The following is a 56638-nucleotide window of genomic DNA, read 5'->3' on the forward strand; positions in this document are numbered from 1 at the left end:
TCGACGGCGATCCGTTCCACCCAGAGTGGAACTACACGATCACACCGCGAACCATCGACGACGAATTACACTGATGTAATTCCCTTCCAAGCTCTATGCCTTGATCGCGTGGCTGTTGCGCCTGGTCGCCGGCGGCGCCACGTGACCCCACTCCGCAGCGGCTGCCCCGCTCCCCCGCCGTCCCGACCCGACCGAGGTGCACCGTGCCGATCCACCGCCTCATCGACGACGTCCTGTACGAGGCCAGCGGTCGGGCCCACCGCACGAACGCCGTGGCCGCCCCCTCCGGTGGACCGGCCGGCAGTGCCCTGCTCATCGCCTGGACCGGCCTCCTCCTGCTGGTCCTCATCGCCGGGGAACTGATCACCCTGCTCGACGTCCGCGGACTGATCGACTGGCACGTCGCCATCGGAGTGCTGCTGGTCCCCGTGGCCCTGCTCGAGACCGCCACTACCGGCTGGCGCATCCTCCGCTACTACACCGGCAGACCAGCCGTACCGCACCGCGGGCCCGCCGCCCACCTCGCTGCGCGTCCTGGGTCCGCTCGTGGTCGCGAGCACGCTGGGACGGCTCGCCTCCGGCCTCGTGCCGATCGTCGTCGGTGAGCAGCGCAGCCGCCAGACGCTGGTCAACGCCCTCGGTCAGCACGTCGATCTCATCACCGTCCACCAGGCCCTGTTCGTGGCCTTTGCCGTGCTCACCGGGCTGCGCCTCCTCGCCCGCATCGCCCCGGCCGTCACCCTCGTCAGCGGCCGGGCCGGGCGCAGCCTCGGGAACACCACCGTCGTTCCCGGCTCCGGCCGCCGCACCGTCGCACTGGTGGCCACCATGGTGGCGGCCGTCGTGGCGGTCGTGCTCCTGCTCCCGCTGGCCGACGACTGGCAGGACGCCGGCGGCCGACCTGGCGCGCCACCTCCCGGTCCGTCGTCAGGGCCGTGATCCGAGCGGGGGCACACGAGGCACCGGAGTCGGTCGGGCGGAACTGCGGAGCCGCCCCGCCCGGTCACGGAGTCGACGCGGACACCCGACGGGGCGGCCGCGGGCGACCGGCGATCGCGAGCAGGCCGGCAGCGGTACCGGTCGGGGGACGGTCGAGATGCCAGATGGCGTGGAACGGTCGGCGCAGGTCGGCGCCGGCGATCGGGACCATGCTCAGTCGGTCGTCGGCGAGCTCGCCGACGACCGACAGCTCGCTGAGCACAGCGGGTCCCTCACCGCTGATGGCCGCGCTCTTCAGGGCTGCGGTGGACCCGAGCTCGAGAGCGGGTAGCAACCGCAGTCCCGCCGCGGTCAGTGCCTCTTCGAGTGCCGCACGGGTGCCGGAGCCCGGTTCGCGGACCAGGAGTGCTTCCGCGGCCAGGGTGGTCACCGGAAGGGGACGACGCCGGCCGGCCCACGGATGGTCGGGATGGACCACGACGACGAGCCGATCGCCGCCGATGGCACGCGAACGCAGACCCGGAGGAAGCTGCGGCGCCTCGGTGAACCCGAGGACCACCTGGCCGTCGCGGACGAGGTCGGCCACCGCGGCGCTGTTGCCCACCCGGAGGGACACCCGCTCCCCGGGCCTGACCTGATGCAGCGCGCCGAGCCAGCGCGGGAACAGGAAATCGGCGATCGTGAGAGAGGCGGCGACCTCCAGCACGTCCGCCGCACGGCTCTTCAGCGCCTCGACCGCGATGACCAGCTGCTCCGCCTGATCGACGACGCGACGGGCCCAGCCCAGGAAGACCTCGCCGTCGGGCGTGAGCCGGGAGCCGGTCGGCGTCCTGGTGAGCAGTTGCAGATCCAGCTGCCGTTCCAGCCGGGCCAACCGCTGGCTGGCCGCCGGCTGACTGATGCGATGCAGTGCCGCGGCACGCCCCAGGCTGCCCGCCTCGGCGACCGACACCAGGAGGTCCAGCACGCTCAGGTCGGGTACTCCAGCAGGCAATGCCATAAGGGCAGCTTATGAGCACCTGTCGCAGTGGTGTCTACCGGCCCGGCGTACGCCCCGGCAGGCTCGGAGTCGACAACCGCCGGACGGAGGGACCGCCGTGCCATCGACCTCGAGACCCCGACAGCGTCCGGCCGGAGCCGGGCCCGCGGACCGCGACGTCGGCCCCCGGCTCCGGGCCGCGATCGACGGGGCCGCCCCCGGGTTGCTCGTGGCCGTCGTCGTCGCGGTGGCGGCCACCGGGCTGGGTCGAGTGCTGCCGATCGTCGGTGGCCCGGTGTTCGCGATCGTGCTCGGGGTGCTGATCAGCGTTGCGCTGGGCGCACGCGGCGGTACCCGGGCCCGGCGGCTGGACCGCGGCGCCGCGCTGGCCGGCGGTCCGGTGCTGCAGGCCTCGGTGGTCGTGCTGGGCTTCGGACTGTCCCTGACCCAGGTCGTCCAGACCGGCACGTACTCGCTGCCGGTCATGCTCGGGACCCTGGCCGTTGCCCTGGTCGGCGCCGCCGTGATCGGTCGCTTGCTCGGCCTCGGTGCCGACACCAGAACGCTGATCGGGACGGGCACGGGCATCTGCGGCGCTTCCGCCATCGCCGCCGTCACAGCCGTCATAGGAGCGGCCGAGGCCGACGTCGCCTACGCGATCGCCACCATCTTCACGTTCAACATCACCGCCGTGCTGCTCTACCCAGCCCTCGGTCACCTGCTCGGGTTGTCCCAGCATGCGTTCGGGCTGTGGGCAGGGACCGCGATCAACGACACGTCCTCCGTCGTCGCCGCCACCACGACGTACGGGGCCGCCGCGACCTCCTACGGCGTGGTGGTCAAGCTGACCCGTAGCCTCATGATCATCCCGATCTGCGTGACGCTCGGCGCGCTGGCCGGCCGGCGCACGGCGGCTGCTGCGGCCGCCCCGCACCCGCAGCCGGGCGGCGCACGAGGGCTGCCATGGCGACGGATGTTCCCGCTGTTCCTGATCGGCTTCCTCGCCGCAAGCGCCCTGGACACCGTGGGCGCAGTCCCCACCGGCTGGCACGGCGGCCTGAACGCCACCAGTGGCTTCCTCATCACGGTCGCGCTCGCCGGGATCGGACTCATCACCCGTCCTGCGGCGCTGCGCGCCGCCGGACCTCGCCCGCTCATCCTGGGTGCCGTGCTCTGGATCGCGGTCGGAGCCTCGAGTCTGCTGCTGCAACTCGCTACCGGCACCCTGTGAACCTCGCCGAGGTCGGGGCCGGAGGTGCACGCGCCCGATCGGCTCCTCCCGTCGGTAGCGTCTCGCCGTGACCGCGGGGAGGAACTGGGCCGGCAACCACACCTATCGAGCGCAGCGGCTGCACCGGCCGACGAGCCTCGAGCACCTGCAGGAGATCGTCGCCACCGCGCCGCGCATCCGCGTCCTGGGTTCGCGCCACTCCTTCACCGGCATCGCCGACTCCGCGGAGATGGTCTCGCTCGAGGCCGTGCAGACGCCAGCGACCCCACTCGCCGGGATGGACGTCGACCTCGCGGCCCGCACCGTCTCCGTGGGCGGAGGGGTCACGTACGGCGAGCTGGCCGAGGTCCTGCGCGCCGCCGGTGCCGCTCTGCACAACCTGGCCTCGCTGCCCCACATCTCTGTCGCGGGCGCCGTGGCGACGGCCACCCACGGCTCCGGCGTGACCAACGGCAACCTGGCGACGGCCGTCGCGGCGATGGAGATGGTGACCTCCAGCGGCGACATCGTCCGGGCGTCGAGAGGCGATGCCGACTTCGACGGGATGGTCGTCGGCCTGGGCGCCCTGGGGGCGGTCACCCGGCTCACGCTCGACATCGAGCCCGCGTTCGGCGTCGAGCAGCGCGTGTTCGAGGGCCTGGCCTGGAAGTCCCTGTACGAGCACTTCGACGAGATCACCGCGTGCGGCTACAGCGTCAGCCTCTTCACCACCTGGGGCGAGGACGTGGGGTCGGTCTGGGTGAAGACCCGCACCGACCAGGGTGGCGTCGCCGACGGCGACCTCTTCGACGCCGTCCCTGCCGTCGTCGACCGGCACCCGGTCGTCGGCCTGGACCCAACCTCGTGCACCCCACAGCTGGGCAGGCCCGGGCTGTGGTCGGACCGCCTGCCGCACTTCCGGATGGGCTTCACCCCGAGCGCCGGCGACGAGCTGCAGTCGGAGTACCTGCTCCCGCATACCTCCGCCGTCGCCGCCCTGCAGGCCGTGCGCTCCCTCTCACCCCGCATCCGGCCGCTCCTCCTGACGTGCGAGATCCGCACGGTCGCCGCGGACCGGCTGTGGATGAGCACCGCCTATGAGCAGGCCAGCGTTGCCCTGCACTTCACCTGGAAGCCCACTCCGACCGCAGTGGCCGACGTGCTCGTCGAGCTCGAGCGGGCCCTTTCGCCCTTCGGGGCGCGCCCGCACTGGGGCAAGATGTTCCTGGCTGACGCCGCCGCGATCGCCCCGCTCTACGCGCGACACGCCGACTTCCTCCGCCTGACCGAGCGGCTCGATGAACGCGGCGCGTTCCGCAACGCCTGGCTGGAAGACCATCTCCTGACCAGCTGACGGGGGAGGTGGCCACGGGTCGACCGACCTGGGACGTCACCCGCGTGACGCCCGGCCCCGACCTTGGTGCGCTGCAGACCGGCGCCGCGGACGTCCCGCCCGGCGGCTTCGACCCAGCCGGAATGCTGGACCAGTTCCAGGCCGAGCACGGGACCCTCATGCTGAGCGTGCCCACCATGCTGATCCGGGTGCTGGACGGGCAGTCGGTCCGCCCGCGGGACGTGTCGAGCTCGCGGCTGACCATGCTGGGCGGCGCTCCGGTAGCGCCCGAACTCGGGCGCCGCGCGCAGGAGCAGCTCGGCGTGGACGTCAGCATCGGCTTCGGTCAGACGGAAGTCTGCACGCCTCGGCCCCCACCCGGGTAGCGGCGTGGTGGACGCGACAGCTGCAGCAGGCGGACGAGCGGTCGCCGCCGAGGCGATCATCGGCTCCGCCGATCGCGCGACCGGCGCCCTGCCCGTCCCGGACCGGCGTCCTGTGCAGCAGCGCACAACCGTTGCGCGGAGATGGGCGTGGACCACGTCGCCGCGGCAGACGACCATCCAAGGTCAGAACCCCAACGGAGAGGGACTTCCATGTCGGTCGACGCACCCACCAGCCCGGACGAGGTTCTCGAGGAAAGAGCCACCCGCGAGTGGCGCATGCACATCGGCGGCGAGCAGGTCGAGGCAATCGACGGCCGGTGGACCGACGTGCTGGCGCCCGCGCGCAAGGACACGGTGATCGGACGGGTGCCGCGGGCCGACGCCGCCGACGTCGATCGCGCCGTCCGGGCCGCTCGGGCGGCTCTTCCGGAATGGCGCGCACTGCCGGCCACCGCCCGGCAGAAGGCGTTGCTGGCCATCGCCGAGGACCTGTACGCGCACGCCGAGGAGCTGGCTCTGCTCACGGCCAACGACACCGGCAACGCGCTGCGCACCCAGGCCCGGCCGGAGAGCCAGACGCTCGCCAACCTGTTCCGCTACTTCGCCGGGGTGGCCACGGAGCTCAAGGGCGTGGTCCTGCCGGCCGGCGAGGACCAGCTGCAGTACAGCATCCGTGAGCCGGTCGGCGTGGTGGGCGCGATCCTGCCGTGGAACTCGCCGCTCATGATCGCCGGCATGAAGATCCCGGCGGCGCTGGCGGCGGGCAACACCATCGTGGTCAAGGCCGCTGAGGACGCCCCGCTGACCATCCTGCGGCTCGCCGAGCTATGCGCCCCCCATCTGCCCCCGGGGGTGCTCAACGTGCTCACCGGCTTCGGCGAGGACTGTGGCGCGGCCCTGGTTGCCCATCCGCAGGTGGACAAGGTCTCCTTCACCGGTTCGACCGAGGTCGGCCGGATCGTCGGTGCGGTCGCCGGGGAGCGGCTGGTTCCCCTCTCGTTGGAGCTCGGCGGCAAGAGCCCCAGCATCGTGTGGCCGGACTCCTGCGACGACGCGACGGTCGAGGGCGTGCTCACCGCTATGCGCTTCACCCGCCAGGGCCAGAGCTGTACCGCCGGTTCGCGGTTGTTCCTGCACGAGGACATCTACGACGACTTCCTGGACCGGGTGGTCACCCGGCTCAAGCAGCTGGTGGTCGGCGACCCGCTGGACGAGGCGACCGACATGGGCGCGCTGATCAGCCAGGAGCAGTTCGACCGGGTCACCTCCTACGTCGCCGAGGGCAAGGAGCGCGACGGCGTCACCGTGGCCCTCGACGGCGCGGGTCAGGTGCCCGCCGAGCTGGAGGGCCTCTACCTGGGGCCGACGGTGTTCTCCCGGGCCGACAACGGCTGGCGGCTGGCCCAGGAGGAGATCTTCGGCCCGGTGCTGGTCGTCATCCCCTGGCGGGACGAGGAGGAGGTGCTGGCGATGGCCAACGACAGCTCCTACGGTCTCGCCGCCTTCGTGTGGTGCCACGACCTGGACCGGGCGCTCACCGCCGCCCACCGGATCGAGTCCGGCTGGGTGCAGGTCAACCAGGGCGGCGGGCAGGTGGTCGGCCAGTCCTACGGCGGGGTCAAGGGGTCGGGCATCGGTCGGGAGTTCTCCCTCGAGGGGATGCTCGAGTCCTTCACCCACATCAAGCAGATCAACGTCAAGCTCAGCCCCCGCCCGGCCGAGCCGCGGGAGGCCACCAGCGGCAAGACCGGGGTCGCCGCCCCCTGACGGGACCCGACCGTGGTCACCCTGGGTCGTGCCCGCCGGCGGGTGGTCAGCTCGCGGCACGACCCCGCAGTTCCGACCGTCGCCGGGCCACCTCCCGGCCCAGCTCCGCCATGACGAGCTGGGCCGCGGGGCGGCGCATCACTCGCGCGGCCATCGAGGCGACGTAGTCCAGTGAGATGGACACCTCGTCGGCGAACAGGCGGTTCAGACCCGGCTCGCGGTCGCCGAGGAAGGCCGGGAGCAATCCGATCCCGCTTCCTGCCTTCGTCGCCTCCACGTGCGCGAACACGTTGGTCGAGGCGAAGCCGATGGTGCAGCCGGAGAAGTGCCGCTCGATGATGTGCAGATCGGTGATCCGCATCAGCGGCTCGATGTAGAAGACCAGGGTGTGATCGCGCAGTTCCCCCGGCGAGTGGGGGGTGCCCCGGCGCTGCAGGTACTCCGGCGAGGCGTACATCCCCATCGTGTACTCGGCCAGCGGGACCGCGTTGTTCTGACCGGCTCCGGGCTGGCCGACGACGATCTCGATGTCGGCCCCGACGGTCTGCAGCAGCGGCCGGGTCGCGATCACCAGCTCGACGCGCAGCCCCGGATGCTGGTGCTGCAGCCGGGCGAGCACCGGGGCGACAAAATGCACGCCGAAGGCCTCCGACGAGCTCACCTGCAGCAACCCGGTCAGCCGCGAGGACCCCGTCGGGTTCTGCGCGTGGCCGCGCACGTCGGCAAGAGCCTCCTCGATGCGTTCGGCTGCCTCCGCGACCTCTCGGCCGAGGTCGGTCAACCGGCAGCCCTGGGCGGAGCGGATGACCACCGTCGCGCCCAGGTCCTTCTCCAGTGCGGTCAGCCGCCGGGAGACCGTGGAGTGGTCCACACCGAGAGCGGCCGCGGCCCCCAGCAGGGTGCCGCACCGGGCGACCTCGAGCAGGATCACCGTGTCGTCCGCGCGCACCATCTCGTGCCTCTCTGAGCTGCGTCCGTTCGACCCCCGCACGGGGCCCGCGCCCGGGCAATGCCAGACCGGGCTGTGCAATTCTGCAGCATCCCCGTGCCCAAGTGAGCCTGGTCACGGGACGGTCCGCACCTCACCATGGCTCTCGCCCCTCGGACGGCCGCCCCTCTTCGGGGGTGCCCGTGGGGGCGAGTCGCCAGCGAGGCGAGTCCCCGACGAAGCGGAGGAGTCCAGATGAGCGTGGCGTGGATCGGACTGGGCAACATGGGCGGCCCGATGGCAGCCAACCTGGTGGACGCCGGGACGACGGTGCGCGGCTTCGACGTCAGCGAGGCAGCCGCCGCATCGGCAGCCGAGCGGGGGGTCGAGGTCGTCGGCGGCGTGGCCGATGCGGTCAGGGACGCCGACGTCGTCTTCACGATGCTGCCGAAGGGCGAGCACGTCCGGGAGGTCCTCACCGGGCCAGACGGCGTGCTGGCGAACATCAAGCCGGGTGCCCTGATCGTCGACGAGTCGACGATCGACATCGAGGTGGCCCGCGAGCTTCACGAGACGGTCCGCGAGGCCGGCGCCCGCTTTCTCGACGCGCCCGTGTCCGGCGGGGTGTCCGGCGCGGCCGCCGGCACGCTGACGATCATGGTCGGCGGCGCGGCCGAGGACCTCGACGAGGCGCGGCCGCTGCTGGAGGTACTGGGCGGCAAGGTGGTGCACGCAGGCGACGCCGGCAACGGCCAGGCCGCGAAGATCGTCAACAACATGATGTGCGGCGTCATCCTGGGCGTGACCTGCGAGGGCGCCGTCCTGTCCGAGCGACTCGGCCTGGACCCCACGGTCTTCCACTCGATCGCGGCCACGTCCTCCGGGGACTCCTGGGTGCTGCGGACCTGGTACCCGTCGCCGGGCGTCGTCGAGAGTGCTGCGGTCAACCGCGACTTCGAGGGCGGGTTCTCCGTGGCGCTGCTGCACAAGGACCTCGGGCTTGCCGTCAACGCCGGGGAGTCGACCGGCACGCCCCTGCCGTTCGCCACCCAGGCGCGCGACGCCATGGCGTCGCTGCTGGACGCCGGACTGGCCAACAAGGACTGCACCGTCCTGGTGAAGCAGGTCGGCGGCACGCTGGAGACGCCGTCGAGCCACTGACGTCCGGCACGGACGCCGGGCCTGGCCCGGTGTCCAGCCTCTCCGTCCCCCATCACCCAGGCCGACGAGGCCAGCAACAACACACTGCTCCGCAAGGTCGTCATCGCTTCGATGGCCGGCACCGTGGTCGAGTAGTACGACTTCTTCCCCCACGGCACCGCTGCATCTCGATCATGAGGCTGGTGAGCGTGGTCGGGGCGTTGATCTACCGGGAGACCAAGGGCAAGGCGCTGACCGACCTGGACACCGTGGAGCGCGAGCGGGTGCTCGCCGAGCGGGTCTGAGCGCCTCCCTCCTCCGCTCTCCCCCGGGGCGCCGGCAGCCGGCTCGTCCGGCTGCCGGTGCTCCGGCTCATTCGGCCACCACGCACAGGAGCACGACGCACCGGAGCACGACGATGCGCGCAATGCGCGTGTCCGACACCGACACCGCCACCGTGCTGCGGGTACCAGGTGGCCGAGGACGCCGGTTCGACCGCGGCGCGAGGCCGCGACCCGAGGTGAGGACAAGACCCGACGTGACGATGATTCACCCCCACATCGACGAGGACCTGACGGACGGCGTGGCCGTCCTCCAGCTGGACCGGCCTCGCCGGCGGAACGCGCTGACGCACTCGATGTGGCTGGCCCTGGGGCAGCGGATCGGCGAACTGGGGCAGCGGAGCGACGTGACCGCGGTGGTCCTCCGCGGGCGGGGCGTCAACTTCTCCGCCGGGGCCGACCTCGACGAGGTGCACGAGGCGACCCGGTCCGAGGGTGCCGCCGCGCGGTACTGCCGAACCATCGTCGACACGCTCCAGGCCCTCGTGCGGTGCCCGGTCCCCACCATCGCCGTCGTGCACGGGCAGGTCTCCGGCGGAGGGGTGGAGCTCGCCCTGGCGACGGACATCCGCCTCGGGGCCGCTGACACGAGCATGCAGCTCCCGATGGCCCGACTGGGCGTCATCCCGGACGCCGTCACGATCGCCCTCTTGAACCGGTCCGTCGGGCCGGGCCTGTCCCGTTGGCTGCTGCTCACCGGGCGCACGATCGACGCCGGACGCTGCCTCGACGTCGGGCTGCTGCACGAACTGGCCACGGACGGTTCGGTGGACGACCTGCTCGCCACCGTCCTAGCGGAGCTGTCCCGGGCCTCCCGGACGGCGATGGCCGGCATCAAGCTCCACCTCGACCGGGAGGTGCCAGCGGACTCCTCCTCCGCGGCAGCGGAAATGGCCTGGTCCTTCGCATACGGGGACGTCGCTGCCACGGTGGGACGCCTCCGGGCTCGACCAGCCCGCGGCGGCCGCCTGTGAGCGGGCCCGCCGGCCAGATCGGTTGGTAGACCGACCGATCTGGTCGGTGGACCACTACCGTCGGCGACGTGACCCGTCCCTTCCGGCCACCAGATCGACGAGCAGATCCTCGACCAGGCGGCTGCGCTGTTCGCCCGGCGCGGGTTCGCCAAGACCTCGGTGCAGGACGTCGCGGACGCCGTGGGCCTGTCCAGGGCCGGGCTGCTGCACCACTTCCCGAGCAAGGAGGCGCTGCACCAGGCAGTACTCGCGCAGGCTCGTAGCCTGGGGCAGAAGCCGCTCGAACGGGTCGGTCAGATGCCGCTCGGCGCTGCACGCGACCGACGAGCGGTGGAGGCCCTCGTCGACGTCGCCCTGGCCCATCCGGGGATGGTCTCCTTCCTCCTCGCACCGGCCACGCAACTGGCAGCCGAGAACAGCGGCCGCGGCGTCGACGCCGGTGGCCCGCGCGGCGATGCAGGCGTTCGGCGTCGATCCCGACACCAGCGACCCCGAACGCGTCATCCGGGTCGTCGGCGCCCTGGCTGCGCTCGCCGTCCTGACCCTCGCCGCCCATGCCGAGGACCAGACCACCGCGTGGGGACCCCTGATCGTCGCCACCTGCTCCGACGCGCTCGGCCACCGCCGTCCCGGCGCCTCCCCGTCCCACTCCGACCAGGTGGAGGCCTGATCCCCATGGCTCGTCTGTTGTCCCGGCTGGGCTCGGCCGCCCACCAGCACCGGCCGGCCGTCGTCCTCGTCTGGCTCGTGGTGCTCGTCGGGAGCGGCGTCGGTGCCGCCACCCTGGCCGGGAGACCGCCAGCACCTTCGCCATCCCGGGCCAGGAGTCCACGACCGCACTGGCGCTGATCGGAGAGGAGTTCGGCGCCGGGACCGGTGCCACTGCGCGGGTCGCCGTCCAGGCGCCGGACGGCGAGACGCTCACCTCTCCGTCGAACGCCACCGCCGTCGAGGACCTGGTCGGCGAGCTGGCCGCCCTGCCCGGCGTGGTCTCGGCCAGCGATCCGCTGGACGAGAGCGCACACCGTCTCGGCGGACCGGTCCACCGGCTACAGCACCGTCACCTACCGGGCGGCGGCCGGTGAGGTGACTTCCGAGCAGCGGGACGCCCTGCTCACCGCCGTCGACGACGCGCGGAACGCCGGGCTCACGGTCGAGGTCGGCGGGGACGCGTCACCGAGGCGGTCTCCGTCGGTGGTCCCGCCGAGGCGCTCGGTGTCGTCCTCGCGCTGGTCATCCTGGCCGTCACCTAGCCAGGCCACCGAGCAGCTGGGTCCCGACCTGCGTGCGCTGTTGGCCGACGGCGACGGGCCGCTGGCCTACGTCACCGGGCAGACGGCCGTCAGCGTGGACGTCGCGACCACGCTGGACGACGCGCTGCCGGTCTACCTGGTCCTGGTCGTGGGCCTGGCGCTGGTGTAGCTGGTGCTGGTCTTCCGGTCGCTGCTGGTCCCGCTCGTCGGCGTGCTGGGCTTCTTGCTCACCGTCGGCGCCTCGCTCGGTGCCGCGGTGGCGGTGTTCCAGTGGGGCTGGCTGGCCGATGTGGTCAACCTGGACAGCACCGGGCCGCTGCTCGGCCTGACCCGATCCTGGTGATGCTGCTGGTAGCGCTCAACCTGGCCGACACCGCGGCCGTCGTCCCGGCGAGCGGCGAGGTGCTCGCCGGACAGGCCACGCGGCGCGGGAGGGACATCGAGCTCTCCGCGCACGGATGGGCGGTCGTGGCGCCCTGACGTGCGCCCGCAACCCTGAGCATGGGCGCCGTGCGCGACCCGGCGCCACGCCGCAGAGCGTCCTCCCACCCCTGGACCTGCGGGCAGACACGTTCGCTGGGTAGTTTGCCCCGCAAGGGACCGCATCGCGCTCGAGACGGGTGGCACGGTCCGGGAGTGCTCAGTGAGAGGAAGTGGGTCGTGGCCGCCTTGGACGCCGTGCTCGACGAAGCAGGACTGAAGAACACCCACGTCCGCGACTACGTCCACCATTGGGCCGAACTGACCGGCGCCGACCGGCTCGAGGTGATCAACGCCTCCGACGACGCCCGGCTGCTGCGGGAGGCGGTGGACGCCGGTGAGCTGCTCCCCGCCGGCGAGGGCCGCTACTACTCGCGCAGCCACCCCAAGGACACCGCCCGCTCCGAGGAGCGCACCGTCGTCGCCACCAACAACCCCGCCGACAAGGGCGTCTACAACAACTGGCGCCCGGCTTCGGAGATGCGGCCCCTGCTCGAGGAGCGGATGCGCGGGGCGTCGGCGGGCAAGACGATGTACGTCGTTCCGTACCTGATGGCGCCGCCCGGCTCGCCGCTGGAGGCATACGCGGCCGGCGTCGAGCTGACCGACAGCCGCACGGTCGTCCTGCACATGATCCGCATGGCCCGGGTCGGGGTGGGGCACATCAACGACCTCGCCGACCCGGACAGCTTCGTCCGCGCGGTGCACGTCACCGGCGACCTGGACACCCTCGGCCACGGCACCGCGGACGACCAGCGCTACTTCGTCACCGTCGCCGACGAGCGGACCATCCTGCACTACGGGTCCTCCTACGGCGGCAACGCGCTGCTGGGCAAGATCGCCCACGGTCTGCGTCAGGCGACCTACGACGGATGGGCATCAGGAGAGTTCCTGTCCGAGCAGTTCATGCTGCTCGGGATCACCGACAAGGAGACCGGCCGCAAGTACCACATCTGCGGCGGCTTCCCAAGCGCGTCGGGCAAGACGAACCTCGCCATGATGCTGGCCCCCGATGCCCTGGGCGACCGCTACCGGGTCGACTTCTACGGCGACGACATCGCCTGGCTGCGCGTCGACCCCGACGACGGCCGGGTCTACGCGATCAACCCCGAGTTCGGTGCGTTCGGCGTAGCCAAGGACACCAACGAGGTCACCAACCCGACCGCGGTCGACGCCATCGCCGAAGGCACCGGCACGATTTTCACCAACGTCGCCTACAACGCGGACGCCGAGGACGTCTGGTGGGAGGGCAAGACGCCCGAGCCGCCGGCCGACCTCACGGGCTGGCGCGACTGGACCGGTGAACTGATCTCCGAGCGACCGGAGGGCAGCAAGGACGCCCCCTGGGCGCACCCGAACAGCCGGTTCACCACCACGCTGGCCAACGTCCCCAACATTGCGCCCGACTACGAGAACCCCAAGGGCGTCCCGATCGACGCCATCATCTTCGGTGGCCGGACCCGCGACCGGGAGCCGCTCGTCCGGGCCATTCCCGACCTGGCCGAAGGCGTGTACGACGGACTCACCCTGGGCGCCGAGGCCACGTTCGCCGCGGAGGGCACCGAAGGCGTCTTGCGGTACGACCCCATGTCGATGCGCCCGTTCATGGCCTATCCGGAAGGCGCCTACGCCGCCCACTGGCTGAAGATCATCGGCGCCGCGACCGATCAGCCGATCTTTGCCCACGTCAACTGGTTCCAGCGGGACCCGGACGACGGGCACTTCCTGTGGCCGGGGTACCGGGACAACCTACGTCCCCTCCTGTGGCTCATCCAGCTCCGGAACGGCGAGGTGACCGGCAGGCAGACGCCCGTCGGGATCATCCCGACCGAGGAGGAGCTCGACCTCACCGGCGTGGACATGCGCCCCGGCGACCTCGACAAGCTGCTCACCATCGACACGGCGCGCTGGCAGCAGGAGATCACGCACCGGGAGGAGCACCTGTCCCACTTCGAGGGGCTGCCGGAGGAGATCTGGGCAGCGCACCGCCGCGTGGCCGCCGCTCTCGACGCCCAGGACCAGTGACCGCCCGGCAACCGCAGCCGTTCGGGTAGGTACTCGCAGGACCAGGTCCCCTGTCCCCGGCGCCTCTCACAGGTGTCCCGGGACAGGGGACCGCGCGTGTCCGGGCGGAGTTCTGCCGTGACATCAGCGGCAGCGGCGGGTCCCGTCGCGAGCAGCCCGACGATCGCGACCGGGCCGCTGGCCTATCCGGGGCGGTGGCCGTGGCCGTCGTCGACTTCCGGTACGGACCGGATGGCGACGCGGCGGACGTCGGGCGCGCTGAGCCGCCTTGGGCAGCCGGGAGAAGGTCCGGCAATCCCACGCCCGATGACCGCGCGGCGTCGCCTGCCTTGAACTACCGTTGGCTTAGTGCAACAGTCAGGGCGCGTCGTCCCCCGACCGGCGCCCCGGACCGCAGCCCCCCGGAGGACCAGATGACCTCGATCCACACCCGGCGACCATCGACGGAGTCGGCGTTGACCGAAGTGGTCAACGGGGTCACCGGCACGGTGACCGCCAGCGGGCAGCTGACGCCCCAGGGCGCGGACCTGCTGCGCGGCACCGTGGAGGGGCTGTGCCGAATGGGTCACTCGACCGTCCTCCTCGACCTGGAGCACGTGCAGGTCGCCGACGCCGATGGCCTGCGCGTCCTGCGCGAGCTGTGCGCCACCATGGCCGACCACGGCAACCGACTTCTGTTGCAGCACGTGCCGCGCGACATGGGCGCCGGACTCTGAACCGGCTCGGCCGCGCGCGACCCCAGGATGCCCGGGGTCGGAGCTCAGCGAACACATAGACTGCTGCACCTGTTGCCCTGAGCGCACCGCCGAAGGGACTGCTGGATGACCGAGGCCGGACCGAGCGTAGCGGCGTCCGAGTACGACGTCCTCGTGAGAGCAGCGCGCGCGATCGTCGGGATGTCCGTCCGGGCAGCCGACCAGCTGGGTCCGGTGTCATTGGTGCAGTTGCGGGCACTGACCGTGATCGACGATGTCGGCGGTGCGAACCTGCTGCGACTCAGCGAGGGCATGGGCGTCACCGTGTCTACGGCGAGCCGTCTGGTCGATCGGCTCGTCGGCGCGGGGCTCGTCGACCGCCGTCCCTCGGAGGTGACCCGTCGGGAGATCAGCCTCAGCCTCACCCCGCAGGGGCGCGACCTCTTGTCTCGCTACGACGACCTCCGCCTGCAGGCACTGCGCCAGCGCCTGGATCAGTTGCCCGGCCGCCGGCGCGCCGCGGTGATCGATGCGCTGGGCGACCTGGTTGCCACGGGAACCCCACTGCAGGACGTCTGATCCGCGCGTCCTGGCCCCGCTCGGGTGCAGGGCGCCGGGTTTCACCGCCCCGGAGAATTGGTATCCGGCGAGCGTCCGGCACCGGCACTGGCCCTGCCGGCGGCCCAGCGCCCCCCTCGATCTACGGAGGCTCCCATCCGCGCGCTCACTGTGCTCCCCGGAACAGCTGGGTCACTTGCCGTCGAAGAGGTCGACGACCCGCAACCGGGCCCCGGCGAGCTGCTGGTCGACGGCCTTGCGGTCGGCGTCTGCGGCACCGACAAGGAGATCGCCGGGGGCGAGTACGGCTGGGCCCCTCCCGGCAGGCGGCGACTGGTCCTCGGACACGAGTCCCTGGGCCGGGTGCGGCAGGCTCCCGACGGCTCGGGTTTCGAGACCGGCGACCTCGTCGTCGGTGTGGTGCGGCGCCCGGATCCCGTGCCCTGCGGGGCGTGCGCCCACGGAGCGTTCGACATGTGCCGCAACGGCCGGTACACCGAGCGCGGCATCAAGCAGCTCGACGGCTACGCAAGCGGCTCCTGGTGCCTGGCGCCGGACTTCGCCGTCCGGCTCTCCCCTGACCTCGGGAACGCCGGCGTGCTGGTCGAGCCGACGAGCGTCGTCGCCAAGGCCTGGGACGAGATCGAGCGCATCGGCAGCCGGTCGTGGTTCGAGCCCGAGCGCGTCCTCGTGACCGGCGCCGGCCCGATCGGCCTGCTCGCCGCGATGCTGGGCCGGCAGCGCGGGCTGGAGGTGCACGTGCTGGACCAGGTCCGGAACGGGCCCAAGCCCGGACTGGTCGCCGACCTCGGCGCCACCTACCACTGCGACGGCTTCGACGCGGCGGTGGCCGGTGGCCGGCCCGACGTCGTGATCGAGGCGACCGGCGTTGCCCCGCTGGTCGTCGCCGCGATGGCGAACACCGCGTCCTACGGCATCGTCTGCCTGACCGGCGTCTCCACCCCGGGCCGCTCGGTGTCCGTGGACGCCGGTGGCCTGAACCGCTCGATCGTGCTGGAGAACGACGTGGTGTTCGGGTCCGTCAACGCCAACCTCCGCCACTACGGGCTGGCCGCCGACGCCCTCGCCGCGGCCGACCCCGCCTGGTTGGCCCGGCTGGTGTCCCGCCGGGTCCCGCTGGAGTCCTTCGCCGAGGCCTTCGAGTCCCGCGACGGCGACGTGAAGGTCGTGCTCGACCTGCAATGAGGCAGCCGCCTCCACCGACGACCACAGAGAGGACACATTGATGGCCGGAGCGATCGAGGACTACGGACTGATCGGTGACCTGCAGACCGCGGCCCTCGTGGGCCGTGATGGCTCCATCGACTGGCTGAGCCTGCCCCGGTTCGACTCGGGGGCCTGTTTCGCGGCACTGCTGGGCGACGAGTCGAACGGGCGGTGGCTGCTCGCGCCGTCCGCCGGCGGCAACTGCACCCGCCGCCGGTACCGCGGCGAGACGCTCATCCTGGAGACCACCTGGGAGACCGCCGAGGGCACCGTGCGGGTGCTGGACCTGATGCCCCCTCGGGGCGAGGCGGCCGACGTCGTCCGGATCGTGGAGGGGGTCTCGGGTCGGGTGCCCATGCGGATGGACCTCACCCTCCGCTTCGACTACGGCCACATCGTGCCGTGGGTCCGCCACCTGGACGGCGACCTCGCCGCCGTGGCCGGACCGGACGCCGTCTGGCTGCGCACCCCGGTGCAGCTGGAGGGCCGGGACAGGACCACACATGCCGAGTTCGAGGTGGCCGCCGGGGACCGGGTGCCCTTCGTGCTCACCTACACGGCCTCGCACCTGCCGCGACCCGATCCGGTCGACGCCGAGGACGCGCTGTCCACGACCGAGAGCTTCTGGACCGACTGGATGGCCCGGTCGAACTACCACGGCCAGTGGGCCGAGGGCGTCCACCGCTCGCTGCTCACCCTCAAAGCCCTGACCTACACGCCCACCGGTGGCATCGTGGCCGCCGCAACCACGTCGCTCCCCGAGGACCTCGGTGGGTCGCGCAACTGGGATTACCGCTACTGCTGGCTGCGCGATGCGACCTTCACCCTGCAGGCACTGCTGGGCACCGGGTACGAGAAGGAGGCGCGCGCGTGGCGGGAATGGCTCTTGCGTGCCGTCGCCGGCGACCCCGCCGACCTGCGGATCATGTACGCCCTCGACGGTTCCCGCCGCATACCGGAGTACGAACTCCCCTGGCTCTCCGGCTACGCCGACTCCTCACCCGTCCGGGTCGGAAACGCCGCGGCCTCGCAGTTCCAGCTGGACGTGTGGGGCGAGGTCCTCGATGGCCTGCACTACTCGCGGACGTCGGGCCTGGCCCCCAACGAGGACGCCTGGTCACTGCAGAAGGCGCTGCTGGACTTCCTCGAGGGTGCCTGGGACGAACCGGACAACAGCCTCTGGGAGGTCCGCGGCCCGCGGCGGCCGTTCGTGCACTCCAAGGTGATGGCCTGGGCGGGGGTCGACCGCGGGGTCCAGGCGGTCGAGCGGTTCGGTCTCGAGGGCCCGGTCGACCGTTGGCGGCAGTTGCGCCAGGAGATACACGACGACGTGTGCGCGAAGGGCTACGACGCCGACCGCGGCACCTTCACCCAGTTCTACGGCTCCACCGGCCTGGACGCCGCCCTGCTGCTGCTCCCGCGGGTTGGGTTCCTGGAGCCGACCGATCCGCGGATCGTCGGGACCGTCGAGGCCGTGCAGAGGGAGCTGAGCGAGGACGGCCTCCTGTTGCGGTACCGCCCGGATACCGACGGCGGCGTCGACGGGCTCCCCGGACACGAGGGCGCGTTCCTGGCCTGCAGCTTCTGGCTCGCCGACGCGCTGAGCATGATCGGCCGCGAGGACCAGGCCCGCGCACTGTTCGAGCGACTGCTGAGCCTGCGCAACGACCTTGGTCTGCTGAGCGAGGAGTACGACACCCAGGCCGGCCGGCAGGTCGGCAACACCCCGCAGGCGTTCAGCCACGTCGGGCTGGTCAACAGCGCCTGCCAGCTGAGCGGTTCCAGCCGCCGGACCGACGACGGATAGCCGCCGACCTGCGAACGGGCCGACGGGCGCGCACACTTGTCATGTGCCAAGCATCTGCATCCGAAAGGCGAACACATGAGCCCACAGGTCGTCGTGGTGACCGGCGCCAGCGGCGGGATCGGGCGGGCGACCGCCGTCGCGTTCGCCAGGCGGGGTGACAAGGTCGCCCTCCTCGCCCGCGGCGAGGTGGGGCTGTCCGCTGCGGCGGACGACGTCCGCGCGGCGGGGGGCACACCGCTCGTCGTGCCGGTCGACGTGGCCGACGCCGACGCCGTGGAGGCCGCCGCCGACCGGGTCGAGGTCGAACTCGGCCCGATCGACGTGTGGTGCAACGTGGCGTTCACCTCGGTTTTCGCGCGGTTCTCCGACATCAGTGCCGCCGAGTACGCCCGGGTCACGCAGGTTACCTATCTCGGCTTCGTGCACGGCACGATGGCCGCGCTGCGCCGGATGAAGCCGCGCGACCGCGGCGTGATCGTGCAGACCGGGTCGGCGCTGGCATACCGGGGCATCCCGCTGCAGAGCGTCTACTGCGGCGCCAAGCACGCCATCCTGGGCTTCACCGAGTCGCTGCTCACCGAGTTGAAGCACGACGGCAGCAACGTGCACGTGACGATGGTCAACATGCCCGGGGTCAACACCCCCCAGTTCGACTGGGTGCTCAACAAGCTCCCCAAGCGCCCGCAACCGGTGGCGCCCATCTACTCCCCCGAGTTCGTGGCCACCTCGATGGTGTGGGCCGCGGAGCACCCGGGGCGCCGCGCCTGGTGGGTCGGCATCCCCACCGTCTACACGATCCTGGGCAACAAGGTCGCCCCCGCCTTCCTCGACTGGTACCTGGCCCGGACCGGCATCTCCGGCCAGCAGACCAGCACCGACGCCGGTCCGGACGACCCGCAGAACCTGTGGGACCCGGCTGACGGCAAGGACGGGCACGACTTCGGCGCGGACGGACGCTTCAGCCAGGGGGCCTGGACCCGCGACCCGCAGGTCTGGGCCAGCCGGCACCACGGCACGCTGGCCGCCGTGGGAACCGCGGCGGTCGCCGGGGCGGCCACGCTCCTGCGGCGGCGGCGATGAGCGGGTCGGGCAGGCGGACGGCGACCCGGACCCTCGCCGTCGTGCTGGGCGCGGCGAACCTGGCCCTGGTGGTCGCGCCGGGCGAGGTCGTGACCGCGGTGGCGTCCGGTCCGGTGCGACCACCCAGCTGGGTGGTACGACTGCTGGGCGCCCGCGTGGTCCTCCAGCAGCTGGTCGTCTTCACCGCACCGACCCGCCGACTGGTCCTGCTGGGGGTCGTCGTGGACGGCCTGCACGCCGCCAGCATGGTCGCTGCCGCCCTCCACTGGCCGCGGCAGCGCCGGGTGGCCACGGTCAGCGCCGTGTCCGCCACCGCGTCGGCCGTCCTGGGGCTGGCGACCGCTCCGGCTGCTTCGCGGACCTGAGGAGGAGAGCACCGTGCAGGCACCACCGTCGGGCAAGCAGTTCACCCTGGAGGTCGGGGACCAGAAGGTCATCGTCACCGAGGTCGGGGGCGGCCTGCGCAGCTATCGCGTCGGTGGCACGGAGGTGCTCGACGGGTTCGCTGCCGACGAGATGTGCACCGGTGCGCGGGGGCAGACCTTCGTGCCGTGGCCCAACCGGATCGAGGACGGCCGGTACGAGTTCGACGGCAACGAGCAGCAGTTGCCGCTCACCGAACCGGGGTCCTCCAACGCGATCCACGGGCTGACCCGCTGGGCCGACTGGCACCTGGTGCACGCGACCGGTATGAGCCTGCGGCTCGGTCACCACCTGGCGCCCCGGCCGGGCTATCCCTATGCACTGCGCTCGGACATCACCTACCGGCTGGGTGCGCACGGCCTCAGCGTGGAGACCCGCAGCACCAACGTCGGGGACACCGACTGCCCGTACGCGACGGGCGCGCATCCCTACCTCAGCCCGGGCACCGGCACCATCGACGGCCTGGAGGTCCAGTTGCCGGCCGACAGTTGGTATCCGACCGACGACCGCGGGATACCCATCGGGCGGGCGTCCGTCGAGGGCACCGACCACGACCTGCGCACGCCGCGCCGGCTGGGCGACCTGAAGCTGGACACGGCGTTCACCGACCTGACCCGGGGCTCGGACGGTGGCGCCCGGCTGACCACCCGGCGCCCCGACGGGTGGACCACCACGCTGTGGGTGGACGGCGCCTACCCCTACCTCGAGCTCTTCACCGGCGACTCTCTTCCGCAGACCGACCAGCGCCGCCGCGGCCTGGGCGCCGAACCCATGACCGCCGCTCCCAACGCCTTCCGCACCGGCGACGGACTCGTCCGACTGGCGCCCGGGGAGACGCACACGGCCACCTGGGGGCTGCGACTGGAGCCGACGTGCACCTGACACGAGCGGCCATCCGTGCAACAGTTGGTCTACGACAACTAAGGGGAGGTCCTCATGGCCCAGACCGTCGCTGACGTGATCCTCGAGCGGCTCCGCGCGTGGGACGTACCGCAGGTGTTCGGCTTTCCCGGCGATGGCATCAACGGCCTGCTCGCCGCGTGGGGACGGGCAGAGGACAAGCCGCAGTTCGTCCAGGCCCGGCACGAGGAGATGGCCGCCTTCGAGGCCGTCGGGTACGCCAAGTACAGCGGGAAGGTCGGCTTCTGTGCGGCGACCAGCGGCCCGGGCGCGGTGCACCTGCTGAACGGTCTCTACGACGCCAAGCTGGACCACGTCCCCGTCGTAGCGATCGTGGGTCAGACGGCGCGCTCGGCCATGGGTGGCTCCTATCAGCAGGAGATCGACCTGATAAGCCTGTTCAAGGACGTCTGCAGCGACTACGTGCAGATGTGCACGGTGCCCGACCAGCTGCCGAACCTGATCGACCGGGCCATCCGGATCGCGATCAGCGCCTCGGCCCCGACCTGCCTGATCTTCCCCTCCGACGTGCTCGAGTTGGAGTACACGCCGCCGGGTCACGCGTTCAAGCAGGTGCCCTCCAGCCTGGGGCTCGCCCGCCCGGTCGTGCAGCCCGACGACCAGGCGATCCGGGGCGCGGCCGAGATTCTCAACGCCGGCGGCAAGGTGGCGATGCTCGTGGGCCAGGGCGCCCGGGGCTGCGCCGCGGAGCTGACCCAGGTCGCCGACCTGCTGGGCGCGGGCGCTGCCAAGGCCCTGCTCGGCAAGGACGTGCTCCCCGACACCCTGCCCTGGGTGACCGGGTCGATCGGGCTGCTCGGCACCACGGCCAGCTACAAGCTGATGATGGACTGCGACACCCTGCTGACGGTCGGCTCAAACTTTCCCTACACCCAGTTCTATCCGCCGCTGGACCAGGCGCGGGCCGTGCAGATCGACCACTCCGGTGCGTGGATCGGCATGCGCTACCCCTACGAGCTCAACCTGGTCGGCGACGCCAAGGCCACGTTGCAGGCGCTGATCCCGCTGCTGCAGCGGAAGTCCGACCGCAGCTGGCGCGAGCAGGTCGAGTCGAACGTCACCGACTGGTGGCAGACCGCCCAACGGCGGGCGATGACCGACGCCGACCCGATCAACCCGATGCGGGTGGTGCACGAGCTCTCCGAGCGGCTGCCCAGCAACGCCATCGTCTCCAGTGACTCCGGCAGCGCCGCCAACTGGTACGCCCGGCACCTCAAGATGCGCGAAGGGGTGCTCGGTTCGTTGTCCGGGAACCTGGCCACGATGGGCCCCGGCGTGCCGTACGCGATCGGGGCCAAGTGGGCGCATCCGGACCGGCCCGCGATCGCCCTGGTCGGTGACGGGGCCATGCAGATGAACGGCCTGGCCGAGCACATCACCATCGCGAAGTACTACCGGCAGTGGGCCGATCCCCGGCTGATCGTCGCCGTTCTGCACAACGACGACCTCAACCAGGTGACCTGGGAGATGCGGGCGATGGCCGGCTCCCCCAAGTTCACGGAGTCCCAGAGCCTGCCCGACGTGGACTACGCCGCGTTCGCCCGGTCGCTGGGTCTGCAGGGCATCAACGTCGACACCGCCGACGGGGTCGGGCCGGCCTGGGAAGCCGCACTGGCCGCCGACCGCCCGACGCTGCTGGACATCCGCACCGACCCGGACGTCCCGCCGATTCCCCCGCACGCGACGTTCGCCGAGGTGAAGTCGGTGGCCTCGGCAGTCCTGCACGGCGACGAGGACTCGGCCGGGTTCATCAAGCAGGGCATCAAGCAGAAGGTGCAGCAGTACCTGCCCGGCACTAAGGACGGCGACTGACGTGCGACCCCCGATGTTTCTCACCCGGACACCGCCGGCACAGTCGGACCACCTGCTGGACCGCATACTCCGCGACGTCCGCACCGGGCGGTTCGAGCAGAGCCTGGCCGCGCTCACCGCGGTCGGCGCAGCGATCACCGCCGCGGAGATCTACACCGAGCACGACTCCGCCAGCTTCGGCAACAAGATGATGTGGTGGCCGATCGCCATCCTGCCGACCGCGATCCCGGCCGGCATCGCCGCGGTGTTCTCCAAGCGGGCCGCCAAGACGGTGCTGCCGCTCAGCTCGGCGGCGATCGTGGCGAACGGTCTGCAGGGCACCTACCTACACGCGCGCGGAATCGCCCAGAAGCCCGGGGGGTGGTCCATGGCCGCCTACAACATGGAGATGGGGCCGCCGCTGTTCGCGCCGCTGCTCGCCAGCCTCGTCGGCGGCATGGGGCTGCTGGCTGCGGTGCTCCGCCGGGAGGACAAGGCATGATCCGCCGGGAGGGACAAGGCATGAGGGGACAGGCCTGATGCCCTACCGCGCACCCAATCAACGGGCCGTCACACCGCAGGGGCGCGGCCGGTTCCCCGGCTTCGACGTCCTGGAAGAGGTGCACCGCTGGGACGACGTCACCGCCGGCGTCGTGCTGGCCCGACTGGCCCCCACCACCGACCTGTCGTTCTTCAGCCTGGCGGAGGACGGCGCCGCCACCGCGCTGACGGACCTGCTGTTCGCCCAGGACGACGAACCACGGGTGCCCGTGGTGGCCATGATCGACGCGCGCCTGGCCGCCGGAGAGACCGACGGCTGGCACTACGACGACATGCCCCAGGACGCCGAGGCGTGGCGACAGACCCTCGCCGCCCTGGACGCCGACGCCCAGGACGTCGCCGGAACGGCGTTCGCCCGACTGGAGCACGGGAACCGCGCGGCGATCGTCCAGCGGGTCCAGGACCTGGGCGCCGACGCGCAGCAGTGGCGGGGCCTGCCGGCGCACCGCGTCTGGAGCCTGTGGACCCGCTACGGGTGTGCCGCCTTCTACTCCCATCCCTGGGCGTGGAACGAGATGGGGTTCCCGGGCCCGGCCTATCCGCGCGGCTATAAGAACCTCGGGATCGACTCCCGGGAGCCCTTCGAGGTGGCCGACGCGGACGGCACCGACCCGGTTACCTCCACCCGCACGGTCGAGCAGTTCCGGACGGCGCGCAGTCGCCTCCTGGATTCCCGGCTGGAGGGCGGGTCGTGAGGGGCACGGACGACTCGGCCATCCGCAGTCGCAACGAGTCGGCGTGGCTGCTGCCCAACGACGGCTCCCGCACCGACCACCGGCTGCGCGCGGACATGCGCCGCTACGACCTCGACGAGGAGGTCGACCTGGTGGTCGTCGGGGCCGGTGCCGGTGGCAGCGTGCTCACCCAGCGGCTGGCCCGAGCGGGCTGGAAGGTCGTGTGCCTGGACGCCGGCCCCTTCTGGGACCCCGACGCCGACTGGGTCAGCGACGAGCGCGGCTCGCACACCCTGTACTGGACCGAACCCCGCCAGATCGGTGGTGCCGATCCGGTGCCCCTGGGCTCCAACAACTCCGGTCGCGGCGTCGGCGGGTCGATGGTGCACTTCGCCGGCTACGTCCCGCGGTTCCACCCCTCGGACTTCCGCACCCGGACGACGGATGGGGTGGGGGCCGACTGGCCGATCGACTATGCCGACCTGCGGCCCTACTACGAGCAGATCGAGCAGGAGCTGCCGGTCGCCGGTCAGCACTGGCCGTGGGGCGACCCGCACGACTACCCGCATCACGCCCACCCGGTGAGCGGCAACGGCGACATTTTCCTGCGCGGGGCTGCCGCGGCCGGGATCGAGGCCCGGGTCGGCCCCGTCGCCATTCCGAACGGACGCTTCGGTAACCGGCCGCACTGCATCTACCGCGGCTTCTGCCTGCAGGGCTGCAAGGTCAACGCCAAGGCCAGCCCGCTGATCACCCACGTGCCCGACGCCCTGGCGCACGGCGCGGAGATCCGGTCCTCCAGCCACGTGTCCCGGGTCCTGGTCGACGACACCACCGGGCGGGCCACCGGGGTGACCTACCTGCACGGCGGGCTGGAGTACCGGCAGCGGGCGCGGATGGTCGCCGTCGCCGGGTACAGCATCGAGACGCCGCGGTTGCTGCTGCTGTCGGCGAGCACGCGCTTCCCCGACGGGCTGGCCAACGACTTCGACCAGGTCGGCCGCTACCTGATGGTGCAGGGGGCACCGCAGACGGCCGGCCGTTTCGAGTCCGAGATCCGGATGTACAAGGGTCCACCCCCGGAGGTCAGCAGCGAGCAGTTCTACGAGACCGATCCCACCAAGCCGTACAAGCGCGGCTGGTCGATCCAGACCGTCAGCCCGCTGCCGATCACCTGGTCGGAGCACGTGACCGCACAGGGGCACTGGGGCTCGGTGCTGCGGGAGTACATGCGCGACTACGTGCACTGGTCGACTCTGGGCGCGCTGTGCGAGTTCCTGCCGCACGCCGACAACCGCGTCACCCTGGCCGACGAGCAGGACCGGCACGGCCTGCCGGTGGCGCACTTCTCCTACAGCAAGGGCGACAACGACAAGGCGCTCATGCAGGCCGCCCAGAAGTCGATGGAGGCGATCCTGCACGCGGCCGGGGCGAGTGAGGTGATGACCGTGCAGCGGTACGCGCACCTGGTGGGCGGTGCCCGGATGGCCGCGCGCCCCGAGGACGGCGTCGTGGACGCGGACCTGCGGACCTTTGCCGTTCCGAATCTGTACATCACCGACGGCAGCGTGCTGCCGACCCAGGGATCGGCCAACCCGGCGTTGACGATCATGTCGCTCGCCGCACGGGCCGCCGACCGGCTCGCCGCCGGCGCCCGGTCCGGGCTGACCGAGGGAGCCCGGCGATGAACCGACCGGAACCGACGGTGACCGACGTCCGGACGGCGGTGTACCGCTTCCCCACTCCCGTCGAGGAGGGCGACGGGACGCTCACCTGGAACGCGACCACCGCCGTGACCGTCGAGGTGGACGCCGGCGACTGCACCGGTCTCGGCTGGACCTACAGCTCACCGGCGGCAGCCGAGGTCGTTGGGCAGCACCTGGCCGGGGTCGTAACGGGGCGCGCCGCCCTCGATGTGCCGGGCGCGTGGTCGGCGATGCACCGCGCCGGTCGCAACCTCGGCACCCGCGGGCTGTTCGCCCAGGCGCTGAGCGCCGTGGACATAGCACTGTGGGACCTCAAGGCCCGGCTGCTGGGCGTGCCGTTGGTGGACCTGTTCGGAAAGGTCCGCGACAGCGTGCCCGTATACGGCTCCGGCGGGTTCACCACGCTGTCCGACGAGGAACTCGAGCAGCAGGTCGCCGGCTGGCGCGCGGCCGGGTGCACCGCGATGAAGATCAAGATCGGCGAGTCCTGGGGCACCCGGCTCGGCCGGGACCTGACCCGGGTGCGGCAGCTGCGGGAGCTCGCCGGTGACGGCGTGGACCTGATGGTCGACGCCAACGGCGGGTACTCCATCGGCCAGGCACGCCGGGTCGGAGCAGTCCTGGACGAGCTCGGCGTGGTTTGGTTCGAGGAGCCCGTGTCCAGCGACGACCTGCCCGGCCTCGCCCTGCTGCGCGGCGTCCTCGACTGTGACATCGCTGCCGGGGAGTACCTGAGCGACGTCGTGGAGTCGGCCCGGATGCTGCCGTCGGTCGACTGCCTGCAACTCGACGTGACCCGGTGCGGCGGCTACACCGGCTGGTTGCGGTGCGCCGACCTGGCCCCGGCCGCCGGGTTGCAGGTCTCCGGGCACTGCGCGCCGTCCCTGCACGCACCGGTCGCCGCCGCGCTGCCCTGGCTGCGCCACGTCGAGTGGTTCGTCGACCACGCCCGACTCGAACCAAAGCTGGTCGAGGGGGCACCGGAGGTGTCCGACGGTGCGCTGCACCTGACGGACCGACCCGGTCACGGCATGACCCTGCGCCCGGACGCATCCCGATGGCAGGTGGCGGGCCGATGAGCCCGACTACCGCCCACCGTTTTCCTCGACTACTGCCCTGACTCCCGCTCCGCCCGGGCGCGGTCGAAGGAGCGGCGCGCCAGCCGGAGCACCGGTGAGGGCGGGTCCTGGTCCAGCAGCTGCTCCGCTACGGCCACGTCCCTGAGCAGCCGGTCGGCGACCGGGCCGTCCGCCCGGTCCAGCAGTGATCGATAGGTGTCCAGCACGTCGGCGGCAAGCATGTGCTGGTGTGACTCGTGCGACACCACGAACATCGAGTACAGAACGTCGAGGATGCGGTCGAGGTCGTTGTCCCGGTAGACGACCGCCAGCCGCGGATGGTCCGTCCCGTGCTCGTCGACCGGGTCGTCGAGAAGCCAGCGCAGCGCCAGGTCGCGCAGCGCCAGCGTCGCCTCGCGGGCGATCTCCGGGTTCTGCTTGGACGTCGACCCGCTGGTCCAGGCGATGTTGCCCAGCTCGTCGATCCCCGTGGTCGGGTCGTCGGCGAGGTTCCGCTGGCCGGTGACGTGTATCGCAGCGGCCACCGCCTCGGCAATCCGCTGCGCCCGGGCGGGATCGGCATCCCGGACCGTCGCCAGCAGCTCGCCGTAGCCGATGTGGTCGCCGACGGTCACCTGCAGGCACACCTCCGCGTCCTGCGCGGAGTCCAGCGCGGCCGCCAGGACCTCCAGGCTCAGGTGGGTCACGTAACCGCTCACCGACGACGTCTGCCGGGCCCGCACCGGATGCGGGCTCCGGCTCTGCCGGATCGTGCGACGGACCAGAACCGCCTCCCTGTCACGGGCCGTCAGGGTCCGGTCGTGGATGGCCCGGATGACACTGGTGGGCCGCATCTGACTGATGGTCGAGTAGACCAGCCGGAGCAGGGACAGGAGCGCGACGACGGTCAGGACGGTCGCCAGCGCGGCCCCGAGGATCGGCGGGGTCGACTCCTGCCCCGCGGCCAGGACGACGTAGGAGAAGATCGCCAGGCCGACGAAGAAGCCCAGGAACGCCTGATTGCTCTTGCGTCGGATGAACTGGTCGAACACCACGGGCGAGAGGTTGGACGCCGTCTGCTGAACGGCCAGCAGCAGAACGGAGAAGGTGATGGAGGTGATCGTCACCAGGCCGGTCGCGACCGCCTGCAGCGCCGTCGCGGCGGCATCGGCGCCGATGACCCGGCCGGCGGCGCTGCGGAGGCCGTTGAGGGCGGGGATGCCCGTCGTCTGGTCGGCGATCAGGGAGACCGAGGTGAGCAGCACGAACCCACCCACGATCAGCAGCGGCGTGGCTGCCAGGTCGGCGAATTCGCGACCCAGGCGTCGAACGTCGGTCCGCACGCTTCCTCGAGCCCGGCGGGAGCGGTTCCGTTGCCGGCCCGGCACGTCCTGGTCTCCCACGGGCCGTCCCGCGTCCGCCGACCGGCCGCTCACCCGTCCCACGATCGCCCGTCCCCGTGGACGAGTTGCCGCAGCTTCTGCCGGCGCGTCCGGTCGGCCGCGACGCGCCGGTCCAGGTCGGCCGGGTCACCCAGTGGGATGCCCGCTTCGACCAGCGCGTGCAGCGCGGGGGACGGCGGGGGCGGCTCCGACCTGCGGATCGCCGAGGTGGCCCCCGCTGTCTGGACGTACCGGTTGATGACGCGGCGCACGGGAGCGACGGCCACCGAGGAGGGGCGCGCCGACGCTGCGACGGCGGCTTCGAGCAGCAGCATGGCGTCGTCCAGTCGCGCGAACGCCAGGGGGGCCGACGTCGCTGCATACCTGCTGCGGAAGTACTGGAGCACCGGATAGGCCAGGTGTTGCTCGGCGACCGCCGCGAGCTCTTGGGGCAGGTTCAGCAGTTGCTGCACGAACAGCGGGCTGAAGTTTTCGCCGTCCCAGCCCCGGGCGACGATGTCGCCGGCCGAGTCGCCGAGTGCGTGGATGCGCGTTGCCAGGGCTCGGCGGGACACGACGGCGGAGACCACCGACAGCAGGTAGGTGATGGCCAGGGTGATGACCACGAGCCCGCTGAAGCTGGCCACCGAGGTGAGCAGCCGCCACGTCGGCGCGTCGGCGACGAAGTCGCCCACACCGAGGGTGGAGACCGAGAAACCGGCGTAGTAGGCGACGTCGAAGACCGATGCCGGCGCGCCGGTCGAGGCCTGGTGGATGGCCCCGCCGCCCAGGAAGACCAGCCACCACCCGGCCCAGAACACGACCACCCAGATCAGCACGGTCGTGGCCAGCAACAGCGATCCCGCGTTGGTCAGCAGCCGGGACGACCGCCGGTGGCCGTGCAGGTGCAGCATTACCCGCCAGGCCCGGCCCAGGAACCGCCGGGTCAGTGGACCGGAGCCCTCACCGAGGGTCAGCGTGGTGGCCAGCACGTCGGCGAGGACCAGCACGACGAGGGCAACGCCCGCCAGCTCTCGGGCGACGGTGCCGAACATGCACCCTCCCGGGAACAGCAGGATTGTTGGTAGAGGGAAAGTGTGCGAGTCGGCCGGCCACTCCGCACCTCGGTACGCCTGGTCTACGTCCCGCCCAGCGACACTGCGCGGAGCGCGCCTCGCGGGGAGACTGCTCCGATGGACCCCTCCCTCGCTGCCGAGCTGACGCAGCTCGCTCGACTCGCCGAGGGCGACGAGGAGTCGACCGCGGTCCTCCAGCGACTGGTGGACCACGCGATCTCGCTGGTCCCGGGATGCTCAGCGGCAGGCCTGACGGTCTCCGCCGCGGGCGGCGGATTGACCGCCGCAGTGTCGGACGAGCGGATCACCTCCTGTCACGACGTCCAGTTCCGGCCCGACGGGAGCGGACCGGCACAGGAGACCCTCCAGCACAACGAGCCGCGGCGGATCGACGACATGGCCCGCGAGGCCCGGTGGCCCGCCTTCCGGGCCGTCGCGCGGAAGCACGGCTTTGCGAGCTGTCTCGCGCTGCCGTTGCGCACCGATCTGGTGCCCTCAGCGGCACTGAACCTCTACGCCGATCGGTCCGACGTCTTCGCCGGCACCACGCATGACGTCGCGCTGCTCTTCGCGGCCCAGGGTGGCGTCGCGCTGGACAACGCCACCCTGTACTTCCAGAGCAGGGAGCTCATCGAGCACCTGCAGCAGGCCCTGGCGACCCGCGGGGTGGTCGAGCGCGCCCGAGGTCTGCTGATGAGCCAGCACCACCTCAGCAGCCAGGAGGCTTTCGCGCTGCTGCGCACCCAGTCGCAGGAGAGCCACCGCAAGCTGCGGGACGTCGCCACCGCGGTCCTCGATGCGCACGAACCCGGGCGCGGCTCATCGGACACGCCGTGGAACCCCGTCCGCCATCGGTCACCTGCGACCCGGCCGCTGGCGGACGATGCGCCGCGCACGTAACGTTCCGGCGAGAGGCTATGCAGGCAGCCTGGCGGGTTCAGGCATGCGCGAGGACCGGTGCTGCAGTGACGACTTCTCTTCTCGGCGAGTGCATAGACCGGTCACTGCAGGAACTCTGCGAAAAGTTCACGGCGCTGAACCTCCCGGCGGCCATCACCGTGGAGATGCTGTGGGGCTATCCCGATGTCCGCCTCCAGGTTCGCCAGGCCGCGCGCGCGGATGTGGCAGTGGAGCTCCTGGCACCCGACCCACCGGCCTGGTCCTCGCAGAACTGGGACGCGGTCCGGATCGAGGAAGGTCACCGGGAGGTCTGGCGAGGGCCTGACCGCAGCTGTCCACTGACCGAGGTCACGCGGTTCGTCCAGGCCCTGCTGTGTCTGGGTGCAGTGCAACTCGCGCAGCTGTACACCGACCTCGGGTAGCTGACCCGGTCCGTGGCGTCGGCACTGCTGACCGCGCCGGTCGCCGGGCGACTGCGGCGGCTCACCGGCCTCATCGGGGAAAGGGCCCGGCCCGGCCGGGCTCTCGGTCAGCCCAGCGAAGCGGTGAGGGTGACGCCGTCGGTGGTGATGGTGGTGCACTCCACCGTCAGCGGCCCGGCCGAGACGCTCTCACCCTGGCTGCAAGAAAACTCCTGCCCCCCGACCCCGATGGTCGCGCGACCGTTCTCGACCGCGCCCAGCGAGATCGTGGTGCCCAGCACCTGGACCTCCGTGCCGTCACCGGCCAGCGTGACCGTGCAGGTGGTGCCGGCGCAGTCCACGCCGCTGTCGGTGCTGGAGGCCCCAGCGGCGCTCGGACCGGCGCTCGACGTCGCCACGGATGACTCACCGGCGCCCCCTCGCGACAGGCTGTCACTCGCGGAGGATGCCGCGCTGCCGACGGCATCGGCAGCGGTGGAGGCCTCACCCGAACAGGCGGATAGGGCGGCCAGTGCGAGGCCTCCCGTCGCCAGCAGAGTCGCCAACCGGGTGCGCCGTACCGATGGGGCCATGCACCGAGAATAAAGTGAGCCGGCTCACACCGCTGGCGCACGGACGAATCTTGACGCGCCTGTGACCGTGTGCCTCATCGCCGGATGACCACATCGGTGCCCTGGGCCCGGACGAGCAGCCCGGAGCCCCGGGGTTCCACGGCGGTGAGCCGCTGGCCGAAAGGCAACGGGTCGAGCGGGACCAGGAAGGTGAAGCGCTGCCCCAGCAGGAGGCGGCTGGCCGGGTCCAGGATCGTGTCGGTGTCCAGCTGCGTCGGTTGCACGGCCAGCGCCCCCTCCCGTGGCAGAAGCCGGGCCTGGGTCGCCGCAGAGATCGACCGACCCAGGATCTCCACGGTCCCGGTGAGCCGGACGCCGTCCTGCGAGCCGGCGCCGATGGTCACCGGGCGCCCCGTGACGTCGAGGTAGTGGTTGAGGCTGTCGTAGGAAAGGAACGCCTCCTCGACGGTTCCCTCGATGAAGACCGGACCGGAGTTCCGCACGAGCACGTCGTGGAACGGAAGGTGCACGCCGGTGAGTTGCGCGTGCACCTCTTCGATGTGCAGCGGCCCCGACGACAGGTCGTGGACGGTGATCTCCACGTCGCCGTAGCGGCCCCGGATCAGCTGGGGCAGGAAGAAGGTGCCGCGCACGTGCACCGACGGCCGCTCGGGCGCCCCGGTCGCCTGCTGGACGTTGCGGGCGAGCAGGGACTCGGCGCCCCACCTGGCCAGCCAGTCGGCTCCCCAGAGCAGCAGCGCGGTGCCGAGGACGACGCTGACCCCCAGCGCGATCGTGCCGAGGGCCGGACGACGCCCGCCCGGACGTCGCGCGGTACCCCGACGCGCTGGTGCCTCGCCGTCCCCCTGATCGTCCCGCTGCTGGTCCTGCTGGTCGTCCTGCTGAATTTCGTTGCCGGTCACCGCCGTCCTTCCTCCGTTCCGGCCGGCAGCTCGCCGGACCCGTCTTCCGGGAGTTCGCGGCCCGGGTTCCGCGCTCCGGCCACCGCCGTCGCGCGGAGCTCCCCGACCGGCACCGCCTCGGTACGGATCCGCCGGCTCGGCCAGCTCGCCGCGGGCCCGAGGAGGGTCAGTACGGCGGGGGTGAGGACCGGGCGGATGAGGAAGGTGTCGATGAGGAGCCCCGCTGCCATGGTGAACGCGACCTGTCGGAAGGTCTCGAGCGGGATGATGGCGACCATCGCGAACGTGGCGGCGAGGATGAGCCCGGCAGCACTGATCGCCCGGGCCGTGCGGGGCATCGCCAGGGCGATCGCCTTGCTCAGCGGATGTCGGGCCGCCGCCTCCCAGATGGAGCCGACCGCGAAGACGTTGTAGTCCGAGCCCAGCGCCAGCAGGAGGACCGCGGTCGCGAACGGAACGTAGAAGACCAGCCCCGGGTCGCCGAGCAGGCCCTGGAACACCAGGACGCTCAGGCCCAGCGCCGCAGCGACCCCCAGGGCGCTAGACACCAGCAGTGCCAGCGGTGCGAAGAAGGCCCGCAGGTACACGACCAGGATGAGCAGCTCGACGAGCAGCACTGCCGAGAGCGTGAGCCGGAGGTTCTCCCGGGTGAGCGCGGTCAGCTCGGCGGCGATCGCCGTCTGACCGGTCACCGCGACATCGGCGTCGGGGATCCCGGCCTGCGCGGCGAGCCCGTCGAGCCGGCCGTGGAGCTGCCGGAGGTCGCTGATCGCCGTGCCGCCCAGCGGGTCACTGTCCAGGATGACGATGACGCGTGCGGTGTCGCCGTCCCGGGAGAAGACCACCCCGTAGCTGTCGGGCAGGGGGTTCTGCGCCGGGCCCAGCACCTCGGCCACGCCCGGCTGGGCGGCGATCGCCTGCTGGAGCCGGCCCAGTGCCTCCCGCTGCTCGACGATGTCCGGCCCGTCGATGAGGACCTCGGTGGGGGCGACCACGCCGCGAACCCCGGATTCCTCGAGGACGGCTGCGCCCCGGCGTACGGGGTCACCCGACGGCAACCCGGAGGTGAAGGACAGGCTCAGGCGCATGTGCAGCAGTGGAGCGGCGGCGAGCAGGAGCACCCCCACGGTGAGCACCGTCGCGATCGCCGCGCCCCGCCGGCTCGCCACGATGCGGATCAGCCGCCCGGCACTTTGTCCGGCTCGCCGTCCGGTTGCCGGCCGAGGCGCCGGCCGCCGGCTCCCGGACCCGAAGAGCCGCTCCCCGAGGATGGCCATCAGGGCGGGGACCAACGTCAGGGACACGAGCACCCCGATGACGACGGTGAGCGAGAGCGCCGGTCCGAACGCACGGAACAGCTGGAAGTTGGCCGCCAGCAGCGCGGCCGTCCCGCCGGCGACGGTGATCCCGGCGACCGCGATGATCGGTGCGTTCGTGGCCACGGCCCGGCGGGTGGCCTCCAGTCGGGGCAGCCCGCGGTCGAGTTGCTCACGCAGACCGGAGAAGAACAGCACGCAATAGTCGGTGATCACCCCGATGAGCAGAGCGGCGATCAGCGGCTGCAGCTGGTCGGGCAACGCGAAGCCCAGGGCCGCCGCCAGCAGCCCGAGGACCCGGACCGCGACCAGGTAACCGAGCCCGGCGGCCAGGAGCACCACGAAGGGCGCCACGACCGACCGGAAGGTGATACCGACGACAACGGCGATCAGGATCAGCGTCGCGACCTCGAAGGGATGCAGCCGCGACTCCAGGTAATAGGCCTGCCGCACCTGGGCCGGAACGAGGCCGGTGACGTAGGTCTGGACGGAGCTCTGGTTGTGGAAGTGGGCGGCGTACTCCTGCGCGAGTTCCTCGGTCCGGGCCAGCGACGTGTCGCCGGACACGTAGAGGTAGGTGACCGCCGTCTCCGGCGTGGAGGTGGGTATCGGGACCGCGGCGATGATGTGCCCGCGCCCGGGCGGTACCGCGCCGTCCAGATTGGCCTGGGTGTAGGTCAACGCCCACAGGACCACGTCGGCCCGGGTCAGCACGCTCAGGCCCCCGGGGTCGTGCACGACCACGGACGTCTCGGACAGCACAGGCACCTGGAAGGTCTCCAGCGACCGTTGCTGGATAGCTGCCGCCGGGCTGCCCTCGGGCAGCAGGCTGCCGATGTCAGCCCCCCCACCTCCGGCCGTCGGCAGGACCGAGGACACCAGCACGGTCGCCACGATCCACCCGACCACGATCCACCACCGGGCGGACACGACGGCGCGTCGGTAGCCGCGGGCGACCCGCCCGGTCACCGCCCGGCTCGACCCGCCGACCCGCCGGGCGGCACCAGCCAGGGCGGTGACGCCGCGGGCGACGGCCGGTGAGCGCACAGTGCCTCCAGCTCCGCGGTCGTACCTCAGGCAGGGCAGCCGTAGGCTACCGGCGGTTGTGTGCACGCGCCCGGCGGTGAAAGGACGACCATGGCGGACGCTGAGACAAGGTCACCGGCTCCGGAAGGGCGGTCCCGTCGTGCGGCGCGCTGGTGGCTGGCTGCGGCCACCTTCGTCGTCGGCCTGTTCGCGGGCGCCATCCTCGTCGGCCTGCTCAGCGAGGGATCGTCCGCGCTGCCGGCGGCGGGTCCGGCCGCCGGGCCCACCCCGTCAGAGGCCGCCGGGCCCACCTCGGCGCAGCCGACCTCACCGGCGGCGGGCGCCACCGCGGAACTGGTGGTCAACGACGCCTGTCTGCGGGCATTGAACGCAGCCCAGGACATCTACCGGTCCGTCAACGACCTCGGTGAGGCAGCCAGTCAGCTCAACGCCGCGCGGCTCGACGAGGTGATCCGGCAGTTGCAACCGCTGCAGGGCCGGTTGCGCGAGAACATCGACGACTGTCACGTCGCGACCCGCCTTCCGAACGGATCGCTGGTCGACGCCGACCCGTCGCTGTCCTCGGCTGCCGCGCCGACCAGCTGACCCGGTCCGGAGCCGGCGTCCGGCCGACCTGCCGGAACGGCGGTTCGGCGCTAACCTGCGGATGCTTGTCATATGGCAAGCGACCTCTCGGCAGGAGGCGACGATGTTCGAGACATCCACTTTCGTCCCGGTGGTCCTGGGCTTCTTCGGGTTGGGCACCGGATATCTGATCTGGGGGCCGCAGGAGCTGTTCAACTTCCCGGCCCGCGATCCGTCGGTGGACCGCTCACTCGGCGTCTGGGGCATCTTCCTGCCCGGCCTGTGCCAGGTGGTCACCGGCATCCTGCTGTTCGTCGGGATGACCTGGTTCCAGGTCTTCGACGACCCAGCCCTGTTCATGGCGGCCCTGGCGTTCTCCGCGTACGGCATCCACTGGTTCGCCCTGGGGTGGAACCGGTACCGGGAGAACGATCCGCGGCCCAACGCCGGCATGTCGGTGGCGTTCACCGTGATCTCCGTGCTCGGAGCGTTCGTCTTCTTCGATGCCGGGGTGTGGGCGGTGGGCGTGCTCTTCGTCGGCCTGACCGCGGTGTACGTTGCCGACTTCTTCGTGGCCGTGGGCAAGGAGGCGTTCGAGCGGGTGCTCGGACTGGCACACGTGCTCACCGGCCTGTGGCTGATGTACCTCATGGTCGGCACCACGCTGAACATCGCCAGCGGCTTCACCCTCCCCGCCGGCTGACGCGGGGTGGCTGGCACGGCCGCCCGGTCCAGGTATCCGACGTAGTCTCGGCAGGGTGAGCGTCGCCCCGCCACCGACCGTTCCCCTGGACGACCGCTTCGCCCGCGAGCTCGCGGAGATGGCCCTTCCCTGGCCGGCCGAGGAGGCTCCGGATCCACGGCTGCTCGTGCTCAACGAGCCGCTGGCCACTGACCTGGGCTTTGACGCCGCCTGGCTGCGCAGCCCCGACGGCCTGCGCCTGCTGGTCGGCAACGTCGTTCCCGGCGGTGCCACCCCGGTGGCGCAGGCCTACGCCGGGCACCAGTTCGGTGGGTTCGTCCCGCGCCTCGGCGACGGGCGCGCGCTCCTGCTCGGTGAGATCACCGACACCCACGGCCAGCTCCGCGATCTGGCCCTCAAGGGCTCCGGGCGGACGCCGTTCGCACGCGGCGGCGACGGCCTCGCTGCAGTCGGTCCCATGTTGCGCGAGTACGTCGTCAGCCAGGCGATGCACGCCCTCGGCATCCCCACGACCCGTTCCCTCGCGGTGGTCGCGACCGGGCGCAGGGTGCGCCGGGAGACCATCTTGCCCGGAGCCGTGCTCGCCCGGGTCGCGAGCAGTCACCTGCGCGTGGGGAGCTTCCAGTACGCGCGGGCGACCGGCGACGTCGATCTGCTGCGCCGCCTCGCCGATCACGCGATCAGCCGGCACCACCCCGGCGCCGCCGAGGCCGAGCGCCCCGCCCTGGCGCTGTTCGAGGCGGTGGTCGCCGCCCAGGCGTCACTGGTGGCCCGGTGGATGCTCGTGGGCTTCGTCCACGGGGTCATGAACACCGACAACATGACGATCTCGGGCGAGACCATCGACTACGGGCCGTGCGCCTTCCTCGATGCCTTCGACCCGGCCACGGTCTACAGCTCGATCGACACCGGTGGGCGGTACGCCTACGGCAACCAGCCGGCCGCGGCCGAGTGGAACCTCGCCCGCCTCGCCGAGGCCCTCCTCCCGCTCTTCTCCGACGACCAGGAGCAGGCGGTCGCCCTCGCGGTGGCGTCCCTCGACGGGTTCCGTCGGCAGTACGACGCCGCCTGGTCGGCCGGCATGCGGGCCAAGCTCGGCCTGCCCGAGGGCCTGGCCGAGGCGGTGGTCTCGCCACTGGCCGACGAGCTGCTCGCACTGCTCCAGGCGGACCGCGTCGATCTGACCTCGTTCTTCCGCCTCCTCGGCGGAGCCGCCCGCGGCGACGCCGAGTCCGCCCGCAACCTGTTCCTCGACCTGGCCGGGTTCGACGGCTGGCTGGCGCGCTGGCGCGCCGCGGGTCCGGACGCCGACGCGATGGAGCGGGTCAACCCCGTCTACATCCCCCGCAACCACCTGGTCGAGGAGGCCCTCGCCGCTGCGACCCGCGGCGACCTGGACCCGCTCGTACGGCTCCTGGGCGCAGTGACCGCCCCCTACGACGAGCGACCCGGCCTCGGGCGCTACGCCGCGCCCGCCCCGGAGGACTTCGGCGCCTACCGGACCTTCTGCGGCACCTGACGACTGATCAGCGTGACGCAGCAACGACCGTCTGCCGGGTCGAGCCGGGCCTCGATCGAGGAGTAGCCCCGCTCGGCGAGGAAGGCGCCGATGAGGTCGTGGTTCATGCCGCACACCAGCGCCGTGTGCTCCCGCGCCAGGTCGGAGAAGGGGCAGTTGGCGAGGACGGCGACATCGCCGTCGACCCGCGGCTCGTACCCGTGCTCCGCGAGGACGGCGGCCGCTTCCTCCAGTGGACCGGACAGCTGCGGGCCGGGCCCACTGGAGGAAGCCGCGATGCGGCGCCCCTCCTCAGCGGCGGACTCCCCCACCGCGGTCCGCACCGGCGTCCCGTCGTCCGCGGCGCGCTCGATGGCTGCGGCCAGCAGGTGGCCCGCCACGTCGTAGCGCCGTTCCGGCAGCGACACGGCGAGCTGTCGCTCCGAACGGCGGTACAGCTTCGCTGGACGCCCCGCTCCCGGGCCGCGCCGTCCGGACAGCCGCCGGAACTCGGGAACCAGCAGACCCTCCTCCACCAGCCGGTCCAGGTGGAACTTCGCGGTGTGCCTGGGCAGATCGAGTTCGGCGGCCGCCTGGTCCCGGCTGACGGCTCCGGGCTGGCGGACCACGAACTGGTAGAGCGAGCGCCGGACCGGATCGGCCAGGGCACTGACGCCGGCGATGCGGGCGTCGAGATCATCCGCGGTCATGGATGCCTGATTTCTAAGAGACAAGTCTGTTGCCGTAAGAAGCGCCACGTTCTAACGTCTCGGCCATCGTCTCATAGAAGGAGGACATCGTGGCCCTTCAGAGCAAGGTCCCGGTCGTCGCCGCCCCGATCCCCTCGTCCGCGGTCCACCAGGTCTTCTGGGTGCTCCGCGCCGGGTTCACCGTGTTGCCGGTCGTCTTCGAGTCGGACAAGTTCGCCGACGTGCTCACCGCCGTCGCGTCGCGCTTCGGCAGTTGGGTCGTGGCCGCCTGGCTCGTCGGCATCATCGGCAACCTGTTGCTGCTCGGGGACTTCTACGACGTGGCGCTGCGGGACGTCGGCCTGCTGCTCGGTGCGCTGTCCCTGGCCCAGCTTGCGGCCGTCGTGCACCTCACCGACCGGGTCCCGGCGTCATGACAGCCGGCGCTGCCGTGCAGCCGTCCCCGATCGGCCGCATGCGGGTGCTGCCCGACGGGCACGTGCCCGACCTCGCGGCGGCCGAAACTGCGGCCGAGGGCTTCCTGCGGGCGCTGGGTGTCCCGACACATCGCCCGGGGCTGGACGACACCCCGCGGCGGATGGCGCAGGCCTACGCCGAGATGTTGACGCCGCGCACCTTCGACCTGACGACGTTCCCCAACGACGAGGGCTATGACGAGCTGGTGCTGGCCCGCTCCATCCCGGTGCAGTCACTGTGCGAGCACCACATGCTGCCCTTCGTCGGGGTGGCGCACGTCGGCTATCACCCCCGGGACCGGATCGTCGGCCTGTCCAAGCTGGCCCGGGTGGTGGAGCTGTTCGCCCGGAGACCGCAGGTGCAGGAGCGACTGACCAAGCAGGTGGCCGACTGGCTGCACGACCAGCTGCAGCCACGCGGGGTCGGCGTCGTCCTGGAGGCCGAGCACCTGTGCATGTCGTTGCGCGGCGTGCGCAGCCTCGGCTCCACCACCGTCACCTCGACGCTCCTCGGCACGCTGCGGAACGACCCCAGTTTACGGTCGGAGTCCCGCACGCTCACCTCCCAGCCGGTCAGGAGGGCCGGGTCATGACCGATCGACAGACCTTCGTCATCGTCGGCGCCGGCCTCGCGGGCGCCTCCGCGGCCGCGGCCCTGCGCTCCGAGGGCTTCGCCGGGCGCATCGTCCTCGTCGGGGCCGAACCGCACCCGCCGTACGAGCGCCCGCCGCTGTCCAAGGGTTACCTGGCCGGAGCAGCCGACCGCGCGTCGGTCTTCGTCCATCCCGAGCCCTGGTACGCCGAGAACCGGGTGGAGCTCCGGCGTTCCACCCGGGTGACCGAGCTGGACCGTCGGCGGCACCAGGTCGTTCTGGACAGCGGGGACCGGCTCGGCTACGACCGGCTGCTGCTGACGACGGGCGCGCGGCCGCGCACGCTCGCCGTCCTGGGGGCCGACCAGGTCGACGTGCGGTACCTGCGCAGCGTGGACGACAGTGATCGGCTGCGCACCGACTTCTCCCCCGGTGCCCGGGTGGTCCTGGTCGGCGCCGGGTGGATCGGGCTGGAGACCGCTGCCGCGGCCCGGGGCGCGGGCTGCGACGTGGTCGTGCTCGAGCACGCGGAGCTGCCGCTGCTGCGGGTGCTCGGGCCCGAGGTCGCCGGGGTCTTCGCGGGTCTGCACCGCGATCACGGCGTCGATCTCCGGTGCGGTGTCACCCTCACCGGCGTCCGGCCGGCCGGTCCCGGCCGGACGTCGTCGGCCACGGTGCACCTGGACGACGGCACGGAGCTCGAGGCCGACGTCGTACTCGCCGGGGTCGGGGTCCTGCCGGACACCGATCTCGCCGGACGGGCCGGGCTGGACGTGGACGACGGGATCCTGGTCGACTCCGAGCTGCGCACCTCCGACCCCGACGTCTTCGCGGCCGGGGACGTCGCCAACGCGGCCCATCCTCTGCTGGGCCGATCGATCCGGGTCGAGCACTGGGCGAACGCGCTCAACCAGCCCCGGACCGCGGCACGGGCGATGCTCGGGCTGCCGACCAGCTACGACCGGCTGCCGTACTTCTTCAGCGACCAGTACGACCTGGGCCTGGAGTACACCGGGTACGTCTCCCCCGGCGGCTACGACCAGGTGGTCGTCCGCGGCGATCCCGCCTCCCGGCAGTTCATCGCCTTCTGGATGTCCGGCGCGCGGGTGCTCGCCGGCATGAACGTCAACGTCTGGGACGTCACCGGACCGATCGGCGACCTGATCCGCTCCGGATCGCCGGTCGACACCGCACGGCTGGCCGATCCTGGAGTGGCGCTCGCCGACGCGGTCACTACTTCCCCAGCACCGTGACCCCGCTGTGCCGCCACGGCCCGCTCACTTGTCGTCCGGCTCCCCGCTGTTCCGGGGGAAGTCGACCGTCGCGCTCGGCGTCTGTCCCTCCGCGGCGACCATCGCGTCCACGGTGACCGTCCCGGCTCGCTCGAACGTGAAGGTGACCGGGATCGACTCCGAGGACCGGAGCGCGCGGTCGAGGTCCACCAGCGTCAGAGCCGGCGCACCCTCGGCGCCGACGTAGACGTTGTCATTGGCGGGCACCTCGATGGCCAGCACGTCGCCGTCCTGCGCGCCCGTGGTGCGCGCCTCGGCGAAGTCCGGGCCGCTGACGTCGACGAGCACGTCGGGCACGGAACCGGTGTTGCTGATGCCCAGGTACAGGCTGGCATCCTCCCCGACGTCGTAGCGGCCGTCGAGGGGGTACTCGAGGTGGACCTGCAGCACCTTCACGTCGGCGCTGACCGCCTTGTCCGGTCCGATGGCACCGCCGGACACCTCGGCCTGCGGGGTCTCGGTCGGTGCCGCACTGCCGCAGCCGGACAGGACGACGGCTGCTGCGAGCGGGACGACGGCGAACCAGCGACGGATCGACTTGGGTGGCTCAGGGACGGGCACGATCGGTCCTTCCGGTGGGGGGCTCTGCGCTCGCTACCCGCCCGGCCTTGCGCTGATGCAACTGTTGTCGGATCGTCACCTGGCAGCCGGCCGTGGACGACGTGCCAACGGCTGAGGATGCCCCCTCCCCGACCACCTGAGACAGTCGGCACATGACAAGCCCGTCGGGACCCGACACTCGACCGTCGACGCGCCCCGCTGAGAGCGGGCACCCAGTGGCGGCCGACCTGGCGCGGCTGCGCGCGACCGTGCTGGGCGGCCGCGGCCCGGGTGCGAGCATGTCGGAGTTCCTGGAGCACACCCGCGCCCGCTCCCAGGTGGGAGGCGAGCCCGTGACCGAACGCCGCGCGCAGGTGGCCCGGGCCGCCGCGGTGGCCAGCGGGGACGTCGAGGCCCTCGCCGTTGATGTCGCAGCCGAGCGGGCCCGGCTCACCGAGGCCCTGGGCGCGGTCCGTTCCCGGCTGCGGCCCGGGCGGCCAGGGGCCCGACGCCCCGTCTGGGCCCGGCGGCTGAGCCGGCTGTCCGTCCTCCTGCTGGTGGGCGCCGTGCTTCGACGATGGGGCCACCGGGCCTGAGCAGGTGACCAGCGCCTGGCGGGGGCGCCGGACGGTCGCGTCCGGGCGCTCAGATGCCGGCGTAGGTGGAGTACTGCTGGAAGTCCTCGCGCCAGCCACCCTGCCCCTGCCCGATGTCGCTGAGGTCCTCGACGAACTCGATGCCGCGCAGCCACTTCACCATCTTGAAGCCGAGCTGGGTCTCGGCCCGCAGACGGACCGGTGCCCCGTGCTCGACGGGCAGCGGGACCCCGTTCATCCCCACCGCCAGGATGGTCTGCGGATCGGCGGCGAGGGCGATCTCCAGGCTGCCGTAGAAGTGGCCGTACCGGTCGGCGTGCTCGTCGGTCAGGCCCTTGTCGTCCATGGCGTAGAAGACGATGAAGCGGGCGCTCGGCAGCGGCTTGACCAGCTCGAGCACGCGGGACAGCGGCACACCGCTCCACTCGGCGATCCCGGTCCAGCCCTGGATGCAGTTGTGGTCGGTGGTCTGCGACTGGACACCCAGCGCCGTGAGCTCCGGCAGCGACAGGGACACCGGTTGCTCGACCAGGCCACCCACAGCCAGCCGGTAGTCCGCGAAGCCGTCGGCAGCCAGCGCGTCGTACGCCGGGTCGGTCGGCGGGTAGCCGTTGACCCGGAAGTACGGCGAGATCTTCCGCCGGCGCTGGTGCTGGTGCGAGCGGGCAGCCCGGGAGAGCGCGTGCTCCAGTGGGTGCACGATCGCGCCGAGGAGGTGCTGGGTCGAGCGCTTGCGTCGCAGGGAGAAGACCGTCGCGACCGCGTGGACCACGATGATCAGCGCGATGAGGCCCAGGCCGATGACCAACCCGACCGTGTGGTCGGCCAGTTCGCTCCCCAGCGTGATGAGGGTGAGTTCCTTCGGCAGCCCGTGAATCACCACGAGGAACGTGTGCAGGACCACGAAGCCGGCGAAGGCGACCAGGCCGAGGAAGTGCAGGCTGCGCGCCCCCTGCTTGCCGCCGAAGAGCTTGCCGTACCAGGGGAAACGGCTCAGCACCGCCGGTGACATGGCCGCCCCGGTGGCGATCTGGAACGGCGCGAGCAGGAACACCACCACGAAGTAAGCCAGCTTCTGCGCCGGCTCGTAGGGCTCGCCCGGGATCGGTTTAGGCAGCTGGAAGTGCAGATAGGTGCCGACGGCCTTGATGCTGTCGGGGAAGATGTCCCAGCCGGTGGGCACCATGTACCGCCACCACCCCGAGGTGAACATCAGCAGGACGTAGACCGCCCCCGTCAGCACCCAGAACGGCACGGTCGCGAAGTGCCAGTGGCGGCCCAGACCCAGGTTCTTCTTGCCGGGCAGCGCGACCACCGATGACCAGGACTCCTCCTCGTTCTCACCGGACCACATCCGGCGGGAGTCGGCTCCGAAGTTCTTCTTCGAGAACCGCGCCCACTCCCGTCCGGGCGTGCAGTCGTCGCGCGCGTACATCTTTGGGAAGGCAGACAGCACCTCCATGCCGGAGCGAGCCATCAGCAGCAGGAACAGCACGTTCAACCAATGGGTGATGATCACGAAGACCGGTGTCTCGGGCATACGGTCAGCCCGGGGTGTGCGCCCGGGCGTGCTGGTCCAGCCGCTCCCGCTGGGGCACCACGGTGTAACGGGGATCCCGGGCCGACTGCTGACCGGCCTCGAACAGCCCGAACCGGGTGCACACCGACCCGGCCAGCAGGGAGACCCCGGCCAGCGCGGAGACGTCCCGCCGCCGGCGGCCGACCGCGGCCAGGGCGGCTCCTGCCGTGGTGAACGCCTTCGCTGCCTTCAGCAGGGTTCCCGCGCGTCCCTCGTGCAGCGGCTCCACGGTCACCCCCATCCCGGACTCCATGGTGTGGCTGGCCGCCAGGTCCAGCGCCGCACCGGCGATCGCCATACGGCGGGCCGGACCTGCCTCCTGCGGCGACGCCAGGATCAGGCCCATCCCCCCGGCGGCTGCGGAGGCGCTGCCGACGAAGACCAGCGGCAGGTCCCGGCGGGCCGCGTGCCAGGTGGGCGTGGCGGTGTCAGCGAGCAGCACGGCGGTGTAGGAGGCCACCGCGGGCCCGAGCCCGGCGGCGACCAGGCCGGCTGCCCGGCCGACGGTCGGCAGCCGCCGCCCCAGCACGCTGCGGCGCATCCGGCGGGAGAGGAACGGGGTGGCCTCGCTGACCGCTGCCAGCCCGGCCATGGGTCCGTACGCGGTGAGGATCCAGGTACCGACGCTCATCGGCGAGGTGGCCTTGGCGACCCGCAACATGTGGTGGAAGCGCGCCGGCCGCCCGAGGTCGTGCACCAGCGCATAGAAACTGCCCGAGAGAGCACCCAGCGCGGCCAGTCGGGCGCCACGCCGCAGCATCGGCCGTCCCGACAGGTCGGCTCCGGCGCCCAGCAGCGACGATCCACCGGCCAGCCCACCCATGAACAGGTAGGCCGGGATGTCCGCCGTCCAGGGGGACGGCTTGACCACCGGGCGCCCGTAGTAGGAGGTGAAGTTGGCGTCGGGGACCATGCTCAGCTCGCCGCGGCCGCGCCGGCGACGTGGCCGGTTTCCGTTCGACGACCGGGTGGTGGGTGTCGAGGTCACCGGTTGCCCCTTTCCCGGGCGAAGACGGCCACGCCGCCGGCCAGCATCGTGACCGCGGCCAGGACGGCGCGGCGCCACATCTCCGGGAGGTCCCGGGTGGTCACCACCGGGTCCGGCGGCAGCCCGTACACCTCGGGCTCGTCGAGCAGCAGGAACATGGCACCGGTTCCACCGACGCCGTCGTCCGGGTCGTGGCCGTAGAGCCGGGCGCCGGTCTCACCGGCGGCCACCAGCTGGTCGACGCGCACCTGCGCCCGTTCGCGGAGCTCATCGAGATCGCCGAACTGGATCGACTTGGTCGGGCATGCCTTGGCACAGGCGGGCTCCAGGTCGCCCTTGAGGCGGTCGTAGCAGAGGGTGCACTTCTGGGCGAGACCAACGGCGTCGTTCCCGGTGGGGCCCTCCCGCTTCTCGATGACCCCGTACGGGCAGGCCGGCACGCAGTACCCGCAGCCGTTGCAGACGTCGTCCTGGACGACGACGGTGCCGAACTCCGTGCGGAACAGGGCACCGGTGGGGCAGACGTCCAGGCAGGCGGCGTGCGTGCAGTGCTTGCAGACGTCGGACTCCATCAACCACCGGAACGGGGTCGCCGTACCGGCATCCCCCTCCGCTCCCGGCAGCACCGTCCCGGGCATCCCGAGGTCGACCTGCGTCCGGGTCGAGGGCGCCGGCGAGGTGGCCATGCCGCCGGCCAGGGCCAGGGCGTCGACCCCCTCATGCTGCAGGTTGGACTCCTGGCCGCCCAGCGACTTCGGCTGCTCGATGAAGGCGACGTGCCGCCAGGTCGAGGCGCCCAGCCCCTGGGTGTTGTCGTAGGACATCCCGGACAGCTCGAGGCCGTCCTCGGGGACCATGTTCCACTCCTTGCACGCCACCTCGCAGGCCTTGCAGCCGATGCAGATGCTGGTGTCGGTGAAGAAGCCCTTGCGTGCCGGCGGCTGGTCGTAGCCCAACTGCGCCGCCGGGTTGCTGCTCCTGTGCGTCGTCGCGGTCATCGCCGGTTCGCCTCGGTCCCCGTCAGTTCGTCGATGCCGGCACGCTGCCGGTAGCCGGCCACGTACTCCAGCAACTGCGGCCCGCGCGGGCGCCGTCCCGGCTGGATATCGCAGGTGGCCGCCTTGGTCTCCTGGATGTGCACGTTCGGGTCCAGCGCGATGGACACCAGCTCGTTCGCCGCGTCACCGGTTGTCAGCCCGTTGGACCCCCAGTGGTACGGCAGCCCCACCTGGTGGATCGTGCGGCCCCGGACCGTCAGCGGGGTCATCCGCTCGGTGACCAGGACCCGGGCCTCGATCGCCGTCCGGGCCGTCACGATCGTCGCCCAGCCGAGGTGCTCCAGCCCCCGCTCCGCCGCGAGCTCAGGGCTGATCTCGCAGAAGAACTCCGGCTGCAGCTCGGACAGGTAGCTTTGGAACCGGCTCATCCCCCCGGCCGTGTGGTGCTCGGTCAGCCGGTAAGTGGTGAACACGTAGGGGAAGACGTCACTGCCCGGCTTGTCTCCGGAGGGGTGGTACCGGTTGTCCGGCCGGGAGTGGGTCTCCCGGGCCGGGTTGCTCTGCTGGGCGTAAAAGGCGTTCTCGAACGGCGACTCCTCCGGCTCGTAGTGCGCCGGCATCGGCCCGTCGGTAAGACCGGCGGGCGCGAACAGCCACGCCTTCCCGTCACTCTGCATGATGAACGGGTCGGTGCCCCGTAGCGCGTCCTCCGCCTTGGCCCCGTCCGGCGGCTGGTAGTCCGGGCGCTTGGTCGGCTGGAAATCCGGCACGTCGTGCCCGGTCCACTTCCCCTGGTCCTCGTCCCACCAGACGTAGGCCTTGCGCTCGCTCCACGGCTTCCCGGCCGGATCGGCCGAGGCGCGGTTGTAGAGGATCCGCCGGTTCGCCGGCCAGGCCCAGCCCCACTCGGGGGCGACCCAGCTCTGCTCCTGGCCGGGCTTGCGCCGGGCGGCCTGGTTCTCCCCGTCGGCGTACACCCCGCAGTAGATCCAGCAGCCACAGGAGGTGGAGCCGTCGTCCTTCAGCGCGGTGTAGGCCGACAGTGGGTTGCCGTCGGCGTCCCGGCCGTTGATCTCGGCGAGGACGGTCTCGGCACTCGGCTCGGCGACCGGGCCTTCGGTGGGGTAGTCCCACGTCAGGTCCAGCAGCGGGCGGTCCCGCGGGTCGGTCGAGCCGGCCAGCTTCTCCCGGATGATCCGGCCCAGGTGGTAGTAGAACCACAGCTCGCTGCGGGCGTCCCCTGCCGGCTCCACCGCCTGGTGGTGCCACTGGAGCATCCGCTGGGTGTTGGTGAAGCTACCGCTCTTCTCCGTGTGCGCGGCGGCAGGCAGGAAGAACACCTCGGTGCCGATGTCCTCGGTGCGCATCTCGCCGGTCTCGATCTCCGGCCCGTCGAGCCACCAGGTGGCGCTCTCGATCATCTGGAAGTCCCGGACAACGAGCCAGTCCAGGTTGGCCATGCCCCGGCGTTGCATCTTGGCGTTGGCCGAGCCGACCGCCGGGTTCTCCCCGACGACGAAGTAGCCGCCGCCACCTTCGTCGATCTGACGCATCACGGTGTTGTAGGTGCCGTGGTCGCCGGTGAGCCGGGGCAGGTAGTCGAAGCAGTAGTCGTTATCCGCCGTCGCCGCATCCCCCCACCAGGACTTCAGCAGGCTGATCGTGTAAGCGGGCATGTTGCCCCAGTAGCCCTTCGTGCCGGCGTCCGCCTGGACGAAGTCCGCCAGGTTCTCGTGCCGATGGGCGTGCGGCATCGGGATGTAGCCCGGCAGGATGTTGAACAGCGTCGGGATGTCGGTGGACCCCTGGATGCTCGCGTGGCCGCGCAGCGCCATGATCCCGCCGCCGGGACGGCCGATGTTCCCCAGCAGCGTTTGGAGGATGGCCGCCGTCCGGATGTACTGGACGCCGACCGTGTGGTGGGTCCAGCCGACCGCATAGACGAACGCCGTCGTCCGATCCCGGCCGGAGTTGGCCGTGATCGCCTCGGCCATCTGCCGGAACACGTCCTGCGGGACGCCGCAGACCTCCTCCACCATCTGCGGGGTGTACCGGGCGAAGTGCCGCTTGAGCACCTGGAACACCGAGCGCGGGTGCTGCAGGGTCTCATCCCGCTCCGGGTCGCCACTGATCGACGGTCCCCCGCTGCCGTGGCTCTGACCGCCGCCGCTCCGCTGCTGCCCCTCGGAGGAGTCCTCACCGGCGCGGTCGCTGTACTGGGCGTCCCGGTGACCGGCGGCTGCGGCGACCTCGCTCCCCTCGTACTGCCAGCTGGACGGGTCGTAGATGTGCTTGTCGGCGTCGTAGCCGGAGAACAGGCCGTCGAGGTCCTCGGTGTCGCGGAAGTCCTCGCCGACGAGGGTCGCGGCGTTGGTGTAGGCGACGACGTACTCGCGGAACTCCTTGCCCTCGGACAGCACGTAGTTGACCAGCGCGCCGAGCAGGGCGATGTCACTGCCGGCGCGCAGCGGCACGTGCAGGTCGGCGACCGCGCTGGTCCGGGTGAACCGCGGGTCGACGTGGATGACCTTCGCGCCCTTGGCCTTGGCCTCCATCACCCACTGGAAGCCCACCGGGTGGCACTCGGCCATGTTCGAACCCTCGACGACGATGCAGTCGGAGTTCTGCAGGTCCTGCTGGAAGGTCGTGGCGCCGCCACGGCCGAACGAGGTCCCCAGACTGGGGACCGTGGAGGAGTGCTATATGCGGGCCTGGTTCTCGATCTGGATCGCGCCCATGGCGGAGTAGAGCTTCTTCATGAGGTAGTTCTCCTCGTTGTCGAGGGTCGCCCCTCCGAGGCTCGCTATCCCCATGGTGCGGTTGACCCGCTTGCCCTCGGCCTCGTCCTGCCACGTCTCACGGCGGGTCTTGATCACCCGGTCGGAGATCATGTCCATCGCCGTCTCGAGGTCCAGGTCCTCCCATTCCGCCCCGTGGGGACGGCGGTACTTCACCTGGAACTGCCGCGACGGGCCGGTCACCAGCTGCTTGCTGGCCGAGCCCTTCGGGCAGAGGCGACCGCGGGAGACCGGGCTGTCCGGGTCGCCCTCGATCTGGGTGACCCGGCCGTCTTCGACGTAGACGTTCTGCCCGCACCCGACCGCGCAGTACGGGCAGATGCTCTTGACCACCTTCTGCGCGGTCTCCGTGCGCGGGCGCAGGTCCGCGCTGTGTCGCGACTGCGCGGCAGCCCCGAGAGCCTGGGGATCACCGCCGCGGAGCTGGCGGAGGACCGGCCACTGCAGGGCGGTGGTGCGCAGGTTCATGGACCTTCTCCTTCGTTCCAGGGCGCAGTCGGCAGACCATTGGTGTGCGGCAACTGTCGCCGGACCGAAAGATAGAGCGCCCGTCGCGACCGCGCCACTCCACGGACCCGAGCCGCCGAGGGGAAGGCGGCCGGGTTGGTTCAGGCCCGGTAGTTCACGTGGACGTGGTCCCAGTGGTTCGCCGTTGCACTCCCTCGGTCTTCCATCGGCGTCCACGAGCCGGTCGGCGAGGAGAGCATCCGCTGCTGCCAGATGACGTGCTCCACGCCGAGGAAGTCCCAGTGCTCGATCTGGTACTGCGCGATAGCGTCGCCGAGGACGTCGTCGGAGCCGACCATGTAGTCCAGTGCCAGCCCGGACGGGTGACCGTTCGGATCGGCCGCGCCGGCCCGGATGCCCCCGATGGTGATGCCGTCGGCGCCGAGTACGTGGGAGACGTCGTCAGCGGCGGCGTGCGCCTGCGGCTTCACGTTCCCAGCGCTCCTGCTGATCCGGGCGGACCGTGCCGGCCGACGCTGCGGTGGTCGCAGGAGGCGGCCCCTCGGCCTGGTCCTGCGCTGTGCCCTCGGCGGCGGCCCGGCTCGCAGCCTCGGCCTCGGCGCCGGTCGAGCTCGGGCTGGTCCGTGGCGGCCTGCACCTGCTGCGCCGCGGTCTGCGCGGCCTCGCGGGTGCCGCGGCTGGCTGCCAGCTCCTCGAACGGCCGCAGGTCCTGGGTCACGTCGACCGGGCCCGACCGGGCGGACAGCCGAGCTGCTGAGCGACGCTGACCGACTGCGCCCTGCCGGTGTCGGCGTGCGCCCTCGGGTCGGCGCCGACGAGGACGTTCACCAGCACGGCGCCGGCCACGGCGGCGCCCAGGTAGACGGCGGACGGCGGACGGCGGCGGGCGGGCGGACGGCGGCGGCGGCGGCGGCGGCGGCGGCGGCGCAAGTGGGCGGCCCGGCCGGTGGCGGTGCGGGGGTCCATGGGGGTGCTCCGACGGGTACGGGCGCAGCAGCACACGCCCCCGGTGGACGGCGGGCCACGGCAGGTGAGCGAGCGGCGGGACGGGCGGGACGCATCAGCTGCGCGAGCGCACCCGGGTCCTGGGTTCCCGACTCGCCCCGCAGGACGACTCGGCGGCGTCTCCTCGGACTCCCCGGCTGGGGACATGACGACCGACCAAACCCGGCCACGGTAGACGCGTTGTGCAATCGCGACAATCAGCGACCGCGGAGGCGGTTTTGCTGTCTGGGGAACGGCGGCGTACAGGTCGGACCGCTCGGGACAGGCCACGTGGATCTAGGCTGCCGCGCATGGCAATGACGCCGTGGTGGCAGCGCGGCGCCATCTACCAGGTCTATCCGCGCTCGTTCGCCGACGGCAACGGGGACGGCGTCGGCGACCTGCCCGGTCTCCGGGCGCACCTGGACCACCTGTCGGAGTTGCACGCCGAGGCGGTCTGGCTGTCGCCGGTCTTCCCGTCGCCGATGGCCGACTTCGGCTACGACGTGGCCGACTACTGCGACGTCGACCCGCTGTTCGGCACCCTCGCCGACCTCGACCAGCTCATCGCCGACTGCCATGGGCGCGGCATCCGCGTCGTCCTGGACTGGGTGCCCAACCACAGCTCCGACCAGCACCCGTGGTTCGTGGAGTCCCGGTCCGGCCGCGAGCACCCGCGCCGGGACTGGTACGTCTGGCGGGACGGCGCCGCGGACGGGGGCCCGCCCAACGACTGGCGGTCGGAGTTCGGCGCGGTCGGTCCGGCCTGGAACTTCGACGAGGGCACCGCGCAGTGGTACCTGCACTCCTACACCCCGCAGCAGCCCGATCTGAACTGGGAGAACCCCGCGGTCGAGGCCGCGATGCACGACGTCGTCCGGTTCTGGCTGGACCGCGGCGTGGACGGTCTCCGGATCGACGCACTCCAGCGGCTGGCCAAGGACCCGCTCCTGCGCAGCAACGCCGGCTCCACCCGTCGCCACGACCAGGACTGGCCGACCGTGCACGAGCGCCTCCGTGCCATCCGGCGGGTGGTCGACGAGTATCCGGACCGGATGATCGTCGGTGAGGTGTACCTGCTCGACGTCCAGCGGGTGGTCGACCACCTCAGCGGTGGCGACCAGCTCCACCTGGCGCACAACTTCGTCTTCCTGCACCTCCCGTGGGACGCCGGCGCCTTCCGCACGGTGATCGAGGACTTCCAGCGGCTCGCGGAGCCGGATGCCTGGCCCGCCTGGTTCCTCGGCAACCACGACCACTCCCGGATCGCGACGCGGTACGACGATGGCGGCCACGGGCCGGCCCGAGCGCGGGCCGTCGCGCTGCTGCTGACCGCGCTGCGCGGCACGCCGTTCCTCTACCAGGGGGACGAGCTGGGGCTGCCCGACGCCGTCGTCCCGCCGGACCGGGTCGTGGACGTCGACGGCCGGGACCCGGAGCGGGCACCCCTTCCGTGGCGCCCGCCGTCGGTCGCCGGCCCGGGGGCCGGGTTCTCCACCGGGGAGCCGTGGCTGCCGGTGGTCGAGGACGCCGAGCAGTTGTGCGTGCAGCGCCAGGCGGCCGATCCCCGGTCCATGCTGTCGCTCGTCCGCCGGCTGGCCGCGCTGCGCGCCGCCTCCCCCACCCTGCAGTCGGGTGGGCAACAGGTCCTGGACGCCGGCCCCGGCGTCCTCGCCTGGCTGCGCACCGGGGACGGCGAACGCCTGCTGGCCGCGGTCAACTTCGCGGTGGAACCCCGGCGCCTGACCGGCGACGCCCTGCCCGGCGGCGAGTGCACCGTGCTCCTCTCCACCGACCCGGAGTGGGCGCCGTCGTCCGTCGCCCCGCGCAGGTCCGCCGTCCGGGACCTCACGCTGCAGCCCAGCGAGGCGGTCCTGCTGCGGCTTCCCGCCTGACCGACCGTCAGAAGCCGAAGCGCTCCTCGTGCAGCTGTTCGGGCGGCAGCCCCGCCTCCCGCGGCGACCGGCCCACCGCGGCCATCACCGGCGGCGACGCGCACAGGTACACGTCCCGACCGGTCAGGTCGGGAACGAGACGCTGGAGTTCCGTGGCGGAGAGGGCCGCACGGTCCGGGCCCAGGAGGTAGGCCACCCGGGCGCCTCGTCGGGCCGCGATGTCGTCAAGTTCGTGTCGGAACAGCAGGTCCTCGAGGGTGCGGGCCCGGTACAGCAGCAGCAGGTCCTCCCCCGGGCCGAGTGCCAGTGTCTCGAAGAGCGCGCGCATCGGGGTGATCCCCACCCCGCCCGCGATCAGCAGTACGTTCCGGTGGGTCCGGCGCGCGGAGGTCACCGCGCCGTACGGCCCTTCGGCGATCACCCAGGTGCCCACCGGGACGTTCTGCAGATCGCGGGTTCCGTCGCCCAGGGCCTTCACGGTCAGGCGCAGCGTCGTGGCCGTCGGCGGGGCGGACAGCGAGAACGGGTGCGCGTTGAGCCAGTGGTCAGGGGTGAGGAACCGCCACCGGAAGAACTGGCCGGACTCGGCGCGCAGCTCCTCCAGGTGCTGGCCTTCGACGGTGATCGAGACGACCCCCGGTCCCTCCGTCCGGATCACGTCGACCCGCAGCCTGTGCCGGGCCGCCTGCCGTAGCGGGGTCAGCACCCGATGACGCAGCGCGAGGGCGAACACGTGGGTGTAGGCCAGCGCCCAGCCGATCTGCAGGACGAGGTGCCCGGCGAGGTCCGGGCCGGCGAGCATGTGCCCGAAGGACAGCGCGATCGCCACGTACATCAGCAGGTGCAGCCCGTGCCAGGTCTCGTGCCGCACTCGCTTGCGGGCGGCCCGTGCGGAGACCGCGGCGGCGCCGTCGCCGCCGGCAGCGCCGGCATGCCCAGCACCTCCCAGGCACCGGCGAGCACGCCCTCGTTGCGCGCCTGCGCCCAGGCCGCGATGGCCGCGCCCCCGTGCACCACCACCAGTCCGACGACGGCCCGCCCGCCCCGGGCGTGCCAGCGCGCGAGGACGTCCGCTCCGATGCCCTGCTCGAGCGCCGGCGTCCGGGAGACGAACAGGAGCAGGACGAGGACGCCGTAGCCGGCGAGCATGCCGCAGACGTGCGCGAGAACGGCCATGAGTGACAGCCCCGGTCCCAGCGCTGCGAGGACCAGGGGCCACGTCGAGACCGTGAGCACGCCGAGGCCCAGCGCCGTCAGGACGGTGGCGCGGTCGAGGAACCGCGGACGGACGGCCCGGACCGGGACGTCTGCCCGGATGGTGGACGTCATCGTCCACCAGCCCGGCGCGGCCGCTGGTCGTCCGGCTCGGGAACCACCGGGGCATCGGGAACCACAGGCACGACAGCGTCGGCCGGCTGGACCTGGACAGCGGGCGCCGGCGCAGCCACCGGGGAGACCTCCGGCGCGCTGACGCCGAACCAGAGACCGAGCACGGTCGCGACGGTCAGGAGGAGAAAGGACCGCCGGCCCGGCGCTGTGCCGGCGTCCACGTGCCGCCCGGTCACCTCCGGGCCCCCCTGCTGACCCGGCGGGTGATGCGGTGCCGGTCCTTGTCGGTCACGGAACTCCTCTGCTGACATGGGACACCACGCCGTCCGCGAGGGGACTGGGCTCCCAGCGATCGCCGGCCATGGGCCGGCTGTGAGTCGTGTCGGTCGCCGGCCCGCCCCGGACGGGCAGGGCGGGGGTCGGTGGACACGACTCCATCGTGGCCAGCCGCGCGCCGTCCGTCGTCGTCCCGGCGCAGGCTCTGCCGACTACCGCAGTCGCAGTACCGGGCCAGGACCGCACAGCCGACGCCCAGTCCCCGCACCGGTTGCGGCCGGTGCGGCGGCGCACGCCCGGTCATGGACGACGACTGGCAGCACGGACTCCCCGCCCCGGGCCGGAGCGGGCAGCTGCTGCTCGACCGACGCCCTCCCGAGCGACTCGCGATCGTGCACCGCGGGTCGCTCGCGGGGAGGAGCTGAACGACCTGCCTGCTGGCGTCGCTGGCCGGAGTCGCCCTGCTGACGCTGCCCCCCAGGACGGGGCTGGACCTGGGGGTCGCCCTTCGGAGAGCTGCGCTGGTACCTCAGCGGTCTGGACTCGACCGCGACGATGCTGCAGCTGGCCGGCAACCTCGCCCTGTTCGCGGTGCCGTCGGCGCTGGCCGTGCGCTGGCCGGCGCTCGGCCGGATCCGCCGGCTGACCGCCGTGTCCCTGGCCACGGGCGCCGCCATCGAGCTGCTGCAGTGGGCGTTGCCGCTCGGCCGGGTCGTATCCCCGCTGGACGCCGTCCTGAACACCGCCGGCGCCGTCGCCACCGGGCTGGTCGTCGCCCACGTCCGCCGGAGAACCGTGGCAGGGTCGTAGCGCTGAACCGGCGCGACGCTCCTCAGGGGTGCCGGTCGGCCGTCTGCAGCACCGGCGCCACGACGGTCGTCGTGCCGTCGTCCCAGACCACGAGGCCGGAGCGTCCGGGCCGGGTCTCCAGCCAGTGCGCTGCCTCGGGCCCGTGCGCGTAGGCGGCGGTGGCGTCGATGTCGGCCCAGGTCAGCGAGCCCGCGACGACGGTGACCGAGGCGACGCCGCTGGGCGGGCGGGCGGTGCGTGCGTCGACGAGGTGCTGGCCGCGGTGGGTCGTGCCGGACGTGGCGACGGCGCCGGTGAAGACCGGGACCACCGCGAGGACGCGGCCGGGGTCGGCCGGGTCCTCGACCCCGATCCGCCACGGGGCGCCCGCGGCGTCGAGGGTGCGGCAGGTCAGATCACCACCGGCGGACAGGCAGAAATCGGTGTCCGCCAGGTCCCGAATGGGTGCGGCCGCGCGGTCGACCGCCCACCCCTTGACCACCCCGCTGGGGTCCAGGACGGTTCCGCCGCCGGCGGCGGGGAGCCGGACGCTGAAGGCCCCGCCCGACTCGCGCTCGGCGGTGGCGCCGAGGGCCAGCACCTCGGCGACCTCGGGTGGGCAGCCCTCCAGGCCGACCTCACCGCGGCCCAGCCGGGAGATGGCTGAATCGGCCCGGTAGGTGCTGAACACCCGGTCGACCTCGCGCAGGACGCCCATCACCTCCACCCAGGCCGCTCGCGCCGCCGCGTCGTCGGTGTGCCTGCCGCGCAGCGCGAGGCTGATCGGCAGGCCCATGACGTGCTCGACGTACCGGGTCGGGCGGCTCACAGGCCGGCCCGGTCCAGGGCGCTCTGCAGCGACCCGACGTACCCGTCGGAGGTGACGGTCGCCCCGCTGACCATGTCGATGTGCGCGCTCTGCGCGTCCAGCGTCTCCTGCACGAGGACGGGCAGCGCGCGGGCGTTGATCTGCCGGTCCTGACCGTTGTTGTTCGGGTACTCGACGACCGAGACGTCGGTGATCGTGCCGTTAGCGATGGTCAGCTCCACCTGGACCGGGCCCCAGCGCGTCGAGGCGGCGTCGCCGGTGACCGTGGTGGCCGTCGACGACGTCCCGCCGGTGCCGCTCGACGTCGTCCCCGTGCCGCCCGTGACGGGGGCGAGGACGGTGGACCCGCCGCTGGCCGAAGCCGTCGCTGACGTCGACGACGTGGACGTGTGGTACCCGAACACCAGCACCAGCACGGTCAGAGTGCTCATCAACCAGAGGACGATGCGTCGCACTGCAGTCACCCACCAAAGCTCTCGACGTGGAAACGGTCAGCGGGGAGGCCGGCGGCCTCGGTGGTGTGGCGGACGTCGTCGGACCAGGGGTCGGGGCCGCAGACGTAGACGTCGCGGTCGGCGATGTCGGGCACCCAGGAGGCGAGCGCGGTGAGGTCACTGGCCGGGCCGACGCCGTCGCCGAGCCACGACCCCGGGGCCCGCCGGTGCCCCGGCAGGGCGATGACCTGCAGCCCCCGCTCGGCGGCGATGACCTCGATCTCCTGCTGGAACAACGGCCGGCCGGAATACCGGTAGAGCAGGACCGCGTCCCCGGGCGCGTAGTCCAGCGCCTCGGCCAGCGCCCGCAGTGGCGTGATCCCGACCCCGGCACCGATGAACGCCAGCTTCGGGCGGGTGCGGGCCCGGGCGCACAGCCGCCCGTAGGGCCCTTCCACCAGGACGCGGGTACCCGGGCGCAGCAGTCGTAGCGAGGCGCTGCCGTCGCCGACCACCTGCACGGTGATCCGCAGGTTCCGGCCGTCCGGGGCTGCCGACAGCGAGTAGGGATGGGCCCGGGTCCAGCCCCGGCCCGACAGGAAGCGGAAGGTGAAGAACTGCCCGGCCTCGGCGGACAGCCGCATGCCGCGGCGACCGGCCATGTGCACCGACACGATCCCCTCGCCCTCGGGCACCACGGAGGTGACGCGTACCCGGTACCGGGCGCTGCGCCACAGCGGCAGGGCCACGCGCCAGACGAGCACTGACACCGCACAGGCGATCCAGAGCCCCCACCAGAAGACCGTCCGGGCCGTCGAGGCCAGGAAGTCCTGGCCGGTCCACAGCTGGTGCGGCAGCGCCAGACCGACGCCGAGGTAGGCGTAGAGGTGCAGCAGGTGCCAGGACTCGTAGCGCAGTCTGCGGCGGGCCGCCTTCACGCTGCTGACGACCACCAGAACCCGGCACGCGGTGCCGGCGACGGCCAGCAGTATGCCGGGGTAGTCGACGGTCAGCTCCGACAGCGTGGCCGGCGTCCGGCCCAGCTTCCCGGCGGCGTAGCCCCAGGTGATCAGGCCGATGTGCGCCAGCATCGCGTTGAAGGACGTGAAGCCGACCAGCCGGTGGACGCGGGCCAGCCGGTCCTGTCCGAAGGCGTGCTCCAGCGTCGGCACCCGGGCCATCAGGAGAACCTGCACCAGCAGCAGGTCCGAGGCGAGCAGGCCGGTCAGCCGGCCGGTTGAGGTGAGCCCGTCGGCCCAGGAACCGAGGTCCTGGAAGCCGCCGCCGGTGGCCCACCAGTAGGTGACCAGCAGCAGGCTCGACCACAGTGCCACCAGGGCGGCCAGCCGGACGCCGGCGTCGAGCCGGGCGCGCGCACCATCGACGATGGCGGTCACCGGAGCGGCGGCCCAGGGGGTCGCGACGGCGGTCACGCGGCGCCGACCACGGCGCGGGGGCACCCGCTGAGCTGCAACTCGTCGTCCGGCACGGAACTCCTCGGAAGTGGTGGACGCCCAGCGTCGCCAACGGAGCTGAGTTCGGTCGCATGACCGGCTGTGCTCCGGCTGTGGGTCTGCAGGAGCAGGTAGCTCACCCCGCCGATCGGGACCGGCAGCAGGAAGCTGAGCGCCCGCCAGGCGAGGACGCCCAGGACCGCCACGCCGTGCGGCACGGAGAAGGCGACCAGGGAGGGGATCAGGAAGGCCTCGACGACGCCGAGCCCGGCCGGCGTGACCGGCAGCGCAGCCAGGACGGCGGCGATGCCGTAGGACACCAGCAGCCCGTCCGGCCCCAGTGAGTGGCCGAACGCGCGGACGCATGCCCACAGGGCGGCCGCGTCCAGCAGCCAGTTGGCGGCCGCCAGCAGGCCGGTGGTCGCGAGCAGGCGCCGGTCCGCGGCGAAGACCCGCAGGTGCCCGGTGCCGGTGAGGACGGCCGCACGCACGCCCTCCCCGGAGACGCGCGGCAGGCGGGCCACCTGCCTGGCCAGCCAGGTCGCGATCCGATCGTCCCCACGCAGGAGGAGGCCCAACAGGACGGCCGCGGCGCTCAGCAGGACCAGGCCGGTCAGCGCGACCGGCCCGTAGACCGGGCTGAACCCGTGCAGCGGGAGGGACGCCACCAGTGCGCCCCACAGCAGGAGGTTCAGCACCACCGCCGAGCCGATCGACTGCGTGGCCTTGGCGAACACCGCGGCCGGTCCACTCACCCCGGCGCGGGTCAGCAGCCGGTAGCCCAGCCCGAGCCCGACCGCCGACCCGCCGGGCACGACGTGGCTGGCGGCCAGGGTGGCCAGGTCGATCCCGAGCACGGTGCGGTAGCTCGGCCGCTCGAGGCGCGGCAGCATGGCGCGGGTCAGCGCGGCGTAAACCGCCAGCGAGGCGGCCTCCAGACCGACGGCGACGAGCAGCCATGTGAGGTCGACGCCGACGAGCAGCTGCCAGCTG

At 72.0% G+C, this 56638-nt stretch carries 56 protein-coding genes and 1 pseudogene (1 of these 57 cut by a window edge); 36 read left to right on the forward strand and 21 right to left on the reverse strand.

Annotation, left to right across the window (positions count from 1 at the left end; all coding sequences use genetic code 11):
- Nucleotides 1-203 precede the first annotated feature (203 nt).
- Nucleotides 204-605, forward strand: a complete 402-nt coding sequence (locus BLW04_RS07965; protein ID WP_091538370.1) for a hypothetical protein — start codon at nt 204-206, stop codon at nt 603-605.
- A complete protein-coding gene (locus tag BLW04_RS07970; protein ID WP_091538372.1) occupies nt 586-939 on the forward strand; it encodes a hypothetical protein in 354 nt (117 codons plus the stop codon). The genes BLW04_RS07965 and BLW04_RS07970 overlap by 20 nt, the downstream gene beginning before the upstream one ends.
- Nucleotides 940-1003: 64 nt before the next feature.
- On the opposite strand, the gene BLW04_RS07975 is transcribed toward BLW04_RS07970, so the two are convergent.
- A complete protein-coding gene (locus tag BLW04_RS07975; RefSeq protein ID WP_091538669.1) occupies nt 1004-1939 on the reverse strand; it encodes a LysR family transcriptional regulator in 936 nt (311 codons plus the stop codon).
- A gap of 97 nt (nt 1940-2036) precedes the next feature.
- On the opposite strand from BLW04_RS07975, the gene BLW04_RS07980 reads away from it, so the two are divergent.
- From BLW04_RS07980 to BLW04_RS07995, 4 genes are all read left to right on the forward strand, one after another.
- A complete protein-coding gene (locus tag BLW04_RS07980; protein WP_217630906.1) occupies nt 2037-3149 on the forward strand; it encodes a YeiH family protein in 1113 nt (370 codons plus the stop codon).
- Nucleotides 3150-3216: 67 nt separating this feature from the next.
- On the forward strand, nt 3217-4482 hold the full coding sequence (locus BLW04_RS07985; RefSeq protein ID WP_091538376.1) for an FAD-binding protein: 1266 nt from the start codon (nt 3217-3219) through the stop codon (nt 4480-4482).
- Between the two features lie 44 nt (nt 4483-4526).
- Nucleotides 4527-4847, forward strand: coding sequence for an AMP-binding protein (locus tag BLW04_RS07990; RefSeq protein ID WP_217630907.1), 321 nt, complete (start codon nt 4527-4529; stop codon nt 4845-4847).
- A 210-nt stretch (nt 4848-5057) separates the two neighbouring features.
- Complete coding sequence (locus BLW04_RS07995) at nt 5058-6614, forward strand: aldehyde dehydrogenase family protein (RefSeq protein ID WP_091538380.1); 1557 nt, start codon at nt 5058-5060, stop codon at nt 6612-6614.
- Between the two features lie 46 nt (nt 6615-6660).
- Here the strand turns inward: BLW04_RS07995 and BLW04_RS08000 are convergent, their stop codons facing one another.
- Nucleotides 6661-7566 (reverse strand): LysR family transcriptional regulator, encoded by a 906-nt coding sequence (locus BLW04_RS08000; protein WP_091538382.1) that lies wholly within the window; start codon nt 7564-7566, stop codon nt 6661-6663.
- A 231-nt stretch (nt 7567-7797) separates the two neighbouring features.
- On the opposite strand from BLW04_RS08000, the gene mmsB reads away from it, so the two are divergent.
- From mmsB to BLW04_RS08085, 19 genes are all read left to right on the forward strand, one after another.
- The gene (gene mmsB, locus BLW04_RS08005; protein WP_091538384.1) at nt 7798-8703 is read left to right on the forward strand and encodes a 3-hydroxyisobutyrate dehydrogenase; all 906 of its coding nucleotides are present in this window, start codon (nt 7798-7800) and stop codon (nt 8701-8703) included.
- A gap of 523 nt (nt 8704-9226) precedes the next feature.
- Entirely contained in the window at nt 9227-9997 is a 771-nt protein-coding gene (locus tag BLW04_RS08010; RefSeq protein ID WP_175483947.1) for an enoyl-CoA hydratase/isomerase family protein, read from the forward strand.
- Nucleotides 9998-10436: 439 nt separating this feature from the next.
- Complete coding sequence (locus BLW04_RS28220; RefSeq protein ID WP_254781189.1) at nt 10437-10667, forward strand: hypothetical protein; 231 nt, start codon at nt 10437-10439, stop codon at nt 10665-10667.
- 206 nt (nt 10668-10873) lie between these two features.
- The gene (locus BLW04_RS28225; protein WP_371327778.1) at nt 10874-11419 is read left to right on the forward strand and encodes an MMPL family transporter; all 546 of its coding nucleotides are present in this window, start codon (nt 10874-10876) and stop codon (nt 11417-11419) included.
- Between the two features lie 3 nt (nt 11420-11422).
- Nucleotides 11423-11593 carry a hypothetical protein gene (locus BLW04_RS28230; RefSeq protein WP_254781170.1) on the forward strand — a complete coding sequence of 57 codons (171 nt, stop codon included), beginning with the start codon at nt 11423-11425 and terminating at the stop codon, nt 11591-11593.
- The gene (locus BLW04_RS27420; RefSeq protein ID WP_217630926.1) at nt 11590-11730 is read left to right on the forward strand and encodes a hypothetical protein; all 141 of its coding nucleotides are present in this window, start codon (nt 11590-11592) and stop codon (nt 11728-11730) included. Before BLW04_RS28230 ends, BLW04_RS27420 begins: the two co-directional genes overlap by 4 nt.
- 180 nt (nt 11731-11910) lie before the next feature.
- Entirely contained in the window at nt 11911-13755 is a 1845-nt protein-coding gene (locus BLW04_RS08025) for a phosphoenolpyruvate carboxykinase (GTP) (RefSeq protein WP_254781171.1), read from the forward strand.
- 413 nt (nt 13756-14168) lie between these two features.
- Entirely contained in the window at nt 14169-14471 is a 303-nt protein-coding gene (locus BLW04_RS08030) for an STAS domain-containing protein (protein WP_091538390.1), read from the forward strand.
- Between the two features lie 180 nt (nt 14472-14651).
- The gene (locus BLW04_RS08035; RefSeq protein ID WP_256375472.1) at nt 14652-15029 is read left to right on the forward strand and encodes a MarR family winged helix-turn-helix transcriptional regulator; all 378 of its coding nucleotides are present in this window, start codon (nt 14652-14654) and stop codon (nt 15027-15029) included.
- 150 nt (nt 15030-15179) lie between these two features.
- On the forward strand, nt 15180-16214 hold the full coding sequence (locus BLW04_RS08040; protein WP_217630908.1) for a glucose 1-dehydrogenase: 1035 nt from the start codon (nt 15180-15182) through the stop codon (nt 16212-16214).
- A gap of 40 nt (nt 16215-16254) precedes the next feature.
- Complete coding sequence (locus tag BLW04_RS08045) at nt 16255-18042, forward strand: glycoside hydrolase family 15 protein (RefSeq protein WP_091538394.1); 1788 nt, start codon at nt 16255-16257, stop codon at nt 18040-18042.
- A gap of 75 nt (nt 18043-18117) precedes the next feature.
- Nucleotides 18118-19122: an SDR family oxidoreductase gene (locus BLW04_RS08050; protein ID WP_091538396.1), complete on the forward strand. Its 1005-nt coding sequence runs from the start codon at nt 18118-18120 to the stop codon at nt 19120-19122.
- Nucleotides 19119-19487, forward strand: a complete 369-nt coding sequence (locus BLW04_RS08055) for a hypothetical protein (protein ID WP_091538398.1) — start codon at nt 19119-19121, stop codon at nt 19485-19487. Before BLW04_RS08050 ends, BLW04_RS08055 begins: the two co-directional genes overlap by 4 nt.
- A gap of 13 nt (nt 19488-19500) precedes the next feature.
- Entirely contained in the window at nt 19501-20427 is a 927-nt protein-coding gene (locus BLW04_RS08060) for an aldose 1-epimerase family protein (protein ID WP_175483949.1), read from the forward strand.
- Nucleotides 20428-20481: 54 nt separating this feature from the next.
- Nucleotides 20482-22278: a thiamine pyrophosphate-requiring protein gene (locus BLW04_RS08065; RefSeq protein WP_091538402.1), complete on the forward strand. Its 1797-nt coding sequence runs from the start codon at nt 20482-20484 to the stop codon at nt 22276-22278.
- A gap of 1 nt (nt 22279) precedes the next feature.
- The gene (locus tag BLW04_RS08070; protein ID WP_217630909.1) at nt 22280-22759 is read left to right on the forward strand and encodes a hypothetical protein; all 480 of its coding nucleotides are present in this window, start codon (nt 22280-22282) and stop codon (nt 22757-22759) included.
- Nucleotides 22760-22796: 37 nt separating this feature from the next.
- Complete coding sequence (locus BLW04_RS08075) at nt 22797-23513, forward strand: gluconate 2-dehydrogenase subunit 3 family protein (protein WP_091538406.1); 717 nt, start codon at nt 22797-22799, stop codon at nt 23511-23513.
- Nucleotides 23510-25180, forward strand: a complete 1671-nt coding sequence (locus BLW04_RS08080) for a GMC family oxidoreductase (protein WP_217630910.1) — start codon at nt 23510-23512, stop codon at nt 25178-25180. Before BLW04_RS08075 ends, BLW04_RS08080 begins: the two co-directional genes overlap by 4 nt.
- Complete coding sequence (locus tag BLW04_RS08085; RefSeq protein ID WP_091538409.1) at nt 25177-26277, forward strand: enolase C-terminal domain-like protein; 1101 nt, start codon at nt 25177-25179, stop codon at nt 26275-26277. Before BLW04_RS08080 ends, BLW04_RS08085 begins: the two co-directional genes overlap by 4 nt.
- Nucleotides 26278-26306: 29 nt before the next feature.
- Here the strand turns inward: BLW04_RS08085 and BLW04_RS08090 are convergent, their stop codons facing one another.
- Both BLW04_RS08090 and BLW04_RS08095 read right to left on the reverse strand, forming a co-directional pair.
- Complete coding sequence (locus BLW04_RS08090; protein ID WP_175483950.1) at nt 26307-27599, reverse strand: DUF2254 family protein; 1293 nt, start codon at nt 27597-27599, stop codon at nt 26307-26309.
- 89 nt (nt 27600-27688) lie between these two features.
- Nucleotides 27689-28693 carry a potassium channel family protein gene (locus BLW04_RS08095; protein ID WP_091538415.1) on the reverse strand — a complete coding sequence of 335 codons (1005 nt, stop codon included), beginning with the start codon at nt 28691-28693 and terminating at the stop codon, nt 27689-27691.
- Between the two features lie 138 nt (nt 28694-28831).
- Here BLW04_RS08095 and BLW04_RS08100 point away from each other — a divergent pair, with 138 nt between their 5' ends.
- A complete protein-coding gene (locus BLW04_RS08100; RefSeq protein ID WP_091538417.1) occupies nt 28832-29614 on the forward strand; it encodes a GAF and ANTAR domain-containing protein in 783 nt (260 codons plus the stop codon).
- Nucleotides 29615-29631: 17 nt separating this feature from the next.
- A complete protein-coding gene (locus tag BLW04_RS08105) occupies nt 29632-30036 on the forward strand; it encodes a hypothetical protein (protein ID WP_139306773.1) in 405 nt (134 codons plus the stop codon).
- 107 nt (nt 30037-30143) lie between these two features.
- On the opposite strand, the gene BLW04_RS08110 is transcribed toward BLW04_RS08105, so the two are convergent.
- The 3 genes from BLW04_RS08110 to BLW04_RS08120 form a co-directional block, all read right to left on the reverse strand.
- Entirely contained in the window at nt 30144-30434 is a 291-nt protein-coding gene (locus BLW04_RS08110) for a hypothetical protein (RefSeq protein WP_091538421.1), read from the reverse strand.
- Nucleotides 30435-30682: 248 nt separating this feature from the next.
- The gene (locus BLW04_RS08115) at nt 30683-31510 is read right to left on the reverse strand and encodes an LmeA family phospholipid-binding protein (RefSeq protein ID WP_175483951.1); all 828 of its coding nucleotides are present in this window, start codon (nt 31508-31510) and stop codon (nt 30683-30685) included.
- Entirely contained in the window at nt 31507-33873 is a 2367-nt protein-coding gene (locus BLW04_RS08120; RefSeq protein ID WP_254781172.1) for an MMPL family transporter, read from the reverse strand. The genes BLW04_RS08115 and BLW04_RS08120 overlap by 4 nt, the downstream gene beginning before the upstream one ends.
- Nucleotides 33874-33963: 90 nt before the next feature.
- Between BLW04_RS08120 and BLW04_RS08125 the strand changes: the two genes are divergently transcribed.
- From BLW04_RS08125 to BLW04_RS08135, 3 genes are all read left to right on the forward strand, one after another.
- A complete protein-coding gene (locus tag BLW04_RS08125; RefSeq protein WP_091538425.1) occupies nt 33964-34458 on the forward strand; it encodes a hypothetical protein in 495 nt (164 codons plus the stop codon).
- A 103-nt stretch (nt 34459-34561) separates the two neighbouring features.
- The gene (locus BLW04_RS08130) at nt 34562-35140 is read left to right on the forward strand and encodes a hypothetical protein (RefSeq protein ID WP_091538427.1); all 579 of its coding nucleotides are present in this window, start codon (nt 34562-34564) and stop codon (nt 35138-35140) included.
- A 55-nt stretch (nt 35141-35195) separates the two neighbouring features.
- Nucleotides 35196-36659, forward strand: a complete 1464-nt coding sequence (locus BLW04_RS08135) for a protein adenylyltransferase SelO (protein WP_091538429.1) — start codon at nt 35196-35198, stop codon at nt 36657-36659.
- Here BLW04_RS08135 and BLW04_RS08140 read toward each other — a convergent pair.
- Complete coding sequence (locus BLW04_RS08140) at nt 36635-37348, reverse strand: helix-turn-helix transcriptional regulator (RefSeq protein ID WP_091538431.1); 714 nt, start codon at nt 37346-37348, stop codon at nt 36635-36637. The genes BLW04_RS08135 and BLW04_RS08140 overlap by 25 nt on opposite strands.
- Nucleotides 37349-37437: 89 nt before the next feature.
- Between BLW04_RS08140 and BLW04_RS08145 the strand changes: the two genes are divergently transcribed.
- The 3 genes from BLW04_RS08145 to BLW04_RS08155 are packed head-to-tail and all read left to right on the forward strand — an operon-like array spanning nt 37438 to nt 39649.
- Nucleotides 37438-37764 carry a hypothetical protein gene (locus BLW04_RS08145; protein WP_217630911.1) on the forward strand — a complete coding sequence of 109 codons (327 nt, stop codon included), beginning with the start codon at nt 37438-37440 and terminating at the stop codon, nt 37762-37764.
- A 38-nt stretch (nt 37765-37802) separates the two neighbouring features.
- On the forward strand, nt 37803-38396 hold the full coding sequence (folE, locus tag BLW04_RS08150) for a GTP cyclohydrolase I FolE (RefSeq protein WP_091538685.1): 594 nt from the start codon (nt 37803-37805) through the stop codon (nt 38394-38396).
- Nucleotides 38393-39649 carry an NAD(P)/FAD-dependent oxidoreductase gene (locus tag BLW04_RS08155; protein WP_091538436.1) on the forward strand — a complete coding sequence of 419 codons (1257 nt, stop codon included), beginning with the start codon at nt 38393-38395 and terminating at the stop codon, nt 39647-39649. Before folE ends, BLW04_RS08155 begins: the two co-directional genes overlap by 4 nt.
- 24 nt (nt 39650-39673) lie before the next feature.
- Here the strand turns inward: BLW04_RS08155 and BLW04_RS08160 are convergent, their stop codons facing one another.
- Nucleotides 39674-40249, reverse strand: a complete 576-nt coding sequence (locus BLW04_RS08160; RefSeq protein WP_175483952.1) for a copper chaperone PCu(A)C domain-containing protein — start codon at nt 40247-40249, stop codon at nt 39674-39676.
- A gap of 215 nt (nt 40250-40464) precedes the next feature.
- Here BLW04_RS08160 and BLW04_RS08165 point away from each other — a divergent pair, with 215 nt between their 5' ends.
- Entirely contained in the window at nt 40465-40824 is a 360-nt protein-coding gene (locus BLW04_RS08165) for a hypothetical protein (protein WP_091538441.1), read from the forward strand.
- A 49-nt stretch (nt 40825-40873) separates the two neighbouring features.
- Here the strand turns inward: BLW04_RS08165 and BLW04_RS08170 are convergent, their stop codons facing one another.
- The 6 genes and pseudogenes from BLW04_RS08170 to BLW04_RS28240 all read right to left on the reverse strand — a co-directional run bounded on the left by BLW04_RS08170 (nt 40874) and on the right by BLW04_RS28240 (nt 48621).
- Complete coding sequence (locus BLW04_RS08170; RefSeq protein ID WP_091538443.1) at nt 40874-42364, reverse strand: molybdopterin-dependent oxidoreductase; 1491 nt, start codon at nt 42362-42364, stop codon at nt 40874-40876.
- Nucleotides 42365-42368: 4 nt separating this feature from the next.
- On the reverse strand, nt 42369-43391 hold the full coding sequence (gene nrfD, locus BLW04_RS08175; RefSeq protein ID WP_217630912.1) for an NrfD/PsrC family molybdoenzyme membrane anchor subunit: 1023 nt from the start codon (nt 43389-43391) through the stop codon (nt 42369-42371).
- Entirely contained in the window at nt 43388-44389 is a 1002-nt protein-coding gene (locus BLW04_RS08180; protein ID WP_091538449.1) for a 4Fe-4S dicluster domain-containing protein, read from the reverse strand. The genes nrfD and BLW04_RS08180 overlap by 4 nt, the downstream gene beginning before the upstream one ends.
- Nucleotides 44386-47655: pseudogene (fdh, locus tag BLW04_RS08185) on the reverse strand (formate dehydrogenase). The gene BLW04_RS08180 and the pseudogene fdh overlap by 4 nt, the downstream one beginning before the upstream one ends.
- A gap of 140 nt (nt 47656-47795) precedes the next feature.
- Complete coding sequence (locus tag BLW04_RS28235; protein WP_254781174.1) at nt 47796-48125, reverse strand: VldE C-terminal domain-containing protein; 330 nt, start codon at nt 48123-48125, stop codon at nt 47796-47798.
- Between the two features lie 244 nt (nt 48126-48369).
- The gene (locus BLW04_RS28240) at nt 48370-48621 is read right to left on the reverse strand and encodes a hypothetical protein (protein WP_254781175.1); all 252 of its coding nucleotides are present in this window, start codon (nt 48619-48621) and stop codon (nt 48370-48372) included.
- 329 nt (nt 48622-48950) lie between these two features.
- Between BLW04_RS28240 and BLW04_RS08200 the strand changes: the two genes are divergently transcribed.
- On the forward strand, nt 48951-50534 hold the full coding sequence (locus BLW04_RS08200) for an alpha-amylase family glycosyl hydrolase (RefSeq protein ID WP_254781176.1): 1584 nt from the start codon (nt 48951-48953) through the stop codon (nt 50532-50534).
- A gap of 7 nt (nt 50535-50541) precedes the next feature.
- Here the strand turns inward: BLW04_RS08200 and BLW04_RS26590 are convergent, their stop codons facing one another.
- Together BLW04_RS26590 and BLW04_RS26595 are read right to left on the reverse strand one after the other, a co-directional pair.
- Entirely contained in the window at nt 50542-51405 is an 864-nt protein-coding gene (locus BLW04_RS26590) for a ferredoxin reductase family protein (protein WP_175483954.1), read from the reverse strand.
- Nucleotides 51369-51863 (reverse strand): hypothetical protein, encoded by a 495-nt coding sequence (locus BLW04_RS26595; RefSeq protein WP_175483955.1) that lies wholly within the window; start codon nt 51861-51863, stop codon nt 51369-51371. The genes BLW04_RS26590 and BLW04_RS26595 overlap by 37 nt, the downstream gene beginning before the upstream one ends.
- A gap of 831 nt (nt 51864-52694) precedes the next feature.
- Here BLW04_RS26595 and BLW04_RS08215 point away from each other — a divergent pair.
- The gene (locus BLW04_RS08215; protein ID WP_254781177.1) at nt 52695-52949 is read left to right on the forward strand and encodes a VanZ family protein; all 255 of its coding nucleotides are present in this window, start codon (nt 52695-52697) and stop codon (nt 52947-52949) included.
- A gap of 22 nt (nt 52950-52971) precedes the next feature.
- On the opposite strand, the gene BLW04_RS08220 is transcribed toward BLW04_RS08215, so the two are convergent.
- The 4 genes in view from BLW04_RS08220 to BLW04_RS08235 are tightly spaced (at most 29 nt apart) and all read right to left on the reverse strand, a layout consistent with a single transcriptional unit that may run on beyond the window.
- Nucleotides 52972-53757 (reverse strand): FAD:protein FMN transferase, encoded by a 786-nt coding sequence (locus BLW04_RS08220; protein ID WP_217630914.1) that lies wholly within the window; start codon nt 53755-53757, stop codon nt 52972-52974.
- Nucleotides 53754-54188 (reverse strand): FMN-binding protein, encoded by a 435-nt coding sequence (locus BLW04_RS08225; protein WP_217630915.1) that lies wholly within the window; start codon nt 54186-54188, stop codon nt 53754-53756. The genes BLW04_RS08220 and BLW04_RS08225 overlap by 4 nt, the downstream gene beginning before the upstream one ends.
- A 29-nt stretch (nt 54189-54217) precedes the next feature.
- The gene (locus BLW04_RS08230) at nt 54218-55624 is read right to left on the reverse strand and encodes a ferredoxin reductase family protein (protein ID WP_091538692.1); all 1407 of its coding nucleotides are present in this window, start codon (nt 55622-55624) and stop codon (nt 54218-54220) included.
- Nucleotides 55621-56638 carry the 3' portion of a lysylphosphatidylglycerol synthase transmembrane domain-containing protein gene (locus BLW04_RS08235; protein ID WP_175483956.1) on the reverse strand. The gene runs 188 nt beyond the window's last position, so only the last 1018 of its 1206 coding nucleotides appear in the window; the start codon falls outside the window, past its right edge — the gene reads right to left on this strand; its stop codon occupies nt 55621-55623. Before BLW04_RS08235 ends, BLW04_RS08230 begins: the two co-directional genes overlap by 4 nt.

Origin of the sequence: Modestobacter sp. DSM 44400, assembly GCF_900107175.1 — a bacterium.
Taxonomy (GTDB): domain Bacteria; phylum Actinomycetota; class Actinomycetes; order Mycobacteriales; family Geodermatophilaceae; genus Modestobacter.

Excerpts from the sequence above, each read along its gene's own strand:
- BLW04_RS07975 (WP_091538669.1), bottom strand. The coding sequence starts at position 1,939 with ATGGCATTGCCTGCTGGAGTACCCGACCTGAGCGTGCTGGACCTCCTG.
- BLW04_RS07995 (WP_091538380.1), top strand. The coding sequence starts at position 5,058 with ATGTCGGTCGACGCACCCACCAGCCCGGACGAGGTTCTCGAGGAAAGA.
- BLW04_RS08000 (WP_091538382.1), bottom strand. The coding sequence starts at position 7,566 with ATGGTGCGCGCGGACGACACGGTGATCCTGCTCGAGGTCGCCCGGTGC.
- mmsB (WP_091538384.1), top strand. The coding sequence starts at position 7,798 with ATGAGCGTGGCGTGGATCGGACTGGGCAACATGGGCGGCCCGATGGCA.
- BLW04_RS08010 (WP_175483947.1), top strand. The coding sequence starts at position 9,227 with ATGATTCACCCCCACATCGACGAGGACCTGACGGACGGCGTGGCCGTC.
- BLW04_RS08030 (WP_091538390.1), top strand. The coding sequence starts at position 14,169 with ATGACCTCGATCCACACCCGGCGACCATCGACGGAGTCGGCGTTGACC.
- BLW04_RS08035 (WP_256375472.1), top strand. The coding sequence starts at position 14,652 with ATGTCCGTCCGGGCAGCCGACCAGCTGGGTCCGGTGTCATTGGTGCAG.
- BLW04_RS08045 (WP_091538394.1), top strand. The coding sequence starts at position 16,255 with ATGGCCGGAGCGATCGAGGACTACGGACTGATCGGTGACCTGCAGACC.
- BLW04_RS08050 (WP_091538396.1), top strand. The coding sequence starts at position 18,118 with ATGAGCCCACAGGTCGTCGTGGTGACCGGCGCCAGCGGCGGGATCGGG.
- BLW04_RS08055 (WP_091538398.1), top strand. The coding sequence starts at position 19,119 with ATGAGCGGGTCGGGCAGGCGGACGGCGACCCGGACCCTCGCCGTCGTG.
- BLW04_RS08065 (WP_091538402.1), top strand. The coding sequence starts at position 20,482 with ATGGCCCAGACCGTCGCTGACGTGATCCTCGAGCGGCTCCGCGCGTGG.
- BLW04_RS08075 (WP_091538406.1), top strand. The coding sequence starts at position 22,797 with ATGCCCTACCGCGCACCCAATCAACGGGCCGTCACACCGCAGGGGCGC.
- BLW04_RS08085 (WP_091538409.1), top strand. The coding sequence starts at position 25,177 with ATGAACCGACCGGAACCGACGGTGACCGACGTCCGGACGGCGGTGTAC.
- BLW04_RS08095 (WP_091538415.1), bottom strand. The coding sequence starts at position 28,693 with ATGTTCGGCACCGTCGCCCGAGAGCTGGCGGGCGTTGCCCTCGTCGTG.
- BLW04_RS08100 (WP_091538417.1), top strand. The coding sequence starts at position 28,832 with ATGGACCCCTCCCTCGCTGCCGAGCTGACGCAGCTCGCTCGACTCGCC.
- BLW04_RS08105 (WP_139306773.1), top strand. The coding sequence starts at position 29,632 with ATGCAGGCAGCCTGGCGGGTTCAGGCATGCGCGAGGACCGGTGCTGCA.
- BLW04_RS08125 (WP_091538425.1), top strand. The coding sequence starts at position 33,964 with ATGGCGGACGCTGAGACAAGGTCACCGGCTCCGGAAGGGCGGTCCCGT.
- BLW04_RS08130 (WP_091538427.1), top strand. The coding sequence starts at position 34,562 with ATGTTCGAGACATCCACTTTCGTCCCGGTGGTCCTGGGCTTCTTCGGG.
- BLW04_RS08140 (WP_091538431.1), bottom strand. The coding sequence starts at position 37,348 with ATGACCGCGGATGATCTCGACGCCCGCATCGCCGGCGTCAGTGCCCTG.
- folE (WP_091538685.1), top strand. The coding sequence starts at position 37,803 with ATGCGGGTGCTGCCCGACGGGCACGTGCCCGACCTCGCGGCGGCCGAA.
- BLW04_RS08155 (WP_091538436.1), top strand. The coding sequence starts at position 38,393 with ATGACCGATCGACAGACCTTCGTCATCGTCGGCGCCGGCCTCGCGGGC.
- BLW04_RS08170 (WP_091538443.1), bottom strand. The coding sequence starts at position 42,364 with ATGCCCGAGACACCGGTCTTCGTGATCATCACCCATTGGTTGAACGTG.
- BLW04_RS08180 (WP_091538449.1), bottom strand. The coding sequence starts at position 44,389 with ATGACCGCGACGACGCACAGGAGCAGCAACCCGGCGGCGCAGTTGGGC.
- BLW04_RS28240 (WP_254781175.1), bottom strand. The coding sequence starts at position 48,621 with ATGGACCCCCGCACCGCCACCGGCCGGGCCGCCCACTTGCGCCGCCGC.
- BLW04_RS08200 (WP_254781176.1), top strand. The coding sequence starts at position 48,951 with ATGGCAATGACGCCGTGGTGGCAGCGCGGCGCCATCTACCAGGTCTAT.
- BLW04_RS26595 (WP_175483955.1), bottom strand. The coding sequence starts at position 51,863 with ATGACGTCCACCATCCGGGCAGACGTCCCGGTCCGGGCCGTCCGTCCG.
- BLW04_RS08215 (WP_254781177.1), top strand. The coding sequence starts at position 52,695 with ATGCTGCAGCTGGCCGGCAACCTCGCCCTGTTCGCGGTGCCGTCGGCG.
- BLW04_RS08225 (WP_217630915.1), bottom strand. The coding sequence starts at position 54,188 with ATGAGCACTCTGACCGTGCTGGTGCTGGTGTTCGGGTACCACACGTCC.